58 protein-coding genes (1 of these 58 cut by a window edge) are annotated in these 55,483 nt (G+C 65.7%); 31 read left to right on the forward strand and 27 right to left on the reverse strand.

What is annotated here, in order from left to right; all coding sequences use genetic code 11:
* The 5 genes from ACM43_RS15515 to ACM43_RS15535 form a co-directional block, all read left to right on the forward strand.
* A partial coding sequence (locus ACM43_RS15515) for a VWA domain-containing protein (RefSeq protein WP_271540966.1) occupies nt 1-677 on the forward strand: 677 nt, incomplete at its 5' end.
* The gene (locus ACM43_RS15520; RefSeq protein ID WP_271540968.1) at nt 674-1,558 is read left to right on the forward strand and encodes an amidohydrolase family protein; all 885 of its coding nucleotides are present in this window, start codon (nt 674-676) and stop codon (nt 1,556-1,558) included. The genes ACM43_RS15515 and ACM43_RS15520, both read left to right, overlap by 4 nt.
* A gap of 30 nt (nt 1,559-1,588) precedes the next feature.
* Complete coding sequence (locus ACM43_RS15525) at nt 1,589-2,437, forward strand: MBL fold metallo-hydrolase (protein ID WP_157282405.1); 849 nt, start codon at nt 1,589-1,591, stop codon at nt 2,435-2,437.
* A 16-nt stretch (nt 2,438-2,453) separates the two neighbouring features.
* Nucleotides 2,454-4,028, forward strand: a complete 1,575-nt coding sequence (locus ACM43_RS15530) for an isochorismatase family protein (protein WP_271540970.1) — start codon at nt 2,454-2,456, stop codon at nt 4,026-4,028.
* A 3-nt stretch (nt 4,029-4,031) separates the two neighbouring features.
* On the forward strand, nt 4,032-4,658 hold the full coding sequence (locus ACM43_RS15535; protein ID WP_271540972.1) for an FMN-dependent NADH-azoreductase: 627 nt from the start codon (nt 4,032-4,034) through the stop codon (nt 4,656-4,658).
* A 237-nt stretch (nt 4,659-4,895) separates the two neighbouring features.
* Here the strand turns inward: ACM43_RS15535 and hydA are convergent, their stop codons facing one another.
* Entirely contained in the window at nt 4,896-6,356 is a 1,461-nt protein-coding gene (gene hydA / locus ACM43_RS15540; RefSeq protein ID WP_271540975.1) for a dihydropyrimidinase, read from the reverse strand.
* Nucleotides 6,317-7,057 (reverse strand): maleate cis-trans isomerase family protein, encoded by a 741-nt coding sequence (locus ACM43_RS15545; protein ID WP_271540977.1) that lies wholly within the window; start codon nt 7,055-7,057, stop codon nt 6,317-6,319. The genes hydA and ACM43_RS15545 overlap by 40 nt, the downstream gene beginning before the upstream one ends.
* 212 nt (nt 7,058-7,269) lie before the next feature.
* On the opposite strand from ACM43_RS15545, the gene ACM43_RS15550 reads away from it, so the two are divergent.
* Nucleotides 7,270-7,980, forward strand: a complete 711-nt coding sequence (locus tag ACM43_RS15550) for a GntR family transcriptional regulator (protein WP_271540979.1) — start codon at nt 7,270-7,272, stop codon at nt 7,978-7,980.
* Nucleotides 7,981-7,982: 2 nt separating this feature from the next.
* Complete coding sequence (locus ACM43_RS15555) at nt 7,983-8,732, forward strand: aspartate/glutamate racemase family protein (RefSeq protein WP_271540981.1); 750 nt, start codon at nt 7,983-7,985, stop codon at nt 8,730-8,732.
* Here ACM43_RS15555 and ACM43_RS15560 read toward each other — a convergent pair whose 3' ends face one another.
* On the reverse strand, nt 8,733-10,121 hold the full coding sequence (locus tag ACM43_RS15560; RefSeq protein ID WP_271540983.1) for an amidase: 1,389 nt from the start codon (nt 10,119-10,121) through the stop codon (nt 8,733-8,735). It abuts the gene before it with no gap.
* Between the two features lie 89 nt (nt 10,122-10,210).
* Between ACM43_RS15560 and ACM43_RS15565 the strand changes: the two genes are divergently transcribed.
* From ACM43_RS15565 to ACM43_RS15580, 4 genes are read left to right on the forward strand one after another with little or no spacing between them, the layout of a single operon-like run.
* Nucleotides 10,211-11,305 (forward strand): ABC transporter ATP-binding protein, encoded by a 1,095-nt coding sequence (locus tag ACM43_RS15565; RefSeq protein WP_271511739.1) that lies wholly within the window; start codon nt 10,211-10,213, stop codon nt 11,303-11,305.
* Nucleotides 11,306-11,335: 30 nt separating this feature from the next.
* Complete coding sequence (locus tag ACM43_RS15570) at nt 11,336-12,382, forward strand: ABC transporter substrate-binding protein (RefSeq protein WP_271540985.1); 1,047 nt, start codon at nt 11,336-11,338, stop codon at nt 12,380-12,382.
* Between the two features lie 18 nt (nt 12,383-12,400).
* Entirely contained in the window at nt 12,401-13,264 is an 864-nt protein-coding gene (locus ACM43_RS15575) for an ABC transporter permease (RefSeq protein ID WP_271540987.1), read from the forward strand.
* The gene (locus ACM43_RS15580) at nt 13,264-14,079 is read left to right on the forward strand and encodes an ABC transporter permease (protein WP_271540989.1); all 816 of its coding nucleotides are present in this window, start codon (nt 13,264-13,266) and stop codon (nt 14,077-14,079) included. The genes ACM43_RS15575 and ACM43_RS15580 overlap by 1 nt, the downstream gene beginning before the upstream one ends.
* Here ACM43_RS15580 and ACM43_RS15585 read toward each other — a convergent pair whose 3' ends face one another.
* Complete coding sequence (locus ACM43_RS15585) at nt 14,080-14,415, reverse strand: hydroxyisourate hydrolase (protein WP_271540991.1); 336 nt, start codon at nt 14,413-14,415, stop codon at nt 14,080-14,082.
* Between the two features lie 26 nt (nt 14,416-14,441).
* Here ACM43_RS15585 and ACM43_RS15590 point away from each other — a divergent pair, with 26 nt between their 5' ends.
* Genes ACM43_RS15590 through ACM43_RS15600 form a run of 3 tightly spaced genes read left to right on the forward strand, consistent with a single transcriptional unit; the run spans nt 14,442 to nt 17,879 of the window.
* Nucleotides 14,442-15,650 (forward strand): MFS transporter, encoded by a 1,209-nt coding sequence (locus tag ACM43_RS15590; protein ID WP_271540994.1) that lies wholly within the window; start codon nt 14,442-14,444, stop codon nt 15,648-15,650.
* On the forward strand, nt 15,631-17,001 hold the full coding sequence (locus ACM43_RS15595; RefSeq protein WP_271540996.1) for an amidase: 1,371 nt from the start codon (nt 15,631-15,633) through the stop codon (nt 16,999-17,001). Before ACM43_RS15590 ends, ACM43_RS15595 begins: the two co-directional genes overlap by 20 nt.
* 17 nt (nt 17,002-17,018) lie before the next feature.
* Entirely contained in the window at nt 17,019-17,879 is an 861-nt protein-coding gene (locus ACM43_RS15600; protein WP_271540998.1) for an alpha/beta hydrolase, read from the forward strand.
* 124 nt (nt 17,880-18,003) lie between these two features.
* Here ACM43_RS15600 and ACM43_RS15605 read toward each other — a convergent pair whose 3' ends face one another.
* The 10 genes from ACM43_RS15605 to ACM43_RS15650 all read right to left on the reverse strand — a co-directional run bounded on the left by ACM43_RS15605 (nt 18,004) and on the right by ACM43_RS15650 (nt 28,846).
* Nucleotides 18,004-18,336 (reverse strand): Rieske (2Fe-2S) protein, encoded by a 333-nt coding sequence (locus tag ACM43_RS15605; protein WP_271541000.1) that lies wholly within the window; start codon nt 18,334-18,336, stop codon nt 18,004-18,006.
* A complete protein-coding gene (locus tag ACM43_RS15610) occupies nt 18,329-19,033 on the reverse strand; it encodes an ABC transporter ATP-binding protein (protein ID WP_271541001.1) in 705 nt (234 codons plus the stop codon). Before ACM43_RS15610 ends, ACM43_RS15605 begins: the two co-directional genes overlap by 8 nt.
* Complete coding sequence (locus ACM43_RS15615) at nt 19,026-19,808, reverse strand: ABC transporter ATP-binding protein (protein ID WP_157287726.1); 783 nt, start codon at nt 19,806-19,808, stop codon at nt 19,026-19,028. Before ACM43_RS15615 ends, ACM43_RS15610 begins: the two co-directional genes overlap by 8 nt.
* Entirely contained in the window at nt 19,808-20,854 is a 1,047-nt protein-coding gene (locus ACM43_RS15620) for a branched-chain amino acid ABC transporter permease (RefSeq protein WP_271541004.1), read from the reverse strand. Before ACM43_RS15620 ends, ACM43_RS15615 begins: the two co-directional genes overlap by 1 nt.
* The gene (locus ACM43_RS15625; protein WP_057029909.1) at nt 20,851-21,723 is read right to left on the reverse strand and encodes a branched-chain amino acid ABC transporter permease; all 873 of its coding nucleotides are present in this window, start codon (nt 21,721-21,723) and stop codon (nt 20,851-20,853) included. Before ACM43_RS15625 ends, ACM43_RS15620 begins: the two co-directional genes overlap by 4 nt.
* A 185-nt stretch (nt 21,724-21,908) precedes the next feature.
* A complete protein-coding gene (locus ACM43_RS15630) occupies nt 21,909-23,063 on the reverse strand; it encodes an ABC transporter substrate-binding protein (protein WP_271541008.1) in 1,155 nt (384 codons plus the stop codon).
* 76 nt (nt 23,064-23,139) lie between these two features.
* Nucleotides 23,140-24,336, reverse strand: coding sequence for a xanthine dehydrogenase family Fe-S subunit (locus ACM43_RS15635; protein ID WP_271541010.1), 1,197 nt, complete (start codon nt 24,334-24,336; stop codon nt 23,140-23,142).
* On the reverse strand, nt 24,333-25,169 hold the full coding sequence (locus ACM43_RS15640; RefSeq protein ID WP_271541012.1) for an FAD binding domain-containing protein: 837 nt from the start codon (nt 25,167-25,169) through the stop codon (nt 24,333-24,335). The genes ACM43_RS15635 and ACM43_RS15640 overlap by 4 nt, the downstream gene beginning before the upstream one ends.
* Nucleotides 25,166-27,457, reverse strand: coding sequence for a xanthine dehydrogenase family protein molybdopterin-binding subunit (locus ACM43_RS15645; protein WP_442869313.1), 2,292 nt, complete (start codon nt 27,455-27,457; stop codon nt 25,166-25,168). The genes ACM43_RS15640 and ACM43_RS15645 overlap by 4 nt, the downstream gene beginning before the upstream one ends.
* Nucleotides 27,458-27,568: 111 nt before the next feature.
* The gene (locus ACM43_RS15650) at nt 27,569-28,846 is read right to left on the reverse strand and encodes an amidohydrolase/deacetylase family metallohydrolase (RefSeq protein WP_271541016.1); all 1,278 of its coding nucleotides are present in this window, start codon (nt 28,844-28,846) and stop codon (nt 27,569-27,571) included.
* A 159-nt stretch (nt 28,847-29,005) separates the two neighbouring features.
* Between ACM43_RS15650 and ACM43_RS15655 the strand changes: the two genes are divergently transcribed.
* Nucleotides 29,006-29,500, forward strand: a complete 495-nt coding sequence (locus ACM43_RS15655) for a MarR family winged helix-turn-helix transcriptional regulator (RefSeq protein WP_271541018.1) — start codon at nt 29,006-29,008, stop codon at nt 29,498-29,500.
* Between the two features lie 263 nt (nt 29,501-29,763).
* Nucleotides 29,764-31,182 carry a cytosine permease gene (locus ACM43_RS15660; protein ID WP_271541019.1) on the forward strand — a complete coding sequence of 473 codons (1,419 nt, stop codon included), beginning with the start codon at nt 29,764-29,766 and terminating at the stop codon, nt 31,180-31,182.
* 26 nt (nt 31,183-31,208) lie between these two features.
* On the opposite strand, the gene treZ is transcribed toward ACM43_RS15660, so the two are convergent.
* Nucleotides 31,209-33,020 carry a malto-oligosyltrehalose trehalohydrolase gene (gene treZ, locus ACM43_RS15665; protein WP_271541021.1) on the reverse strand — a complete coding sequence of 604 codons (1,812 nt, stop codon included), beginning with the start codon at nt 33,018-33,020 and terminating at the stop codon, nt 31,209-31,211.
* 189 nt (nt 33,021-33,209) lie between these two features.
* On the opposite strand from treZ, the gene ACM43_RS15670 reads away from it, so the two are divergent.
* From ACM43_RS15670 to ACM43_RS15680, 3 genes are all read left to right on the forward strand, one after another.
* Nucleotides 33,210-33,443: a DUF3606 domain-containing protein gene (locus ACM43_RS15670; RefSeq protein WP_057029914.1), complete on the forward strand. Its 234-nt coding sequence runs from the start codon at nt 33,210-33,212 to the stop codon at nt 33,441-33,443.
* Between the two features lie 20 nt (nt 33,444-33,463).
* Entirely contained in the window at nt 33,464-35,701 is a 2,238-nt protein-coding gene (gene glgX, locus ACM43_RS15675; protein WP_271541024.1) for a glycogen debranching protein GlgX, read from the forward strand.
* A 218-nt stretch (nt 35,702-35,919) separates the two neighbouring features.
* The gene (locus ACM43_RS15680; protein WP_271541026.1) at nt 35,920-36,930 is read left to right on the forward strand and encodes a patatin-like phospholipase family protein; all 1,011 of its coding nucleotides are present in this window, start codon (nt 35,920-35,922) and stop codon (nt 36,928-36,930) included.
* Nucleotides 36,931-37,137: 207 nt separating this feature from the next.
* On the opposite strand, the gene ACM43_RS15685 is transcribed toward ACM43_RS15680, so the two are convergent.
* The 4 genes from ACM43_RS15685 to ACM43_RS15700 form a co-directional block, all read right to left on the reverse strand.
* Nucleotides 37,138-38,034, reverse strand: a complete 897-nt coding sequence (locus ACM43_RS15685; protein ID WP_271541028.1) for an SIR2 family NAD-dependent protein deacylase — start codon at nt 38,032-38,034, stop codon at nt 37,138-37,140.
* A gap of 50 nt (nt 38,035-38,084) precedes the next feature.
* Nucleotides 38,085-38,522, reverse strand: coding sequence for an NUDIX hydrolase (locus ACM43_RS15690; RefSeq protein WP_271541030.1), 438 nt, complete (start codon nt 38,520-38,522; stop codon nt 38,085-38,087).
* A 142-nt stretch (nt 38,523-38,664) separates the two neighbouring features.
* The gene (locus ACM43_RS15695; RefSeq protein WP_271541032.1) at nt 38,665-38,829 is read right to left on the reverse strand and encodes a hypothetical protein; all 165 of its coding nucleotides are present in this window, start codon (nt 38,827-38,829) and stop codon (nt 38,665-38,667) included.
* The gene (locus ACM43_RS15700; RefSeq protein WP_271541034.1) at nt 38,801-39,307 is read right to left on the reverse strand and encodes a DUF2243 domain-containing protein; all 507 of its coding nucleotides are present in this window, start codon (nt 39,305-39,307) and stop codon (nt 38,801-38,803) included. The genes ACM43_RS15695 and ACM43_RS15700 overlap by 29 nt, the downstream gene beginning before the upstream one ends.
* A gap of 357 nt (nt 39,308-39,664) precedes the next feature.
* Between ACM43_RS15700 and ACM43_RS15705 the strand changes: the two genes are divergently transcribed.
* Nucleotides 39,665-39,880, forward strand: coding sequence for a hypothetical protein (locus ACM43_RS15705; RefSeq protein WP_271541036.1), 216 nt, complete (start codon nt 39,665-39,667; stop codon nt 39,878-39,880).
* A gap of 240 nt (nt 39,881-40,120) precedes the next feature.
* Here ACM43_RS15705 and ACM43_RS15710 read toward each other — a convergent pair whose 3' ends face one another.
* Together ACM43_RS15710 and ACM43_RS15715 are read right to left on the reverse strand one after the other, a co-directional pair.
* Nucleotides 40,121-40,477: a hypothetical protein gene (locus ACM43_RS15710; RefSeq protein WP_271541037.1), complete on the reverse strand. Its 357-nt coding sequence runs from the start codon at nt 40,475-40,477 to the stop codon at nt 40,121-40,123.
* A 35-nt stretch (nt 40,478-40,512) separates the two neighbouring features.
* Nucleotides 40,513-40,686 (reverse strand): hypothetical protein, encoded by a 174-nt coding sequence (locus ACM43_RS15715; protein ID WP_192893250.1) that lies wholly within the window; start codon nt 40,684-40,686, stop codon nt 40,513-40,515.
* 200 nt (nt 40,687-40,886) lie between these two features.
* On the opposite strand from ACM43_RS15715, the gene ACM43_RS15720 reads away from it, so the two are divergent.
* Entirely contained in the window at nt 40,887-41,075 is a 189-nt protein-coding gene (locus ACM43_RS15720) for a hypothetical protein (protein ID WP_036023690.1), read from the forward strand.
* A gap of 21 nt (nt 41,076-41,096) precedes the next feature.
* On the opposite strand, the gene ACM43_RS15725 is transcribed toward ACM43_RS15720, so the two are convergent.
* From ACM43_RS15725 to ACM43_RS15750, 6 genes are all read right to left on the reverse strand, one after another.
* Nucleotides 41,097-41,567, reverse strand: coding sequence for a metallophosphoesterase family protein (locus ACM43_RS15725; RefSeq protein ID WP_157282708.1), 471 nt, complete (start codon nt 41,565-41,567; stop codon nt 41,097-41,099).
* A 14-nt stretch (nt 41,568-41,581) separates the two neighbouring features.
* Entirely contained in the window at nt 41,582-41,800 is a 219-nt protein-coding gene (locus ACM43_RS15730) for a DUF6894 family protein (RefSeq protein ID WP_157282706.1), read from the reverse strand.
* A 124-nt stretch (nt 41,801-41,924) separates the two neighbouring features.
* Nucleotides 41,925-43,691 carry an SDR family oxidoreductase gene (locus ACM43_RS15735; RefSeq protein WP_271541046.1) on the reverse strand — a complete coding sequence of 589 codons (1,767 nt, stop codon included), beginning with the start codon at nt 43,689-43,691 and terminating at the stop codon, nt 41,925-41,927.
* Between the two features lie 88 nt (nt 43,692-43,779).
* Nucleotides 43,780-44,700: a hypothetical protein gene (locus tag ACM43_RS15740; protein WP_271541048.1), complete on the reverse strand. Its 921-nt coding sequence runs from the start codon at nt 44,698-44,700 to the stop codon at nt 43,780-43,782.
* Between the two features lie 12 nt (nt 44,701-44,712).
* Complete coding sequence (locus tag ACM43_RS15745) at nt 44,713-45,000, reverse strand: hypothetical protein (protein WP_157282700.1); 288 nt, start codon at nt 44,998-45,000, stop codon at nt 44,713-44,715.
* 1 nt (nt 45,001) lies between these two features.
* Nucleotides 45,002-45,238: a hypothetical protein gene (locus ACM43_RS15750; protein WP_271541052.1), complete on the reverse strand. Its 237-nt coding sequence runs from the start codon at nt 45,236-45,238 to the stop codon at nt 45,002-45,004.
* A gap of 101 nt (nt 45,239-45,339) precedes the next feature.
* Between ACM43_RS15750 and ACM43_RS15755 the strand changes: the two genes are divergently transcribed.
* The 10 genes from ACM43_RS15755 to ACM43_RS15800 all read left to right on the forward strand — a co-directional run.
* Nucleotides 45,340-46,440: an inositol-3-phosphate synthase gene (locus ACM43_RS15755; protein ID WP_271541054.1), complete on the forward strand. Its 1,101-nt coding sequence runs from the start codon at nt 45,340-45,342 to the stop codon at nt 46,438-46,440.
* Nucleotides 46,440-47,036, forward strand: coding sequence for a histidine phosphatase family protein (locus ACM43_RS15760; RefSeq protein WP_271541056.1), 597 nt, complete (start codon nt 46,440-46,442; stop codon nt 47,034-47,036). Before ACM43_RS15755 ends, ACM43_RS15760 begins: the two co-directional genes overlap by 1 nt.
* Nucleotides 47,033-48,136, forward strand: a complete 1,104-nt coding sequence (locus tag ACM43_RS15765) for a CgeB family protein (RefSeq protein ID WP_271541058.1) — start codon at nt 47,033-47,035, stop codon at nt 48,134-48,136. Before ACM43_RS15760 ends, ACM43_RS15765 begins: the two co-directional genes overlap by 4 nt.
* Nucleotides 48,137-48,138: 2 nt before the next feature.
* On the forward strand, nt 48,139-48,939 hold the full coding sequence (locus ACM43_RS15770; protein WP_271541060.1) for a nucleotidyltransferase family protein: 801 nt from the start codon (nt 48,139-48,141) through the stop codon (nt 48,937-48,939).
* The gene (locus ACM43_RS15775; RefSeq protein WP_271541062.1) at nt 48,936-49,703 is read left to right on the forward strand and encodes a TIGR04290 family methyltransferase; all 768 of its coding nucleotides are present in this window, start codon (nt 48,936-48,938) and stop codon (nt 49,701-49,703) included. Before ACM43_RS15770 ends, ACM43_RS15775 begins: the two co-directional genes overlap by 4 nt.
* Complete coding sequence (locus ACM43_RS15780; protein WP_271541064.1) at nt 49,700-50,650, forward strand: beta-xylosidase; 951 nt, start codon at nt 49,700-49,702, stop codon at nt 50,648-50,650. Before ACM43_RS15775 ends, ACM43_RS15780 begins: the two co-directional genes overlap by 4 nt.
* A complete protein-coding gene (locus ACM43_RS15785) occupies nt 50,638-51,843 on the forward strand; it encodes a phosphopentomutase (RefSeq protein ID WP_271541066.1) in 1,206 nt (401 codons plus the stop codon). The genes ACM43_RS15780 and ACM43_RS15785 overlap by 13 nt, the downstream gene beginning before the upstream one ends.
* Before the next feature lie 207 nt (nt 51,844-52,050).
* Nucleotides 52,051-53,163, forward strand: a complete 1,113-nt coding sequence (locus tag ACM43_RS15790) for an SDR family NAD(P)-dependent oxidoreductase (protein WP_271541068.1) — start codon at nt 52,051-52,053, stop codon at nt 53,161-53,163.
* Complete coding sequence (locus ACM43_RS15795) at nt 53,163-54,224, forward strand: NAD-dependent epimerase/dehydratase family protein (RefSeq protein WP_271541070.1); 1,062 nt, start codon at nt 53,163-53,165, stop codon at nt 54,222-54,224. Before ACM43_RS15790 ends, ACM43_RS15795 begins: the two co-directional genes overlap by 1 nt.
* Nucleotides 54,221-55,483 carry the 5' portion of a TIGR04295 family B12-binding domain-containing radical SAM protein gene (locus ACM43_RS15800; RefSeq protein WP_271541072.1) on the forward strand. It continues 24 nt past the right edge of the window, so only the first 1,263 of its 1,287 coding nucleotides appear in the window; its start codon is at nt 54,221-54,223; its stop codon lies off the right edge, out of view. Before ACM43_RS15795 ends, ACM43_RS15800 begins: the two co-directional genes overlap by 4 nt.

The following is a 55,483-nucleotide window of genomic DNA, read 5'->3' on the forward strand; positions in this document are numbered from 1 at the left end:
CGCGGCGCCTGCCGCGGCGGCGCGGCCACCGCCGCATGCGGGCGCGCCGCGGCCCCTTCGCCGACCTGCGCCGCACTTTACGCGACTCTGTCCGCAGCGACGGCGAGATCCTGCGGCTCGGTCACATGAAGCGGCGGCGACGCCCGCGGAAGGTCCTGCTGCTGATCGACGTCTCCGGCTCGATGAAAAGCCGCACCGAGGAGAACATGAAGCTTGCTCATGCGCTGGTGCAGGCCGCGCCCAATGTCGAGGTCTTCACCTTCGGCACGCGGCTGACCCGTGTCACCCGCGCGCTGCGGCTAAAACGGCGCGAGCAGGCGCTCAGCGCCGCGGCGCATCTGGTCAGCGACTGGGACGGCGGCACCCGGATCGGCGACGCGCTGCAGGCGTTTCTGGCGGTCCCGAGGTTCGGCGGCTACGCCCGCGGCGCCGCTGTGATCATCGTCTCCGACGGGCTCGAGCGCGGCGAGCCGGACGCCCTTCGCGACGCCGTCGCGAAACTATCGCGGCGGGCGTGGCGGCTGAGCTGGCTGACGCCGCTCGCAACAGGCCCCGCGTTCCGTCCGCAGACAGAAGCGCTGGTCGCGATCGAACGCTTCGTCGACGATCTCGTGGACGGCGGGTCGAGCGCATCGATCGTCGCCCACGTCCTGGCACTGGGAAGGAGAGCTGCGTGAACAATATTGTCGACGGCCATCATCACATCTGGCGGCAGGCCGACCTGCCCTGGCTGACCGGCCCCATGCAGCCCCGCATCTTCGGACCGTACGAGCCAATCCGGCGCGATTATCCGATCCAGGAATATCTCGACGATCTCAAGGACAGCGGCGTCACCCGTTCCGTCTATGTGCAGACCAATTGGGCGCCCGAGCATTTCGAGGAGGAGGCTGCCTGGGTGCAGCGCACGGCCGACGAACACGGCTGGCCGCACGCCATCGTCGCCTACGCCAATTTCGCGGCCGACGACGTCCGCCCGCAGCTCGACCGCCTCAAGCGCTATCCGCTGGTGCGCGGGGTGCGCATGCAGCTGCATTGGCACGAGAACCCGCTCTATCGCTTCGCAGCGCGTCCGGATCTCTGCACCGACCCGACGATCCGTCGCAACGTCGCACGTCTTTCCGATTACGGCTGGAGCTTCGATTTGCAGGTGTTCACGCCGCAGATGCCGGATGCTGCGCAGCTGGCCGAATCCTGTCCCGGCGTGACCTTCATCCTCCAGCATGCCGGCATGCTCGAGGATCTCTCGCCGGCTGGACGGGCGGCCTGGCGCGCCGGGATGGCCCGGCTCGCGAGTTGTCCGAACGTCATCTCGAAACTGTCCGGGCTCGGCACCTTCATCCATCGCAACGATCCCGCGCATATCGCCGCCGTGCTCACTGATACCGTCGCGATCTTCGGCGCCGAGCGCTGCCTGTTCGGCTCCAATTTTCCGATCGAGAAATTGTGGACCAGTTATCGCGAGCTCGTCGGAGCCTTTCGCACAGCCGCCGCCCCGTTCAATGCGGAGCAGCAGGATGCGATCTTCCGGACGACCGCGACGCGCGTCTATCGGCTTTGACAGACAAGAAACGAGACGGGAGGGAAACGAATGGCGCTGGAGATCAAGATCCTGGACTACGGCGATATCGAGCTGGAATCGAGCTTCCTGGTGCTCGGCCGCGACTGCGGCCGCACCCGCCGCGTCCTCACTCTCGGCTTCCTGATCCTCGGCGGCAAATATCCTGTTGTCGTCGACACCGGCTATCGCTCCAACCAGATCATGGAGACGCTGGGCATGCGCGGGCTCCAGTATCATGAGAACATGATCGAGAACCAGCTCGCGCGCCACGGCGTCCGCATGGGCGACGTCCGCTTCGTCTGCCACACCCATTTGCACATCGACCATGCCGGCAAGGACGATCTGTTCCCGATGAACACGACTGTCGTGCTCAACCGCAAGGAACTCGAATATTCCGTCTCCGGCCTGATGCATCCGCAATATCCGGCCCCCGACATCAAGCACCTGATCGACAGGCTGCACACCAAGAGCGCGCTGCGCTTCCTGGACCTCGAGATCACCGGGCCGATCGAGCTGATGCCCGGCGTCTATTGCGATGCCGCCAACGCGCACACCGAGGGCTCGATGAACATCATCGTCCACACCGCCGATGGCATCGCCACCATCTGCGGCGACGTGATCTACGACTTCAACGACCAGATCGTCACGCCTTTCCATGAGATCCACGATTGGGAGCCGCGCACCACCGGCAACCATGGCACCACCAAGCGCGCAGAAAAGGCGGCGATCAAGAAGCTGCTCAGCAATTCGCGCTACCTGCTCCCGGTCCACGACCGGCCCGCCAAGATCGAAGGCGGCAACGTCGTGGGGCGGCTGCATGATCAGGTCCCGGGCCCGATCGTGCAGTCGCTCCCCCAGCGCAACTGGTTCCCGGCTTGAGGTCGAGGATCGTCCAATGACGCATGTGACGTTGCGAAGCGAGTTCGAGACCCTGATCGACCCCTATGCGCCGGTCGCACAGATCGGCACCGGCTTCGACTTCACGGAGGGGCCGATCTGGCATCCGGTCGATCATTATCTGCTGTTCTCGGACATGCCGGCCGACGTGCGGCGGCGCTGGGATGCGCGGCGCGGCGTCGTCGAGGTCAAACGCCCGTCGAACAAATGCAACGGCATGACCTACGACGCCGAGCTGAATTTGATCGTCTGCGAGCACGCGACCTCGTCGCTGGTCCGCGAACGCCCGGACGGACGGCGCGAGGTGCTGGCCTCGCATTTCGGCGGCCAGGAGCTCAACAGCCCGAACGACGTCTGCGTGCACTCGTCCGGCGCGATCTATTTCTCCGATCCCTGGTACGGCCGCATGCCGGTCTACGGCGTCGAGCGGCCGCGCCAGCTCGGCTTCCAGGGCGTCTACCGCGTCTTGCCGGGCGGCGAGCCGAAGCTCGTGGTCGAGCGCAGCCTGTTCGACCAGCCGAACGGGCTATGCTTCTCGCCGGACGAGAGGCTGCTCTATGTCAACGACACGGTGCAAGCCCTGATTCGCGTGTTCGACGTCAGCAGCGACGGCTCGCTGTCCAATGCGCGCGTGTTTGCGAGCGGCATCAAATCCGAGCTCGAACCCGGTCTGCCCGACGGCATGAAGTGCGATCAGCACGGCAATGTCTGGGTCACCGCCCCCGGCGGGGTCTGGGTCTATTCGCCGCGCGGCGAACTGCTCGGCAAGGTCCGCGTGCCCGAGCTCGTCGCCAACCTCGCCTGGGGCGGGCCGGATTTCCGCACGCTCTATCTCACCTCGACCCATTCGGTGTATGCGATCCCGACCAAGGTCGGCCCGCGGCATGAGCCCTATATGAGCGGCAGGCGCGCTGGCGGCGGAACAAGCCATAGCTCATCGCCAGCCGCGCCGATTCTGACCGAAGGCGAGATGCGGCTCGATCCGCAGCGCTGCGCCATGATCATCCAGGATCTCCAGAACGACGTCATCATGGACGGCGGCGCCTTCGCCGAGTCCGGCGCGCCCGGTCACGCCAAGCAACAGCATGTCGTGGAGAATGTGCGGCGCCTGGCGGAAGCCGCACGCGCCCGCGGCGTCACCATCATCCATGTCTGGTTCGTGGTCGAGCCCGGCGCACCTGGCGTCACGCTGAACGCTCCGCTGTTCGAAGGTCTCGTCGACAGCAAGGCGATGGTGCGCGGGAGCTGGGGCGCGGCCCCGGTTTCGGGCCTCGAGCCCCGGCCCGGCGATTTCGTCGTCGAGAAGATGCGGATGAGCGCCTGGGAAGGCACGCGGCTGGAGACGATCCTGAAAGCGACCGGCCGCGACATGATCATCAATACCGGCGCCTGGACCAACATGTCGATCGAGCACACGGCGCGGACCGGTGCCGACAAGGGCTACTTCATGATCGTGCCCGAGGATTGCTGCTCGACCATGAATGCCGACTGGCACAACGCCTCGATCAACTTCGCGATGCAGAACGTCGCGGTCGTGACCAGGGCCGATGCCGTGATCAGAGCGCTGGGATGAGCTGTGGCAAAGCTCTTGCACCTGTCCTGCTCGCCGCGCGCCGAGTCCGTCTCGACGGCCGGCGCGCGGGTCTTTCTCGACGGCTTCCGTCACGCCCGGCCGGATTGGGACGTCGATGTCGTGGACATCTGGCGCGAGCGGATGCCGGAGTTTGCGGGTCCCATCGTCGAAGCTAAATACGCGCGCATGAAGGCTCAAGCCTTCACCGAGGCGCAACGTCAGAGCTTCGCCGAGGCCGAGCGAATGGCGCTGCGCTTCTCGCTCGCCGACCGGGTGCTGATCTCGACCCCGATGTGGAACTTCGGCCTTCCCTACAAGCTCAAGCAGTGGTTCGACATCATCGTCCAGCCCGGCCTCACCTTTCGGTTCGATCCATCGCAGGGATATCTCCCGCTGCTGCAGGATCGGCCGACACTGGTCATCATCGCCAGCGGCAGCGATTTTGCCACCGGCATGAACCGCGGCCGCATCGATATGGCAACGCCCTACTTGCGGGAAATCCTGCGCTTCATTGGGATCAGCAATGTCCGCTTCGTGCTGATCGGTCCAACCACGGGACCGCAAGCGCCGATCGATGCCGCCCGCGAGCGGGCGCATCAAAGGCTCGCTGCAATGGCCGCGACCTTCTGAAGCGCTATGAGACTAGTCTTGATCGCTGCAACGAGGGAGGTGCACTCCCTCTCCCGCTTGCGGGAGAGGGCTGGGGAGAGGGTGCTTCCGCAATGGGACAATCCCCAAGAGGAGAAAGCCCTCACCCGCGCCTTCGACGCGACCTCTCCCGCAAGCGGGAGAGGTGAACGAGCCGCTTCCATCGATTCAACCAAAGCCGTTCCGCTTTGAAGCGTGATGGCGGCGTGTCGAGCCGGATCAGATCAGGCTCGATTTGCCCCGGCTCAGCACCTGGCCTGCGCCTTTGGTGCCGACGATCCGGCCCTGGCTGCAGACCACCTGTCCCCGGGCGATCGTCGTCACCGGCCATCCCGTGACCTCGAAACCTTCCCAGGGCGTGTAATCCGCGCCGTGATGCAGATCGGCCTGCCGGATCGGCTTCTTCAACTTGGGATCCCAAAGAACGATATCGGCATCGAAGCCGACACCGATCGAGCCCTTGCGGGGGTAGAGGCCGTAGATGCGGGCGTGATTGGTCGCGGTCAGCTCGACGAATTTTTGCAACGTGATGCGGCCCTTCGAGACGCCTTCGGAGAACAGAATCGGCAGCCGCGTTTCGACGCCGGGGATGCCGTTCGGCACCCAGCGGAACGAGGTGCGGGCGTTCGGCGTCAGCTTGCCCTTGCGGTCGTCGTAGCGGAACGGGCAGTGATCGGACGAGAAGGTTTGGAACACGCCCGACGTAATGCCCTCCCAGATCGCCTCCTGGCTCTCGACATCGCGCGGCGGCGGCGAGCAGACATATTTTGCGCCCGTGATGTCCATGTTGAGGCCTTTCATGTCGTCGGCCGTCAGCGTGATGTATTGCGGGCAGGTCTCGGCATGAACGGGCAGACCGCGCTGCTGGGCCCAGCGTACCTGCTCCATCGCCTCGCGTCCGGAGACGTGCACGATCATGATGGGAACGCCGATCACCTCGGCATGGCTGATGGCCCGGTGCGTCGCCTCGCGCTCGACCGCCTGCGGCCGCGAGGTGCCGTGATAATACGGCGCGATATGACCTTCGCGCTCCAGCTTGCTGGTGAGAAAGCGGATGGCGTCGTAGCCCTCGCAATGGACCATGACCAGCGCCTCCTCGCGGCGCGCGACGTCGAACACTTCGAGCAACTGCTTGTCGCTGAGCACGAGGTCGTCATAGGTCATGAACACCTTGAAGGAGGTGTAGCCATCCTTGACCAGCGCCGGCAGCTCCTGCCCGAGCACCACGGCAGTCGGGTCGGAGATGATGAGATGGAAGGCGGTGTCGATGTAGCACTCACCTTCGGCGAGCTTGCGATAGTTCTCGACGCAGCTGCGCAGCGAGGTGCCCTTCTCCTGCAGCGCGAAGGGCAGCACCATGGTGTTGCCGCCGGCCGCCGCCGCGCGCGTCGCCGAGGCAAAATCGTCGGCCATCACCACGTCGGGGCCCGAGGGCTGCGAGATGTGGACGTGGCTGTCGATGCCGCCCGGCAGCGCCAATAGGCCCGTCGCATCGATCTCGCGGGCCGCGCCTTCGATGCTATCGGCGATGCTGACGATACGGCCGTCGCGAATGCCGATATCGGCGCGAAACTCGTCGCTGGCCGTCACGATGGTGCCGCCGCGGATGGCGAGGTCGAGCTGCGTCACTGATGTCTCCGTCACTTGATCTCTGGCATTGTCTGGAAAATCCGTCCCCATTGCGCAAGGGCCCTCACATCGCCGCCGGCAAGGCCGAGGGTCCGCCACAATGTGACCGCGACAGAATCAAGCACGGCGATGTCCAGCTCCCGCTCCAGCGTGGCCGCAACCGCTGCGCCATCGAGATTGGTGCAGAGAATGACGATCGCGTCGGCACCCTCCGCCGCCACGTCGCGTATCATGCCTGCGATCGTCGCCGGCGCGACCTCGCCGAAGGAAAAGTTGTCGCGCAAGCCGAGATGCCGCTCGGCGTGCGGGGCGATCCCCTCCTCGGCCCAGACGTCGGCAATGCGCCGCTGCACGTCGTCGGTATAGGGTGAGACCAGGCCGATGCGCCTCGCGCCGAGCGCACGGGCGGCATCGATGCAGGCCAGGGTCGATGTCGTCGCCGGCCCATTCGTGCGGGCCGCGATCGCCTCGCACAGGCTGCGGTCGCGGCCGATGCCGAGCCAGCTCGCGGACGTGCCATTCCAGGCGATCGCGTCGACCTTGGCATCGGCCAGCAGATCGGCCGCCGGTAGCATCACCGAGGCATCGAACTGGCTCAGCGCGGCGGCATCGAGCGCGATCTGGGTGACGCGGAAGCGAGAGAAATGCGCGGTGACGCCGGGGGTGCCCGCCAGCATGGCGCTGGTGACGGGCTCGAGCACCGAGTTGGAGGACGGCGTGATCATGCCGAGGCGCTTGCGCATGGCTGACATCGATCACAGTCGCTCCGTTGCCGCAGGGAGCATCAACGCTCCCTCGAAACGATCATCGGCATCCCCGGCGCCGTGCGCAACCCGCAATTTGCATACTGCATACTGCATACAATTTGTTCGATATGCATTTGTTTTACGCCACATACGTCGCCTATTTGAGCATCGCGTTCGGCTCGGTGTGGCTAGGATGAGTTGCAAGCAGGAAGCCTCGCGTGCAGCAAAAATCCGAAACGAACCCGGCGCGAAAGTCGTCCAAGCTCAAGCGGATGGGCCTGCATGAGCGCGCCGCCGCGCGGATGCGGACGATGATCATTCGCGGCGAGCTGCCGCCGGGCTCGCAGACTCAGGAGACCAGGCTGTCGAAGGAGCTCGGCGTGTCGCGCACCCCCTTGCGCGAGGCGATGAAGGTGCTCGCGGCGGAAGGGTTGATCGAGCTCCGTCCCAACCGCAGCCCGCGCATTGCCGATATCGCGGTCGACGGCATCTCGGAATTGTTCGAGGCGCTCGCCGGAATCGAGCGGCTCGCCGCCGAGCTCGCCGCGGAACGCGCCACCGAGCGCGATCTCGTCCGCCTGCGCACGCTGCAGACCCGGATGGAGGGTCATCACCGCAGTGGCAAGCTCGACGATTATTTCGCGATCAACGGCGAAATCCACAACGCCATCGTCCGCATGGCCCGCAACACGCCGCTCCGCGAGGCGCACGAGACGCTGATCTTCCGCGCCGAGCGCGCGCGCTATCTCGCGCTCGGCGCCGACAGGCGCTGGAGCAATTCGGTCGACGAGCACGCCGACATCCTGGCCGCGCTCGAAGCGCGCGACGGCGAGGCGGCCGGACGCCTGCTCAGGGCGCACGTCGCCCGCACCGGTACGGCGCTGCTGGAAGTCCTCGCCGCCTCTCAGGCCAAGCGGCCGGCGGCGTGATCATGAAGCTGCTCCTGCTCAACCCAAACACCAGCACCGAGGTCACGCAGCTGATGCTGGGCGTCGGGCGGCGCGCCGCCTCAGAAGGCACCGAGCTGATCCCCTGCACCGCGACCCGCGGCGTGCCCTATATCGCCACGCGCACCGAGGCGCAGATCGGCGGCGCCATCGCGCTGGAGATGCTTGCGGAGCAGCACACACACGTCGACGCCGCGATCATCGCGGCCTTCGGCGATCCCGGCCTGTTCGCCGCGCGCGAGACCTTCGACATTCCCGTGGTCGGCATGGCGGAAGCCGCGATGCTGACCGCGTGCATGGCCGGACGCCGCTTTGCCATCGTCACCTTCGCGCAAGCGCTGGGGCCCTGGTACGAGGAATGCGTCCGCGCCCACGGGCTGTGGGAGCGCTGCGCCGGCATCCGCATGCTGGATACGCCGTTTCAGGCGATCTCCGAGGTCGGCACCGAGAAGGAAGACCTGCTGGTCGAGCTCGCCCGGCGCGCCATCGTCGAGGACGAGGCCGATGTGCTGATCTTTGCCGGCGCCCCGCTCTCGGGCCTTGCCGAGCGCGTTGCCGACCGGATCCCCGTCCCTGTGGTCGATCAGGTCATAGCGTCAGTGAAGCAAGCCGAGGCGCTGCATGCGCTGCATTTGCGCAAGGCCATTGCGGGCACCTTCCGCCGCCCCGCCGCTAAACCGACCACCGGCCTTGCCGATGCGCTCGCCGCCCGGCTCGAGCATCGCGACAGCTGATCAGAGAGGCGGCCGGCGATGCGAAAAACCCAGTTCGTTCTCGAGCACGCGGCCGAAGGCAAACAAGCGGGATTCGCGTCCGGGCGGCGCAATGATCTGGATGCCGAAGGGCAGCTCATTCTCCCCGCGCGGCACCGGCAGAGTCAGCACCGGGAAGCCGACGAGCGACACAATAAAGGTCACGGCGAGATAGTCGATCGGCGTCTCCAGCGCGGCCCCGTCGATGGCCGTGAAGTCGGCGATTTCATTCGGCCAGGGCAAGACGGACGCGGCCGGCGCGACCAGGAAATCGGCAGCGGTAAACAGCTCGCGAAAGCTGCGGTAGATCGCGGTGCGGCGCCGCTCGGCGTCGAGATAGTCCTGCGCGGACAGGTTTGCGCCGGCTTCGATATTCCAGATCACCGTCGGCGTCAGCTCCGCACGCCGCGTCCTCAGCAACACGCCGTAAGCGTTGGCGATGTGCGCGGCACGGAGCGTGCGGAAGGCTTCGATCGCCCCGCCGCAGTCGGGCGAGGACGGCACGACATCGGCAACAGGCGCGAACGCCTCGCACGCCGCAGCGAAACGCGCACGAGCCTCGCGCGCAACGGGCGCCACACCGAAATCGGGCGTGACGGCAATCCGAGGATGGCCGGCGATGAGGCGGTCATCATCGGCATTACCGAGCGAGAGCGGATCATTCGCATCGCTTCCGGCGCAGACCGACAACGCGAGTTCGAGATCATCGACATTGCGGGCGAGGAAGCCGTGGGTCGCCAGCATGTCCCAGCCGAGCGGCCGGCGCGGCGACGGGATGCGGCCGGGTGTCGGCCGGATCGAAGCGACGTCACAGAAGCTGGCGGGCGTGCGCACCGAGCCACCGAAATCGGTGCCCTGCGCCAGCGGCACCATGCCGGATGCGACCGCGACAGCAGAGCCGCCGGACGATCCGCCGGAGGTCAGCGCCGGATCGAACGGATTGCGTGTCGGCCCGCGCAATCTGTTGATGCAGACCGCGCCGAAGCCGAACTCCGGCGTGTTGGTTTTGCCCAGAATGATCGCGCCGGTGCGCCGCAGCCGCGCCACGACGAGATCATCCTCGGCCGGCACGTGATCGCGGAACAGCACCGATCCGTAAGTCGTCGCCAGTCCCGCAGTGTCGGTGAGGTCCTTGATCGCGATCGGCACGCCGTGCAGCGGGCCGATCGGCGCAGCGGCGGCATCGCACACCTGCGCGGCGCGGCGGGCGCCGTCCGTATCCACAGTCACGAATGCCGCCAATTGGCTGTCGAGGCTCGCAATCCGCGCAAGATGCGCTTCGACGGCCTCGCGGGAGGACACTTCGCCCCTCGCAATGGCGCGCGCGAGCTCTGTCGCGGTGAACTCGCATATCGATCGGTCCGATGTCATCGGACCACCATGCCAAAACGCTCGCCGAAAAGCGACAGGTGCGGGGCACAAGACTTGCTTTCTCCTCTGGGGCAACGGGAGGCAACACCATGGTTGATGCGCCAAGCGGCCGATCGCTCGTCGTCGACGCGGTCACCCACCGGTATCCGAGTGGCGCGCTTGCGGTCGAGAACATCAATCTCGACATCAAGGGCGGCGAGATCATCGCCCTGCTCGGCCCGTCCGGCTGCGGCAAGACAACGCTGCTGCGCATCATCGCCGGCTTCATCGCGCAGACGCAAGGGAGGATCATCATCGGCGACGACATCGTCGATGCGCTGCCGCCGAACAAGCGCGCCGTCGGCATCGTATTCCAGAACTACGCGCTGTTCCCGCACCTGTCGATCAGCGAGAACGTCGCCTACGGCCTCGCCGCCCGCGGCATCGACAAGGCGACGCGCCAGCGCGAAGCGCAGCGCCTGCTGGAGCTGGTGCAGCTGCCTGCCATGGCCGAGCGGCTGCCGCGGCAGCTCTCTGGCGGCCAGCAGCAACGCGTTGCGCTTGCCCGCGCGCTCGCGATCAAGCCGTCGATCCTGCTGCTCGACGAGCCCTTCGCTGCGCTCGACAAGAATCTGCGGCTGGACATGCAGATCGAGGTCAAGCGGCTGCAGCGCGTCTCCGGCATCACCACGCTGATCGTGACGCACGACCAGGAAGAAGCGCTGTCGATGGCCGATCGTGTCGCGGTGCTGAGCCATGGCAAGCTCGAGCAGTTCGGCTCGCCGTCGGACGTTTACGACCGCCCCCAGACGCTGTTCGTCAACACCTTCGTCGGCTCCACTAATCGCATGCCCGGTGTCGTGGTCTCGGCGGACCGCACGGCAGCGAAGGTGCGCCTCGATGCCGGCGCGGAGATCATCGCGCGTCCCGCAGGCGGTGCGCTCAGCGAGGGCGGCCGCGTCACCGTCTGCATCCGCCCCGAGCACCTGCAATTCGTCGGCGACGAGACCGGCTTTGCCGGCGTCGTCGGCATGTCGCTGCCGCTGGGCGCCACCGTCGTGCACGAGGTCACCACCGCCGACGGCTCCGGCGTCAAAGTTTCTCAGGCGCGCATCGGCGAGACGCGCGCCCTGGAGAACGGAGCTGCGGTGCGCCTCGCGCCGCTCGCCCCATCGCTCGCCAACGCCTTTCCCGCAACACTTTAGATCCAGCCTTTGTCCAGAGGGGAGTTTGTTATGATCATGAACCGCAGAAGCCTGCTGACCACGGCGCTCACGCTCGGGGCCACGAAGGCGTTTCCAGGCCTGAGCTACGCCCAGGCGCGTCCGCTGGTGTTTGCGACCTTTACCGGCAGCTGGGAGGAAGCGCACAAGGCCGTGCTGGTGCCGGCGTTCCGCAAAGCCAATGCGGACGCCGCGATGGTGCTCGATCCCATGCTCTCTGTCGACCAGATCGCCAAGGTCAACGCAGCGAAAGCAAATCCGCCGATCGACGTCATGCTGCACGATCCGGGTCCTGCCCTCGTCGCCGTCGGCCAGGATCTGGTCGAGCCCTATCCGGTCGAGAAGAGCGCCTATTACAAGGACCTGATTGCCGAGGCGCAGGAGCCGACGGGTCCCGCCCCGTTCTTCCAGGTCGTCGGCCTCACCTACAATCCGGAAGCGGTCAAGACGCCGCCGACATCGTGGACCGATCTCTGGAAGCCGGAGTTCAAGGGCCGCGTCGGCATCACCAACCTCAACTCGACGCTCGGCACCGGCTGGCTGGTCGAGATCGCCAAGATGCGCGGCGGCTCGGAGGCCAACGTCGATCCGGGCTTCAAGGCGCTGGAGGAGCTCAAGCCGAACCTCGCCGCGGTCGCCGCCAATCCCGGCGCGCTCGCGACCCTGTTCCAGCAGGGCCAGATCGACATCTCGCCCGGCAATTTCAACGCCATCCAGATCCTCAAAGCGCGTGGCGTGCCAGTCGAGTTCGTGGCACCGAAGGAAGGCGCCATCGCCTTCAAGACCACGATCCACATCGTCAAGAACTCGCCGAACCGCGAGCTCGCCTTCAAGCTGATCGAGGCGGCCTTGATGCCGGAGGTGCAGACCACGCTGATGAATCCGCCCTACCTGATTGTGCCGACCAACTCCAAGGTGACGATGGGCGGCGAGATCGCACGTGTGCTCGCCAAGGACACCGCCGAGCTGAAGAAGAAGTTCGTGTTCCAGGACTGGAAGAAGATCAACGAGCAGCGCTCGGCCTGGATCGAACGCTTCAACCGCGAGATCAAGATCTAAAACCTCGAGGTTCAAGCCATGGGCGCAGCGCCGGCAGCACGGGACGTGACGTCCTACGGAATGGGATTGGCAGCGCCGCTGGCGCTGTTCTTCCTGGCCTTCTTCGTCGCGCCGCTGCTGCAATTGCTCTGGCTCTCGCTGCACAACGACACGGCCGGGCTCCATTGGGGGCTCGGCCAGTACCTGCACTTCCTCACCGATCCCTTCAGCCTCGGCGTGCTCGGCTCGACGCTGCTGCTGGGGGCCGAGGTGACCGCCGTCTGCCTCGTGCTCGGCTTTCCCATCGCCTGGCTGTATCAGCGGGTCGGGCCAAAGCTTCAGACCGTCATCATCCTGATCGTGCTGCTGCCGCTTCTGACCAGCGTCGTGGTCCGCACCTTCGCCTGGATCGTCATCCTGGGGCGCCAGGGCATCATCAACGCGACGCTGCAATCGCTCGGCCTGATCGACACCCCGCTCAAGCTGCTCTACACCCAGTTCGGCGTGGTGATCGCGCTGGCACAGGTGCAGATGCCCTTGATGACGCTGCCGCTGATCACCGCGCTCAGCCGCATCGATCCCAATCTCGACGATGCCTCCTGCTCGCTCGGCGCCGGCAGCTGGCGCACCTTCTTCCGGATCGTGCTGCCGCTCTCGCTGCCGGGCGTCATCGCCGGCTGCACGCTGACCTATGCCGCCGCGATCACCGCCTTCATCACCCAGTCGCTGATCGGCGGCGGGCAGATGCTGTTCATGCCGATGTATCTCTACCAGCAGGCTTCGACGCTGCAGAACTGGCCGTTTGCGGCCGCGATCTCGATCATCTTCCTGCTCGCCGTGCTCGCGGTCGTCTCGGTCTTCACCACGCTCGGCCGCATGTCGCGCGGCTATGGAGGCGCATGATGAGCGGCCGCAAGCGCACGCTCGAGGCGATCAGCTTCGAGCTCGTCATGGGCGTGATCGCGGTGATCGCGCTTCTCATCATCATTGCCCCCTCGCTCGTGGTGCTGATCGTCTCCTTCACCAGCGGCTTCTCGCTGCGATTCCCGCCGCCGGGTTATTCGCTGCGCTGGTACGTCGAGCTGTGGAATGCCTGGCAGTTGCACTTCGCCGCCAAGAACAGCCTGATCGTGGCGATGTGGGCGACCGGCCTGTCCGTCGTGCTCGGCGTCGCCGCGGCGCTTGCGATCTCGCGGTCACGGACGCTGTCGGCGCGGCTGCTCGATTCGCTGTTCATGTCGCCGCTGGTGCTGCCGGCGCTCGCCTTCGGCCTCGCCGCCCTGATGCTGTTCTCGCTGGTGGGCCTGCCGGTGTCGCCGCTGACGCTGGTGATCGGCCACACCGTGGTCTGCGTGCCCTATGTCGTGCGCAATACAATCGCAGCCCTGGCCCAGCTCGAGCCGACCCTGCTCGAAAGCTCGGCCGTGCTCGGCGCGAGCCGGCTTTACACCTTTCGCCGCATCGTGCTGCCGCTGATCCGGCCGGGCATCATCGCGGGCGCCTTCATTGCCTTCATGTCCTCCTTCGACAACGTGCCGGTCTCGCTGTTCCTGCGCGATGCCGCCACCGATATGCTGCCGATCCGGATGTGGCAGGATCTCGAAGGCAAGCTGGATGTCACCATCGCCGCGTTGTCGGGCGTGCTGATCATCGCCACCGTCGCGCTGGTCGCGGTCATGGAGCGCGTCACCGGCCTGTCGCGGCGGCTGACCAACTGATCAGGCGCCGCGGAACAACGAATAGCCCCAGCGCGTAAATTTCAGCGGCAAATGAAAATGCTCGTCAACGTTCTTGATGCGAAAGCGGAACGGCGTCACGGTGAGGAAGCCGTCGCGCTCGCCAAAGAATTCGCCGAGATGAAACAGCACCTCGTACGCGCCCTCCGTCACACCGGCACCTTGCGCGACGGCATGATCGAGCACGCCGTTGGCGCCGAGCCGCCCGTCGGCGATGCACTGCGAATCCGGATCGATCCGCCAGATCTCGACGCGCAGCCCCTGCGCCGGGCGCCCGCTCGCTACATCGACCGCGTGAATGGAAATACCGCCTGCCACAATGTTCCTCCCATGAGCACGTTGCCATGGTAGACGGAAACACGGCCGCTCGGCCAGCGCCCGCGCTGCTGCCGGCCTTGTTGCCGGCCCTGGGCGCGATGACCGGGCTTCAGGCCCTAGTCGCGCTGGCCTTGTTCGCGCCCGGCGTGGTCGCCCCGCGCGCCCATATCGAGGTCTGGCAGCTCTCGATGTTCTCCGCCGCGGTGTTCGCGGTCGGCATCCCCGCCTCGTTCTGGGGCGGCGGCTTCATCGCGCGCCTGGGCTCGCTGCGGATCGCGAGCCTGTGCGCGGCGGCCATCGTCGTCGGCATGGCCCTGGCTTCGCTCGGAACGAGCGCCGCGCTGCTGGCAGCGGGCCTCTGCATCGGCCTGGCCATGGGGCCGGAGACGCCGGCGAGCGCGGCGCTGCTGGCGCGCCTCGTGACCGCCGAGCGGCGCGCCTTCGTGTTCTCGGTGCGCCAGACCGGTAACCAGATCGGCGCGGTCTGCGGCTCGCTGGCCCTGCCCGCGATCGCCATCGCGTTCGGGCCGGTCTGGTGCTATGCCGCCGTTGCTGCCTTGGCGCTACTGGCGATCGCGCTGTTCGAACGGTTGCGGCCGGCCTATGCCGGCAAGGTCGCCCCCCCGCCGAAGCTCGATCTCCGCGCGCGACTGGCGCTGGTGATCGCGGACCGGCGGATCGCGATGCTGGCGCTGGCCTCGATGCCGTTCAGCGCGATGCAGGTGTCGCTCAACACGGTCTTCGTCACGCTCGGCACGCGCGAGCTCGGCCTCAGCCATATCGAAGCCGGCATGGCGCTCGCCTGCGCGCAAGCCGGCGGCCTCGTCGGCCGTCTCGGCTGGGGCTATGTCGCCATGCGGCTCGATGCCTCGCGCGCCGTCCTCGTCGTCATCGGCCTCGGCATGGCCTTCTGCGCCGCGCTGCTCGGCCTGAACGGCGCTTCGCTCGGCCGCAGCGGACAATTCATCATCGCCGCATTATTCGGCCTGACGGCGTCGGGCTGGAACGGCGTCTTCGTCGCCGAGATCGCCCGCCTCGCCCCGCAGGATCGGATCGGCGAGACCACCGGCGCGGTGCTGACCGCATCCTATGCCGGTCTCCTTGCCGCGCCCGCGCTGGTGTCGATCCTCGATGGCGTGGCCAGCCTCGGCATGGCCTTCTTCGCCCTGGCGTGCCTTGCCCTTGGCGGCACATTGGCATTGATGTGGGGAGGCCATGATAACGCGAACAAATAGCGCGCGCGAGATCGCTGCCAAGGTCAGCGCCCGGCGGACCAATGCCGTCGAGACCGCGAAAGCCGCGCTCGGCCGCATCGAGGCCGCCAAGGCCTTGAACGCGGTCGTCACGATCGATCCTGCACGCACACTGGCGGATGCGGCGGCGATCGATGACCGCCTGCGTCTGGGCGAGATCATGCCGCTCGCCGGTGTTCCCGTGATCGCTAAGGACAACATCTGGGTCGGCGGCTGGCGCGTGACGCAGGGCTCGCGCCTGTTCGCTGATTTCATCGCGCCGCGCGATGCCGTCGCGGTCGAGCGGCTGCGCAAGGCCGGCGCCGTCGTCGTCGGCATCGGCGCGACCTCCGAGTTCGCCTGCAAGGGCGTGACGACCTCGCAGCTATATGGGCCGACGCGGCATCCGCTCGATCCCGCTTTGACGCCCGGCGGCTCATCCGGGGGCCCGGCCGCAGCGGTTGCGGCCGGCCTGGTGCCGCTCGCGATCGGTACCGATGCGGGCGGCTCCAGCCGCAGGCCGCCGGCGCATGTCGGGGTCGCCGGCTTCAAGCCGTCCTATGGCGCGATCCCCTATGGGCCAGGTTTCGCCGAACCGTTCTTCGGCCTCTCCGTCATCGCGCCGATCGCATCGGACGCGGCCGATATCGCGCTGGCGTTTGAAGCCATGGTCGGCGCCGATCCGCGCGATCCGGAGTCTGCCGTCGTTGCGCAGCAGGCCAGAGAGATCGGCAGCCAGCGCATCGCGTTCTCGCCGCGCCTTGGTCTCGGCGTCGCGATCGACGACGTCGTCGCGAGTGGCCTCGCCGCCGCGGTCGACCGGCTTTCCGCAGCAGGTTTGCACATTACACGACGCGATCCCATCTGGCCGGCAGGCGCCACGGAGGATGCGATCATGCCGCTGCAGCATGCGGGCCTCGCGGCGCTCCATGGCGATAGCTTTCGCAAGGATCAGACTGTCTTCGATCCTGACGTTGCCAAGCAGATCGAGCGAGGTCTCTCCTGGTCGGGTGCGGAGGTCGCTGCAGCGCTGCTTGCGAGCACCGCGATCGCCAACGCCTTCGCCGCCTTCTTCACCGAAATTGACGTGCTGCTGGCGCCGACCGTCCCCTGCGTCGCCTGGCCGTTGACGCAGCTTGGCCCTGATATGATCGGCGGAAAGCCCGCAAGCCCGCGGGCCCACGCGGTGTTCACGCCGTTCGTCAATCATGCCCGCCTGCCGGCGATCTCGATTCCGTGCGGAACGGATCGGCGCGGGCTTCCCTTCGGCCTTCAGATCATCGCGGCGCGCGGGCAAGACCGCTCGCTGCTCGCAGCAGCGCAAGAGATCGAAGCGATCTTGCGCAGTGCCTGACGCAAACGGAGACTCCCATGGTTGAGAACGCTTATTCGACAATTCGGCCGCTCGATCCCCGCGACCGCTGGTCCGAACTGTCCCGGGCGGAGCGCAGCGCGGCCTATGACAACAACACGGCGGTCAAGAACAGCCCGGCCCTGATCGCCGAGCGCAACGAGGCCTCAAGCCGCCTGCGGGGCACGCTCAAGTCGCATCTCGACTTGCCCTATGGCGAGCGGGCCAACAACAAGATCGACCTCTACCCGGCCGCGAAGCCTGATGCGCCTTGCCTGGTGTTCCTGCATGGCGGCTACTGGCAGCGCAATTCGCGCGAGCTGTTCGCCATGCTGGTCGAAGGCGTCGCCGCGCATGGCTGGTCGGTTGCGATCCCCGGCTATTCGCTGGCGCCCGAGGTGTCCCTCAGCGAGATCGTCGCCGAGATCCCGCGCGCGCTCGACTGGCTCGCGGCGCACGGCGCGTCCTACGGCGTTGCCGGGCCGGTCGTGCTGTCGGGCTGGTCCGCCGGCGCCCATCTCGTCGCAATGGCGCTGGATCATCCGCGCGTCCATGCGGGGCTCGCGCTCTCGGGCGTCTACGATCTCGCGCCGATCCGCGATACGGGGCTGAACGACGCTCTGAAGCTGACGGACGAGGAGATCGCCACGCTGTCGCCACTGCGCTTGCCCGTCACCCGGAAGCGCCTCGACATCGCCTATGGCAGCAGCGAGCTGCCGGCGCTCGTCTGCGATTCGATCAATCTCTACGACAGGCGCGTGGCGGCGGGAGCGCCGGGCAAGCTCATCTCGGTCGAAGGCGCCGACCATTTCACCATTCTCGAGGCTTTGCGCCGTCCGGACGGAGTCCTGGTGGAGGCCGCGCGGCGGCTGCTAGACTAAAAGTGCGAAAAACAACCCCATGCACAGTAGCGATGTCGTTGTTTGCAAAGGCGAACTGTTTGAGGGCCGATCGACACCGCCGCCGCCGCTTTGACTCGTCGGGCAAAACAGGGGCATGATGGCATCATCGCCCAGGCTGCCGCTCCTGCAGCTCAATCCAGATTCGCTCGTCCATGATCCGCGCCGGATAAAGCCGAAGCGGCCGGCTCGGCCATCCCGCACTGATTTCGCCATCGCGCAAATCGAATGATGCCGCATGGCGGGGACAATTGAGGCGCCCGGCCGTCACCTGCCCCAAGGCCAGATCCGCCTGCTCGTGCGGGCATGCACGTTCGCAGGCGACGACGTTGCCCTCGTTCCAGATCACGAGCAGGTCGCGCCCGGCGACGCGGACGACGGTCTCCGCCTTCAGCCGGTCGAGATCGCAGACGTCAATCCATCCGGCGTCGTCACCCACCGAGATAGGCCTTGCGCACGTGCTCGTTCGCGATCAGCTCGCTGCCGGCGCCCGATAGCACGATGCGGCCGTTCTCGAGCAGATAGGCGTGGTCGCACATCTCGAGCGCGGCGAAGGCGTTCTGCTCGACCAGCAGCACCGTGGTGCCGGCATCGCGAATGCCGCGGATGATCGCAAAGGTGCGCTCGACGATATTGGGGGCGAGCCCGAGCGAGGGCTCGTCGAACATGATCAGGCGCGGCCGCGACATCAGCGCGCGGCCGATCGCGAGCATCTGCTGCTCGCCGCCCGACAGCGTGCCCGCGGCCTGCCTGCGCCGCTCGGCGAGCCGCGGGAATTCCGAGTAGATGCGATCGCGGTCGGCCGCGATCTCACCCGAACCGCGACGGAGGTAAGCCCCCATGTCGAGATTTTCCTCGACGCTCATATGCGGAAACACGCGCCGCCCTTCCGGGCAATGGGCGATGCCGCTCGCCAGCACGCGCGGCGGCCTCGCACCGGTGATGTCGATGCCCTCGAACTTCATCTGGCCCGAGCGCGGCGGCACCAGGCCGGAAATCGCACGCAGCGTCGTGCTCTTGCCGGCTCCGTTGGCGCCAATCAGGGCGACCAGCTGGCCGGCCTTCACGTCGAGCGAGATGCCGCGCAGCGCGGTGACGCCACCGTAGCCGCAGACCATGTCGCGGATCTCAAGCACGTCCTGCTCCATGTCCAAGATAGGCTTCGATGACAGCAGGATCGTTGCGGATCACATCCGGCGTCCCTTCGGCGATGATGCGGCCATAGTTGAGCACCACGATACGGTCCGAGACGGTCATCACCATCGGCATGTCGTGCTCGACCAGCAAAATCGTGATGCCGCGGTCGCGGATGCTGCGGATCAGCTCGACGAAACGGTGCGTCTCCGAGGCGTTCATGCCGGAGACGGGCTCGTCGAGCAGCAGCATCGACGGCTCGGCCGCCAGCGCCAGCGCGACGCCGACCAAGCGCTGCTCGCCGTAGGAGAGCGAGCCTGCCGCATCGTGGGCGCGGCGTTCGAGCCCGACCCATTCGAGCAGCTCGCTCGCGCGCTGCCGCAGCTTGCGCTCCGAGGCGCGCGCGCCTGGCAGGCCGAGGATGGCGTCGAGCAGCCGGACCCGGCCCTGCCGGTGCAGGCCGATCAGGAGGTTGTCATAGACGGTGTCGTTCGGGAAGACGCTGGTGCGCTGGAAGGTGCGGATCAGGCCGAGATCGGCGATCTCATGCGGCTTCAATCCGGCGAGTGCAGTGTTGCGATAGGTCACTCGGCCTGCGCTCGGCGTCAGGAAACCGGTCATGACGTTGAAGGCGGTGGTCTTGCCGGCGCCGTTCGGCCCGATCAGGCTGACGATCTCGCCCTCGCCGACCTCAAAGCTCATGTCGGAGATCGCGACCAGCCCGCCGAAGCGGACCGCGACCTGATCGATGGTCATGGCGATGCTGCGCGCAGTCATCACGCCGGCTCCTTGGCGCCGGTTTCAGTGAGCGTCACCGGTGCCAGCGCCGTCGTCCCGCGCCGTCGCCGGGTCAACCGCTGCGCCAGCGACGGCACGATGCCGCGCGGCAACACGAATAGGATGGCGATCAGCACGCCGCCATAGGCGATCCACTGCGCTTCCGGTGCCATCACCGGACGTAGCGCCACCGGCAGCAGGCCGAAGATCAGGCCGCCGACCACGGGACCCGCCAGCGAGCCCTTGCCGCCGCTGATGACCATGATCACCATGGTGACGGTGTTGATGAAGGCGAAGACTTCGGGATCGATGATCCGGATGTAGTGCGCATAGAGGCTCCCGGCCGCGCCGGCGATCGCGGCGGAGATCACCGCAGCGATCGTCAGCGTCCTGGTCACGTCGATGCCGACCGAGACGGCCAGCGTTTCGTTCTCCATCAGGCCACGCATGGAGCGGCCGAAATGGGAATGAACGAGGCGCGCGATCAGGAGATAGGCGATGAGCGCAACGACCAGGACGAGATAATAGTTGTGGAATTTCGTGCGCAGCGTCAGCTCGCCAAAGCCGGGCAAGGGCAACGCGATGGACGGGATATTGGTCAGCGCCAACGGGCCCTGCGTCAGCTCGACCCAGTTCAGCGCGACCAGCCGGACCACCTCGGCAAAGGAGATCGTCACAATGACGAAATAGGCGCCGCGGACGCGGAACGACAACAGACCGACGAAATAGCCGCACAATCCTGCAATCAGGATCGCCAGCACGAAGCCTATGATCGGCGGCCAGGGCGTGTGAACCAGCCGAAAGCCTCCGGGCAGGCCGATGTCGAAACCGAGCGAAGTCAGCGCGCTGACATAGGCGCCGATGCCGAAAAAGGCGATATGACCGAGGCTGAGCTGGCCGGTGAAGCCGAGCAGCAGATTGAGGCTCATCGCGCCGATGACGAAGATGCCGGTCGTGATCAGCGCGTTGAGCAGATAGGGATCGCGCAGCCAGAGCGGCACCGAGGCCAGCGCCGCAACGGCGAGAATCGTGACGATCGTCTTCATCCGACGCGCTCCGCGCGCGCGAACAGGCCTGTCGGCCGGAAGATCAGCACCGCGATGATGATGAGAAAGCCCATGGCATCGCGGTAACCTGACGAGACGTAGCCGGCGCCGAGCTCCTCGGCCAGCGCCAGGATGAAGCCGCCGATCACCGCGCCCGTGATGTTGCCGAGGCCGCCGAGGATGACGATGGCGAAAGCCTTGACCGCGGCGAGATCGCCCATCTGCGGAAAGATCACGTAGACCGGCCCGAGCAGCGCGCCCGCGGCGGCGGCGAGGCTGGAGCCGATCGCGAAGGTCGAGGTGTAGATCATGTCGACGTTCACGCCCATCAGCGACGCCGTGTCGTGATCCTGGAAGGTCGCCCGCATCGCGCGGCCGAGGCTGGTCTTGTTGATGAGCAGATAAGTCACCAGGATCAACATGGCCGCCGCGGCGAGCACGAACAGGCGCAGCCATGAAACGGAGACCGGCCCCAGCACCAGCGGCGCCTCCGGGAATGGCGTCGCCACCGCTTTTGCGACTCCGCCCCAGATCCACAGCGTGCCCGACTGCATCGCGATCCAGGCGCCGATCATCACCAGCATGGTGGTGTCGATGTCGGAGCCGCGCAGCGGACGCAGCAAGGTCAATTCAATGGCCGCACCCAGCAGCCATCCGGCCAGCACGGCCACGGGCAGCGCGAGAAAGAAGTTCAGCCCGAGCTGCTGCACCACGATGAACATGATGTAGGCGCCGAACGTGTAGAGCACGCCATGCGTGAAGTTCACGACGTTCATGATGCCGAAGATCAAGGTCAGTCCGATACCCAGCAGCGCATAGGTGCCGCCGAGCACGAGCATGTTGATCAGATGCTGGAGGAATTCGCTCAAGATTGTTCCCGGATGTTCTGCATTACCTCTCCCGCTTGCGGGAGAGGTCGGCGCGAAGCGCCGGGTGAGGGTTCTATCCTCTTGGGGAATCCCACCGCGGAGACACCCTCTCCCCAACCCTCTCCCGCAAGCGGGAGAGGGAGCGCACCTCCTCGTTGCTGCATCGAATCTGATCTCATCGCGCGTTAGAGCGTCTTCATCTCAATCTTGCCGTCGGCGATCTCGATGAGATAGACGTTCGGCTGGCTCTGACCGCTTTCCTTGCCCTCGGGCCCGGACTTGCGGAACACGATGTCACCGTTCAGCCCCTTGATGTTGATATTCCAGAGCGCCGCCTTGATCGCGGCCGGCTCGGCCTTGCCGGCCTTCTCGATCGCGGCGGCGACGGTGCGGATGCCGTCATAGCCGCGGAAACTCTCGGTGCAGCCCGCGAAGTCGAAGCCGCGCTTCTTCCATTCCGCGATGAAATAGTTGGTGGCTTCCGGGTTCGGCGTCTTGTCCGGGAACCAGGGCAGGAACGTCGTCAGATGCATGGTGCCGTTGGCGGCAGCGCCAGCTTGCGCGATGATCTGGTCCGGGTTCTGCGAGCCCCCGGTGGTGATGATGCGCTTCTTCAAGCCCAATGCCGCGGCTTGCTTGAAGATCAGCGTGAGCTGATCGACTGCGGTGGTGACGATGACGGTCTCTGAATCCGAGCTCTTGATCTTGGAGAGCTGCGCGCTCATGTCCTGCGCGCCCTGATCCATGGTTTCCACCAGGCCGATGCCGATGCCCTTCTCCTTCATCATCTTGCTGAAGTCCTCGGCGGTGCCGCGGCCCCAGTCATTGTTGATGACGAGGAAGTCGACCTTCTTGAGCGCGAGCTTGTCGACGATGCCCTTGAACGCCGCGGCCTCGATCGCCGAGGGCGGCGAGATGCGGAAGATGAAGGGATTGCCCGTCGTCGTGATCTTGCCGGAGGACGAGGTCTCCACCACCATCGGCGTCTCGTATTCCATCAGCTTCGGCATCACCGCGAGCGTCAGGCTCGAGCCCCAGGCGCCCATCAGGACCGGCACCTTGTCGCTGGTGATGAGCTTCTCGGCGACGGCGGCGGCCTCCGTCGGGTTGCTCTTGTTGTCCTCGATGACGAGCTCGATCTTCTTGCCGAGGATGCCGCCCTTGGCATTTATCTCGTCGGCGGCGATCTTGGCCCCGTTGACGACGTAAGTGCCTGAGGCCGCGAACGCGCCGGTGAGCGGCTCGTTGACGCCGATCTTGATGGTCTGCGCCCCCGCGGCGCCGCCGAACAAGGCCGTCGCCAATGCGATTGCCGGAACCAGTCCGAGTGTTCGTGTCATGTTTGTCTCTCCAAATCCCACGCTGTTGATGTCAGGGCAGTCTAGGCTTCGTCACTCCGCGGCGCCGGCGCGCCGATCATTCCGCGCCACCTCTTCCGAAGGCGCGGCGAAACATTTGCGCGAGCCGGGCTCGCAAGACGTCCGATGCAATCGACCAGAAGCTGAGCTCCGCCGGAGCTGCCTGCCCCGACGAGGCGCCGGACATATGGCGGTCGAGATTGGCGGCGAACTCCGCAACGAGACGTTTTGCAAGGTCTCGCACCAGGCCGGGACGACCGACCTGAGCCAGCATTCCCGTGAGCGTGTAGCCGATCGACAGTTCGACCGCGGTCGCCGCGCCGCCTTCCAGCGGCAGCAGGCGGTAACGGATCTCGCCCTGCGTCGCGGAATGGCTGCGCTGGTCGGTGCCGATGCCGACGATGCGCCCCGAGAGTGTCGCGGGATCCCGCTCGACGCGTGCGGCCCCCTCGAAGCTTGCTCCGATCGGTCCGAGCCGGACGCGGATCGATCCTTCCACGCGCTCCGGCCTTGGCGGCGACTTCAGTGATACACCGGGAAGGCAGGCGGCGATGCCTGCGATATCCTCGAACATCGCGAACACCTTTGCCGGCGGATAAAGCAGCGTGAAGCGCTGATCGAGCACGGTTGCCGGCGTGAAGTCGGGGATGCTGCCGGGTGCAATCTTCTCTGAGGCAGGGGCCAATGCTTGCTGCGCAAGCGGTGGGTCGCTGCGGCTGGGTGCAGCGCGCCCCGACCCGACCGGACCGAGGCTGGTCCGGCCGCCGCCTGCCTGCGGCGCGATACTGCGCGCGCGCCTCGCCTCGATCACGGACTGCACCGCGCGCACGATGCCGACATAGCCGGTGCAGCGGCAGAGATTGCCGCTGAGGCCGACGCGGATGCGGCGCTCGTCGGCGTCGGGCAGACGCAGCACGAGGTCGCGCGCCGAGACCAGCATGCCCGGCGTGCAATAGCCGCACTGAAGCGCATGCTCGCGGGTGAAGGCGGCGCGCAACTCGGTCGTGATCTCGTCCTCGTCGAGGCCTTCGATCGTGGTGACGTCGGCGCCCTCGCAGGCTGCCGCATAGGTGATGCAGGAGCGCGCCGGCACGCCGTCGAGCAGCACGGTGCAGGCGCCGCAGACCCCATGCTCGCAGCCGAGATGCGTGCCGGTGAGATCGAGCTTGTCGCGGACGAAATCGGCAAGGCTGGTGCGCGGCTCGGCGGGCAGCTCCACCGCGCGGCGATTGACCTGAAGCGCGATCGTGGTCATGCCGCGGCCTCCAGAACGGCGCGCTTCAGCACGCTGACATGGATATGGCGCTGCGCGGCATCGTCGATGCCGGCGCTTGCGAGCAGGGCATCGGCGGCACGGACATCGAAGCGCTGCTTGTAATCGGCGGCAATCCGGCCGCCGAACAGCTCTGCGGCATCGGTGATGACGATCGGCGTCGTATCGATTGCACCGATCACGACGCGCGCCGAGGCGGCAGCGGGATCGACCAATATCGCGCCGATCGCATGGGCGAATTCGCCGGTCTTGCGGCAGCTCTTGGCATAACCCCAATGCGCCGTCGCCGATCGCGCCGGCACGTGGACCGCCTCGACGATCTCGCCGGCATGCAGCGCGGATTCCAGCGCACCGACCACAAACGCTTCGACCGCCATCGATCGCGCACCGGCAAGACTGCGCAATGTCACGCGCGCACCCAGGGCCGCCAGCGCCGAGATCCAGTCCGCGGCGGGATCGGCATGGCTGAGCGAGCCGCCGATGGTGCCGCGGTTGCGCACCGCGCGGTACGCGATATTGGCGGCGACGCCGCGCATGGCGCCGCGGGTCACGTCGGCGGTGCGGCCGTCCTCGATGTCGGCATGGGTGACGAGGGCGCCCAGCACCAGCTCGTCGCCGGAGACCTCTGCGCGCTTGAGCTCGGCAAGGCCCGAAATGTCGACGATCAGCTCCGGCTGCGCCAGCCGCAGATTGAGCATGGGACCGAGCGACTGGCCGCCGGCGATGATCTTCGCCGATCCGCCGCTTGCGGCCAGCATCGATAGGGCCGCATCGAGGTCGCGCGGGCGCTCGTAAGCAAAGGGCGCGGGTTTCATGCCGCACTCCTCTCGGCCGCACGCGCAGCCAGCACCGCCGCGACGACGCGATGCGGCGTGATCGGCGACTGCATCAGCTCGACGCCGAGCGGGCGCAGCGCGTCGTTGACGGCATTGGCGATCGCGGCGGGCGGTGCGATGGCGCCGCCCTCGCCGATGCCTTTCACCCCGAATTGCGTATAGGGCGACGGCGTCTCCATGTGGTCGAGGCGCGCGGTCGGGATCTCGGTCGGGCCGGGCAGCAGGTAATCCGCGAGCGTCGTCGCCAGCGGCTGGCCGGAGGCGTCGAACGGCATTTCCTCGTAGAGCGCGGTGCCGATGCCTTGCGCGAGGCCGCCATAGATCTGGCCGTCGACGACGAGCGGATTGACCAGCACGCCGCCGTCCTCGACGATCACATAGTCGAGGATCTCGACCTCGCCGATATCAGGATCGACCGCGACCACGGCTGCATGCGCGGCATAGCTGAAGGTGCCGCTGTCGCGCACGGGCTTGTAGCCTTGGGTGACCTCGAGCCCGCCGGGATCGACGTCTGGCGGCAAATCCTGCGGGCGGCGATACCAGGTGTGGGCGATCGCCTTCAGGCCGACGCTGCCGTTGACGCCGCGCACCTCGCCGTTCTGCAACACCACGGAGGCCGGATCGTGCTGCAACAGTTTCGCACCGATGCGGCGCGCACGTTCGCCGAGCTCGCGGCAGGCGGTCGCGACCGCACCACCCGCCATCACCATTGAGCGCGAGCCCCAGGTGCCGGTCGAATACGGCGTCATCGCGGTGTCGCCGAGGAGGATCCGGATGTTCGCGACATCCACACCGAGGATTTCGTGTGCGACCTGGGCGAGCGTCGTCTCCATGCCCTGCCCGTGCGAGTGCACGCCGACGCGCAGTTCAAGGCCACCGTCCGGCGTCAGGCGCGCCGAGGCCTGCTCATGGCCCGGCACCATCGGGATGCCCCAGCCGGAATAGACCGAGGTGCCGTGCGCGGCCTGCTCGCAATAGATGGAGATGCCGACGCCGATGCGGCGGCCGTCGGCCTCGCCCTGCTTTTGCCTGGCGCGGATGGCGTCGATGTCGATGGCCGCGAGCGCGCGGCGCATCGCTTCCGGATAATCGCCGCTGTCGAAATGCTTCTTGGTGATGTTGTCGAACGGCATCTGTTCGGGGCGCACCAGATTGCGCAGCCGCACCTCGCCGGGCTCGAGGCCGGCTTCCGCCGCCACGAGGTCGAGCATCAATTCCAGCGCAAAGCAGACGCCGGTGCGCGCGACGCCGCGATAGGGCAGGATCGGGCATTTGTTGGTGGCGACCGAGAAGGTGCGGCAGCGATAGGCCGGCATCTTGTAGGGACCGGGCAGGATGCTGGCGACCTGCGCGGCCTCCAAGCAGGCCGAGAACGGATAGGACGAGTAGGCGCCGGAATCGACCGTCGCTTCGCAGTCGATGCCGCGCAGCGTGCCGTCACGGTCAGCATAGACAGTGATTTTGTAATGATGTTCGCGGCAATTGGAGCTGGCGACGAGATGCTCGCGGCGGTCTTCGAGCCAGCGCACGGGATGGCCGCAGCGCATCGTCAGCCAGGACAGGCAGACCTCTTCGGGCAACAGAATGCCCTTGTGACCGAAACCGCCGCCGACGTCGGGCGAGATCACGCGGATCTGCCCCTCCTCCATGCCGAGGCATTCGGCGAGGCCGCTGCGCGTGATGTGCGGCATCTGCGCCGCCGAATGCAGCGTGAGCTGGTCGAGCCTCTTGTCGAAGGTCGCGACCACGCCGCGGCCTTCCAGCGGCGACATGCATTGCCGCGCCGTCGAGATCTCGCGCGTCACCTTGATCGGCGCGTCGAGCGCTGCGGAGATGTCCACCTCGTAATTGGTCTCCAGGAAGACGTTGTCGCCCCAATGTTCGTGCACCAGCGCCGAGCCGGGCTCGCGCGCCTTCAACATGTCATGGATCGCCGGCAGCTCCTCCAGATCGAGCGTCACGGCGGCCGCGATGTCCTCGGCCTCGGCGCGGGTCGGCGCGAGGCACATCGCCACGAGCTCACCGACCTGACGCACCTTGCCGGTCGCCAGCACCGGCTGCTCAGAGATCTTGAAGCCCGGCAGCCCCGACACCGCCCTTATCGGCTTGATGCCGACGAGATCGGCTGCCGTGAACACGCTGCCGCGATGGCGTTCGGGCACATGGATGCCGCGGATGCGCGCATGCGCCAGCGGGCTGCGCACGAAGGCGACGTCCTGAAGACCGGCGAGCCTGACGTCGCCGACATATTGGCCGCGGCCGCGCATCAGACGGTCGTCTTCCTTGCGCGGCAGCCGCGCGCCAACGCCCTGCCCCGTTCTGCCCGATCGAAATTCTCGCTCGTTGCGCAACTTCGCGTTCTCCTCCACCGCCCGGCCTTATGCCGCGACGGCTTGCGGCAGGATCGGCGCGACCGCGTCGAAGCGGGTGCCGGCGCGCAGGCAGAACGCCGGCTGCAGCAGGCGCTCGGCAATCACCTCGTTGTTCTCGTTGTCCTTGAGGACGAAGCGGCCGTTTCTCTCCGTGAGCACGGAGACGTCGGCGTCCATGCCGATCTTGAGCGCACCGATCTCCTCGCTGCGGCCAAGCATTTTTGCGGGATTGGAGGTGACCATCGGCACCACCTGCTCCAGCGACAGGCCGAGCGCCATCATCGAGCTCATCGCCTGGACCAGGCTGAACTTGGCTTGTCCCGCGAAGGGATGGTTCTCATCGTCCTCGTGCTGGTCGGGCGTTCCCGCCGGCGCGGGCACATGGGTGTTGTAGCCGTGGATGTCGGCGCCGAGCGTGGTCGGAATGACGCCGGCGGCGATCGCCTTTTTCGCGAGCCGATAGGAGAAATGGCTGCCGTGACCGACGTCGACCTTGAGGCCGCGGTCGAGCGCGGCCTGGATCACCGGATGCACCTCGCCCTCGCGGTTGACGAATCCGCCGGGATGGCGCGTGAAGGGATGGGCGAGGATGTCACCCTCGCGCAAGAGCGGGATCACGCGCGTGAGGATGGTGTCGGCGTCCTCGCCGTTGGCGCCGCTCTCGGGCAGGCCCCAGAGCTGGCCGAAATGCACATAGACCGGCAGGTCGGCGCGCTTGCCGATCTCGGCCGCCATCTCGATGACGCGAATGCCCCAGCGCGCGAAGCCGCCGATCTCGGCATGAGCCTTGATGCCGCGCACGAGATCCAGATTGGCGGTTGCCGCCTTGACGGTCGCATCGATGTCGACGCCGTCGGGGCTGTAGAGCTGCGGATAGAAATGGCCCTCGAGACCGCCGACGAGATAGGCGGAGATAAACGCATAGACGCGCGAGGCCGAGGCTTCCGCGATGAAATGGCGGAAGCCCGGCAGCGTCATGCAGGACGGACCGCCCTGGTCGACCAGCGTCGTCACGCCGGACTGCACGCCCACCATGTCGGGGTTCATGCCGAAACGGCCGGAGACATATTGATAGACGTGCGCGTGGGTGTCGATCAGCCCGGGCAGCACCAGCTTGCCGCTGACATCGACGACCTCCTTCGCGCTGGTCGGTAGAATGTCGGATGCGACCGCCGCGATCTTGCCATTGCGGATGGCGACGTCCTTGAGGCCATCGATGCCGGAGGCCGGACAGATCACGCGGCCACCCCGGAGCAGAAGATCGAAGCTGGCAGTGACGGACATGGCGCTCTCCTTGACTGTTGCGCAGGCGGTTGCCCCGCTCTCGAATTACGAAGCATGCTTCGCATTTCGATAAAAGCAAGCTTCGTGCCATGATCCTGTTGTGGCGAGCGCGTTCGAATCGAGCTAAGCGCGAACGGTCTGGGGTTGGGAGAGCGTGCATTGCGGCAAGCCAGGAAAAGTCGCAGCGGGGGCAAGCACCGCCCCTGGCCATTGTCGGAACGGCCCGGCTATTTGATCCGCCGGCTGCACCAGATTCACGTCGCGCTGTTTCAGGAAGCCTGCGGCGAATTCGAGGTCACGCCGCTGCAATACAGCCTGCTCTCGGCGCTGGCGGTGCGAGAAACCGCCGATCAGACCACTTTGGCGGGCGATATCGCGCTCGATCGCACCACGACAACAGGCGCCTTGAAGCGCCTCGCTGCGCGCAACCTGGTCGAGCGCGCGGTGAACAAGGACGATCGGCGCGCGCGATTGTGCCGCCTGACGCCGGCCGGCGCCGCGCTGCTGGTTAAAATCGAGGGCGCAGCACGGCGGGCGCATCGCGCAACGCTCGGCGATTTGAGCCAGCGGGAACAGGCGCTCTTCATCGAGATGATGCAGCGCATCGTGGCCGGCCATCCCAGTCGCGACAGCGCCGCTGCCCTATTCGACTAGAGGCGAGTGCTGCGCTTTTGAGTTGGGCTGCTTAATTTATCATCGTACCGCTGCCCGGCCGTGCATCGATCGCCACTATCCGGCGGGTCCGGCGTGCCGCGGCAGGCCGACGCGTCAGCATGCCCCGCGCTCGAAAACGCAATTGCATCCGAGGCGAGCCTCGCTGCGTCCGGCATCGAAACGCACCCTGCCCGGCCGCTCCGCGACCCATGGCACGATTTATGCTGCGATGATGCGAAGCGTGCTTCGTATTGGGGGATGTCATGACGGATTCCGAACTTCGCGCTGATATTCACAGCATCGAGCCAATTCCCGACGCGGACCGGGACTCCTCCGGGCCGCAGCAGATGTGGATCTGGGCCGGCGCCAACATCGCGCCGGTGAATTGGGCGCTCGGCGCGCTCGGCATCATCCTCAAGCTCGGCCTGATGGAGACGATCGCAGTCATCGTGCTCGGCAACATCGTGGGCTGCGCGATCTTCGCGACCTTCACGGTGATGGGGCACAAGACCGGCGTCAACCAGATGGTGCTGAGCCGGTCCGCCTTCGGCGTCCGTGGCGCCTATCTGCCGAGCATCCTGATGTTCCTGATGACGCTGGGCTGGATCGGCGTGAACACCTATTTCCCGGTCAAGGTCTCGATGGGCATCCTCGGCCAGTTCGGCGTGCCCGACACCTGGCTGGTCGAGATGATCGTCATCACGCTGGTGATGGCGGTGCAGGTGATGATCGGCGTCTACGGCTTCTACGCGATCCGCACCTTCGAGAAGTACACGGTGCCGCCGACCATCGCCATCATGGTGCTGATGAGCGTGCTGGCCTGGACGCGGCCCGGCGTCGTCAACTGGAACCTGACCACCTCGCTGCCGCCAGGCGCGCATCTGGCGATGCTGACGATGCTGATGACCGCAATCGGCGTCGGCTGGGGCATTTCCTGGGTCACCTGGGCCTCCGACTATTCGCGCTTCGTGCCGCGCTCCACGCCGTCGAAAGCCGTGTTCTGGTACAGCTATGTCGGCATGTTCGTGCCGACGGTCTGGCTCGGCATTCTCGGCGCGACCATTGCCTCGACGACGCTGGACACGGACCCCGCCAAGATGGTGAGCGCGGTGTTCGGCGGTCCCGTCAGCATCCTTGTCCTCCTGATGGTGCTGCACGGCCCGATCGCCACCAACATCCTCAACGTCTATTCGGCGGCGCTGGCGGCCTTAAGCGCCGGGCTGAAACTCTCGCGCTTCTGGCTCACCGTCATCGTGGGCGTCGCCGGCTATCTGGTCACCCTCTACTTCATCTTCGCGCCGTCGTTCGCGAAGGCATTCGACCATTGGATGATCAGCCTGCTGTTGTGGATGAGCCCGTGGGCCGGCGTGGTGCTCGCCGACTTCTTCATCAAGCGCAAGGGCAAGATCGAGGTGGCCGAGCTCTATCGCTCGCCGGAGAGCAGCGCCTATGGCGACATCAACTGGGCCGGCATGATCGCGTTCTTCGCCGGCCTCGTTGCCGGATGGCTGGTGCAGGACGGCCTCGTCAGCGCGCTGCAGGGGCCGATCTCGATCTATCTGCTCGGCGGCGCCGATCTGAGCTGGTTGTTCGGAATCGGCGTGGCGGGCCTCGTCTACCTCGGGCTCGGCAAGTTCGCGACCTCGCCCTCACCGGCCGTCGCGAGCCGTGCCGGCAGTTAGCCTGAGAGCGCTGACCTCGTCTCGCGTCAGCGCGTGCGGCCAAGCCGCACGATCATATCGCCGGGCCCAAGTGCTCCGGCGGCATGACGGCGCAATCGCCACAGGCTCTCGCCGTCGACCAGCGACGGCATCGGCAGTTCGTGGTCGGCGAAATTGGCGACGATCTGCAGAACGTCGCCCTGCTCCGTCTGCCAGCGCACATCCACGCCGCCCATCCGAGGATCCGCGCCGAGCAATTGTCGCTGCGCCGAGACGAACCCGCGTTTGATGAGCGGCACGATCTTCTCATGCCGCATCTTCAATAGCTGCGTCGTCAATGCCCGGAACCTGGTGCCGGAAGGCGATTGCTCAATGCTGGTCCAGTCCAGCTTGGAGGCGCGGAAGGTTCTTTCGTCGCACGGGTCCGGGATCCCGGCGCGCGTTTCGGGCGTCGCGAACGCCTTGAAGTGCGAAAACTCCTTGCGGCGGCCTTCCCGTGTCAGTTCGGCGGCTTCGCCGGTCCAGTCGGCGAAGAACAGGAAGGGCGTTTCGGCTGCCGCTTCCTCGCCCATGAACAGCATTGGAATATGCGGGCTGAGCAGAACCAGTGCGAGGGCCAGCTCCAGCTTGTCCGGACCGACCAGCCGGGACAGACGTTCCCCCAAGGCGCGGTTGCCGACCTGGTCGTGATTCTGGGCAAAGAAGATGGTCGCTTCGGGCGGCAGATGAGCACTCGGCTCGCCGCGCGGCGCCTCGTGCAGGGGAAACACCTCGCCCTGATAGGCAAAGCCCTCGGTCAGGGATCGCGCCAAATGCTCGAGCGGCTTGTCCGCAAACGCCCGGTAATAACCTTCGTCCTCGCCCGTGAGCAGGACATGGAGCGCGTTGTGGAAGTCGTCGCCCCATTGCGCATCGTAGTACGTCGCTCGTCCCTGCGAACGCGCGAGCAGGTGCGCCTGATTGGCCTCGTTCTCCAGCATCAGATGGATGCGCCGGCCCGCCAGCTGGCTGCGCAGGGTCTCGGCGAGCTCGACCAGGAAATGACGTTTCGAGTCGTCCTTCAGCGCATGAACGGCATCGAAGCGCAGGCCGTCGAACCCATAATCGCGTAGCCACATCAGGGCATTCTCGATCAGAAACCCGCGCACGAACGCGCCGTCGGCTCCTTCGAGGTTGACAGCGGGCCCCCAGCCGGTGGTGTGGCGCGGGTTGAAGAAGTTCTCCGCATAGAGATGCAGATAGTTCAGCTGCGGCCCGAAATGGTTATAGACGACGTCGAGATAGACCATGATGTCGAGGGCGTGCGCGGCCCGCAGCAGCCGCTTGAGATCCTCCGGCCGGCCGTAGCGGGCATTCGGCGCGTTCAGGAGCACGCCGTCGTAGCCCCAATTGTGCCGCCCGGGCACGTCGTTGAGCGGCATCAGCTCGATGGCGGTGATGCCGAGATCGCGGAGATAAGGCAGCTTCTTCTCGACGCCGGCATAGGTCCCCTCTTCGCTGAAGGTGCCGACATGCAGCTCGTAGATCACCGCTTCCGCCCAGGGACGGCCCGGATAGAGCACCGGGTCCCTCAACGCGGCCGTATCGACCACCTCGCTCGGCGCGCCGACGTCGTCCGGCTGGAAGCATGAGGCGGGATCGGGCACGACGAGGTCTTGGTTGATCCTGAACTGATAGCGCGTGCCGGCGCGCGCAGTTTGGCTCAACAGCTGATACCAGCCGTCCGCATCGCGCGGCATCTTCCGTGGCGGCTGGCCGATTTCGAGCAGCTCGACCGATCGCGCCGTCGGCGCCCACAGGTTGAACGAGACCCCATGATCGACGATCTGAGGACCATGGCGCCGACTTTGCTCGGCCATTCCCAGTCTTTGACTCAAGCCCATCCCCTTTCGCGGCATGCCCACCTCGGCATGCAATTGCGCGCGTCGGAGCGACAAAGCGGAGCCGTGTGCGTTCGTTCCTCCACGGCGCCGACGCCGGACATTTGCAGCGCAACGGGAACGGAATCAGCAGCGCGGCGGTTACCACCCCAGACAGGAGCCGTGGCCATGCGCCGCCCGAAGCCGCAACTGATCCGCAACAAGCTCGACCTGACCGACCGCGCCCAGGTGCGCCTCGTCAAGAAACGGCTCGGACTTTCGGACGCTGAGCTGATCGCGATCGTCGGGCGGATCGGCAACTCCATTCCGGCCATCAGCAAGGAGGCGGCTCTGCAAAAAGCCAACGCGCCGTCTAAGCCGGCCGACGTGGAGCCCATTACCGCGACTGCGCCGACATCCTGACGGGCAACTCGGGGGCAGAGATGGACCAGCCAGCACATTCGGACGAGGCCCTGACGCGGACGGCCTCACGCCTGCGCCGCACCCGGATCACCGAAGGCAGACCTTTCCCGCTCGGCGCCACCTGGGATGGGCTCGGCGTCAATTTCGCTCTGTTCTCCGCCCACGCCACCAAGGTCGAGCTCTGCCTGTTCGACGATACCGGCGAAGCCGAGCTCGAGCGCATCGAGCTGCCCGAATATACCGACGAGGTCTGGCACGGCTATCTGCCCTCCGCTCGCCCCGGCACCGTCTACGGCTATCGCGTCCATGGTCCTTACCAACCCGACGCCGGCCACCGCTTCAATCCCAACAAGCTCGTGCTCGATCCCTATGCCAGGCAGCTGGTCGGCCAGCTCCGCTGGGGGCCGGAGCTGTTCGGCTATCGGCTCGACCACGCCGACAAGGACCTGTCCTATGACGAGCGCGATAGCGCGCCCTTGATGCAAAAATGCCGCGTCATCGATCCCGCCTTCACCTGGGGCGTGGCGCGCAAGCCGGAAGTGCCGTGGGAGCGCACGATCGTCTACGAGATGCACGTCAAGGGCTTCACCCAGCTGCATCCGCTGGTGCCGGAAGCCGACCGCGGCACGTTCTCGGGCCTCGCACATTCGGAAATCCCGGCCTACTTGCGCTCGCTCGGCATCACCAGCGCCGAGCTATTGCCGATCCATGCCTTCGTCGACGACAGCTATCTGGTCGAGAAAGGCCTGCGCAATTACTGGGGCTACAACTCCATTGCCTTCTTCGCGCCGGAGCCGCGTTATCTGAAGGCGACGTCGGCCAACGAATTCAAGGCCATGGTCAACCAGTTTCACGCCCATGGCATCGAGGTCATTCTTGACGTCGTCTACAATCACACCGCCGAAGGCAACGAGCTCGGCCCGACCCTGTCGTTCAAGGGCATCGACAATGCCAGCTATTACCGCCTGCTGCCGGACGAGAAGCGCTACTACATCAACGACACCGGCACCGGAAACACCGTCAATCTTTCGCATCAGCGTGTGCTGCAACTCGTCGCCGATTCCTTGCGCTACTGGGCGACCGAGATGCGGGTCGACGGCTTCCGTTTCGATCTCGCCACCATCCTGGCGCGCGAACCCTATGGCTTCGATGAAGGCGGCGGCTTCCTCGACGCCTGCCGCCAGGATCCCGTGCTCTCCAGCGTCAAGTTGATCGCAGAACCCTGGGACATCGGGCCCGGTGGCTACCAGGTCGGTCAGTTCCCGCCGGGCTGGGCCGAGTGGAACGACAAGTTCAGGGACACGGTGCGCGCCTTCTGGAAGGGCGATCCGGGGACGCTGGCCGACTTCGCCAAGCGTGTCTCGGGCTCCGGCGACCTCTTCAACAAGCGCGGACGCCGGCCCTGGGCCAGCGTCAATTTCGTCACCGCGCATGACGGCTTCAACCTCAACGATCTCGTCTCCTACAACGACAAGCACAACGAGGCGAATGGCGAGGACAATCGCGACGGTCACAGCAACAACCATTCCTGGAATTGCGGCGCCGAAGGGCCGACCAACGACCCCGAGATCACCGCCTTGCGTGAGCGCCAGAAGCGGAATCTGCTGGCGACGATGCTGCTGTCCCACGGCACGCCGATGCTGCTCGCAGGCGACGAGTTCGGGCACACCCAGAACGGCAACAACAACGCTTACGCCCAGGACAACGAGACCACCTGGCTCAATTGGATGGGCATCACCGCGAACGGCCGCAGCCTGCGCGAGTTCGTGCGCAAGCTGATCGCCACCCGCAAGGCGTTTCCGATCCTATATCGCAGCCGCTTCCTGGTCGGCTCGCACAACGAGGAGCTCGACGTCAAGGATGTCACCTGGCTGTCGCCGTCCGGCGAGGAGATGACGATGGAGCAATGGCAGGACGGCAACGCCAAATGCTTCGGCATGCTGCTCGACGGCCGCGCGCAGGAGACCGGGATCAAGCGGCGCGGCTCGGACGCGACCATGCTGCTGGTCTACAACGCGCACCACGACGTCGTGAACTTCACCCTGCCGGAGGTCACCGAAGGACACAGCTGGCTGGGTTTGATCGATACCAATCGGCCCGACGCACCGATGGCCGAGTTCGAGTTCGGGCATGCTTACGCGGTGACCGCGCGCTCGCTCGTGGTGTTCGGCCTTGCCAACGACAGCATCGCGACGCGGCGCCTCCGCCAAGGCCTCGGCGCGCTGCTGGACATCGCCGATACGCCTCTGCCCGAGTAGCCGCGTTGCCGAGGCTCGGAGATTGTTTTGGATGCGTGTCGTTCGAAGCCCTTGGAACACCGCATCAAGAGCCGCGTTCATTGTCGGCATTGGAGCTTTGAAATGAATGTCGATTGCTCGCCGCCGCTCCCGCGATCAATCTCCGCTACGGCCGTGCGCGCCATTGCAGGAGGTACCGGTGATCGGCGCGACCACCTGACCGGCAACTGGCGCCCGTCTTGACCGACCGTGCAGCTGAGCCAGGCGGCGTATCCGCAGCCGAGCGTCCTCTCACCGCCATCGCGTTCTCCGGCGGTCTCGGCCTCGGCGCCTATCATGGTGGTGTGTTCGAAGCACTCACCTCTCTTCGGCTGCCGATCGACTGGGTGACCGGTTCGTCGGCCGGGGCCATCACGGCCGCGCTGATCGCGGGGAGCCCGCGCGACGATCGGCTGCGAAATTTACGCAGCTATTGGCATGCACCAAGCAGTCCATCCGACGTGCCGAACGCGGGCCGCCATACCTTCGCGTGGCTGAGCTCGATCAATACGCGCGTGCTTGGTCATTACGGTTTCTTCCACCCCCGCCTCCCCATTCCGGCGTCTCACTACGGCGGCCTCTACGATCTCGGCCCGACCCGGCAACGCCTGCAGCGCTTGATCGATTTCGGACGTCTGAACGGCGGCGATCTGCGGATCACGATCTGCGCCACGGACGTCGAGAGCGGCGATGCCGTGTTCTTCGACTCCGCGTCGGAGCGGATCGAGATGGACCATATCCTGGCCAGCTGCGGGTATCTCCCCGAATTCGCTCCGGTGCAGATCGCCGGCCGCTGGCTTTGCGACGGCGGGTTCTCGCTGAACGCACCGTTCGATCCGATCCTGGAGACTGCAGGCCCGCTCCGCCTCTATGTGATCGATCTGTTTCCCCGTGATGGCAAGGTCCCTAACGGACTCGAGGCCGCCTCCGAGCGCAAGAGCGACCTGACCTTCGGCAACCAGACCTTCCAGCGCCTTGGCTACGCGCTGGAGGCCCGTCAGCTTCGCGCCGAGCTTCAGGACCTCCACTACGACGACGAGGTCTATCTCCTGAGCTACCGCCCGGGCCGCGAGGAAGCCGGGCCGGAAAAATCCTTCGACCTGTCGGAGACGGCCATGGCGCAGCGCTGGCGCGCCGGCTTTCTGGACATGCAATATGCCGCAAGCCTCACTCCAGCCCCGAACGAGATCTGCAGCGTGCGGCGGCCCTAAAGCGGAATGGCTTTAGGTTGAATCGATTGCCACGGGCTCGGTGCAACCTCTCCCGCTTGCGGGAGAGGTCGCGCCGAAGGCGCGGGTGAGGGCGTTCTCCTCTAGGCGGCCATCCCATTGCGGAAACACCCTCTCCCCAGCCCTCTCCCGCAAGCGGGAGAGGGAGTGCACTTACCTTGTCGTAATCAAACCTGATCTCATCACGCTTTAACGATGTCTCTCGGTGTCGGGACCCGAGCTAGGCGCTGTCCTGCCGTCACGCCGCTCGCGAATGTCGCGCAGCAACCGCCTGAGACCGTCATCGGCAGCCATGCCGTCGGGCGGGGCGATCGTGGTTATGCCCCAGTTCGCGAGCACGGCCTCCTGCACCGGATTGCGCTGCGCGACGAACACGAAGGATCTCGGCCGGTCCTGGCTGTGCCCGGACTCGTCCCAGATCTGCCAGATCCGGTGCAGCAACAGCCGAATGTTCGGGTCGGACATGCTGTATCCGACGAAGAGCAGCGTGCTGCCCAGCGCATCGGCGCGAAAGCGGATATCGAGCGGGGAATTGAAGGCGAGCCGGTTGAGAAAGTCGGTCTCGGTCAGAACCAGCGAAGCATCGTCGTCGAAGTCGCCGTGGAATTTGATGATGTGGGTGACACCGGCACGAGCGCTCGCGATCTCCTTCGCGTTGCTGATCTTCGCAAAGGGCTTGTTCAGCACGTCGAACGCGGTTTCGAGATTGCGGTCGTAATTGGTGGTGTAGATGACCGGAAAGTCCAGCTCGACGATCATCCGGTGCAGCTCTGAAGCGGCGATCTTCTCAGGGTCGACACGCCAATTGCGGTCGAGCCAGCTGCGCAGCGGGCCGATCCCGCCGCGCTTGATCCGATAATATTCCGCGAGCATCTGATAGCCGCCATGCATTCCATCGATGACGTTGCGATCGAGGCCGAGATCGTCAAGGAGATGATCGATCAGGGACTGCCAGGACGGCAGGCCGACGGCCATCGAGACACCGGCGCCCACAAACAGGACAGCGCGGCGTCGCTCGATCGCCGCTGCCAGGATGTCGTGAGGCGGCCGCTCCTCCGATATGAGCCCCGTGGTTTGTTGGTCCATCAACCTTGAATGATCGGGCGCGCGACGCGTTCCTAATCCCGGACCACCCCTCACCGGCCGAGCGGCGAGGATGTCTCGCGCGCCGTCTGCGCCGCGAACCGGGCGATCAGGCGCCGGAGCTGCGCCTTGTGCACCAGGCGCGCCGCCGTCTTCGGCGAGACCCAGATCGCCTCCCGCTCGCCCTTCTCGGGCCACCAGCGCTCCCGCCCGTGCACCTTCATGGGGAAGACGGCAACGCTCATGGTCCGCTTGCGATCACCTTTTCGCTTGCGATGCTTGAAGCTGCCCAGTGCGCGCGTGGCCACGATACCGACCAGGCCCGCCTCCTCATAGGCTTCGAACGCAGCCGTCAGGTGCGGCTCCTTGTTGCGCATCGGCGATCCCTTTGGGACGCTCCACCTGCGCTTGCGCCTGGTCGTGATCAGCATCACCCGCAGCTCCGACTTGTCCAGACGAAACGGCAGAGCGGCAAATTGCTTCTTTCCCATCAGGCGCCTCCAACTCGCGTCTGATAAGCGAGCGCCGCAGCCATGGTTCCTTTTTGCGAAGTGGCGCCTCGCGAGGTGGCGCCTCGCGTGGGGGCGCGGGAATTTCTAGGAAGCCTGAACTCCACCATGGTCACCTCCGCGCTCAGACCGGCGAAAAACAGCGCAACTGCAAGAGATCGTCGATGGAGAGGCCGAACAGCACTGGTCGAAACGCTGGTGCCGTTGCGAGCACGAGCAGCAGCAGAAAGATCACGTAGACCAGAGCCGGCGGCGTGTTTCTAACGACCCTGTAGGCTGCCTTTCGCATGCACTCCCTCCTGCGCCCCCACGCGTGCCATGGCAACGCCCATGAAGATCATCGCAGCCCCCCACAGCAGGAAGCCGATATCCCAGAAAATGCGCTGGCCGTCGGGCACGGTCTCGTTCACCTGATGCAATCTCAGGATCTGGTGATCGACCACGCCTTCAGCGAGATTGAAGATGCCCCACCCGATCAGGATCGTCCCGAAACACTGCGAGCCGGACCACCGCGGCGCGCTTCGGCGTGTCCGCTGCCACAGCAGAAAAAGCCCGGCGAGCACTAGGACGTAGGCGGTACTGTGAAAGATGCCGTCCCAAGTCGTATTGAGGGTGATGTTCTCGATGGAATTGAGCGGATACCAGCCGCTTAACATATGATGCCATTGCAGCAGCTGATGAAAGACGATGCCGTCGAAGAATGCGCCGAGGCCAAGTCCGAGAAGGACGCCTGCGGACGTCGGGAAATTGCTTTGTCTGTCTTGCATGTGGTGAACTCGTGCGCGGCTCGGCACTTCCGATGCGGAATCAAGCCATGCCACACGCGCACGTTCCTATGGCGATCAGCATCTCACTGGGATCGAGCTTGCGATCGATCGTGCCAATTCATCGGGACTAACATGCGTTAAGGCGAGCCAGGCATTCGTCGGCACGCGTGCGCGATTGGTTATCGGCTTCATTCCCGATAGGAACGTTCGATATCACGCTCGTCTGTCGCTCACATGTTGGAGATGCACATGCCGAGAAGATCGTTCTTGCTTGCTTTGGGTGGCCTCGGATTGCCGACCCTGAGTAACCTCAGGGAAATCGCATAGTGCGTAGCGACGGAAGCCAGAGAGGCGATCATGGCATACGCCCTGTTCAAGGACGGAGACAAGATGAGCCGCACGTTTCCGACCAAGGAGGAAGCGCTGGAGAAAGCCGATGAGGCGGGGTTGGTCGAGCATGCCGAGGGCGAGGTGGTGCTCGAGGACGAGTTGAAGGTCAGGCCTTGCCCGGCCGACCCCGAGCCTCGCGATGATGCGGACCTGGACTGGACGCCGGTCAAGCCGGCGTCCTGATCAGAGGCAGGGCAATCGCATATGACTTGTGGCGGCGGACTGCGCGCACGCCTCGTCCTTCGAGACGGCGCTGACGCGCCTCCTCAGGATCAGGCTAATCGGTGTCAGTGCCCGTTGAAACTGTTGCCGCGCACCGACCTCATCCTGAGGAGCCCGCCTCAAGCGGGCGCCTCGAAGGATGGCCGCAGGGAAAATCTCAAATGCGATTGCCCTGCTGATCAAGGGGGCAGCATCATGGGCTCAGCATCCCCTGCAGATGCCTTTGATCTTTCGATCCGCCTCGGAATCGCGGGAGCTCTCCGAGCGAATCTGGTCGTCGCCCTGCAGCGAGGGTCCGGACGTGACCGTCCCGTCGATGCGTCCGACATTTGAGCCGCCTGCAGGATTGCCAGGTCGCCCGACCGTCGTCGATCCCCGTGGGCCTGCGCCGCCGCTCGATTGCGCTGTCCCGGCCGAGTTGGTCCCGGGCGCCGACGACGTGCTCCCGGCCGCCCCGCCACCGGCGCTTCCTCCCCCGCCGCCACCTCCCTGCCCGAATGCCGCTCCGGCGGAGGCGGTCGCCAGCACGGCGAGCAGCACCAGACCTGTCCTGCTCATCGACTGTCTCTTGGTGCATATGTTGAGGTCGAGCATCATCGATCCTGCTGGTAGCCCTGGTTGGTCGTGTTCTGCTTGATGTTGCCGTGGCGGCCCTGGGTATCGAAATTCTCGCGGCCCGGCTCCCGTTCTGTCGGCTCGACGGCCGGATCGGAACCGGGTCCCTTGTTGCTCCGCTGTTCTTCGGGGACTGGAGGCATCTTTGACATGTGCTGCTCCTGTGTCGATGGTTCGCAATGTCGAAATAGAACAATGAGTTGTCGCAGGGGTCGTTCCTGCGCCGATCGCCGCAGCGCGAGACAGGGAACACCGCGCTGCGTCCCGGGTTGATCAGAGGGTGCTGCCGCAGCGCCATCCTGCGAGCTCGACAGGGAAACACTCGACGGGGAAACACTCGACGGGGAAACACATGCCAAAGGCGACTGAACCTGAAACCGATCCGCGAGAGACACCGCTCGACGATCCACGCCGGAAGACCGATATGCCGACGCACCGGCAGACGAACAAGCCCTGGCAAGGCAATCCCGAGAAGGAACAGATCGATCCGGAACGGCCGCCGCTGGATCTGGAGCGGTGGCAGAAATCGAAGACGCACTAGGCGGCGGTCGCCGGCCTAGCGTCAGATCCTGTCGAGATCATGAATGACGGGCCGCAGCGGCCCGCCGGAATCGAGCTCCAGCGTTGCCAGCGTAATCGGCAGCTTGAAGCGTCGCTTCCCTGCGCTGCCTGGATTCAGATAAAGCACGCCGTTGACGGTTTCGATCCGCGCGCGGTGGGAATGCCCTGAGACCACGACGTCGATTTCGAGCTCGGCAGGATCGATCGTCAGCTCGTTGAGGTCGTGCAGGACGTGGAAGCTGCGGCCGCCGAGGCGCAGCGTTTGTGTTTCGGGAAAGCGTTCAGCCCACGTGCCCCGGTCGACATTTCCCCTGATCGCGGTGACGGGTGCGATGCGGCAAAGCCCGTCCATCACCGCCTGGGCGCCGATGTCGCCGGCGTGGATGATGTGCGAGACGCCGGCGAGGCAGCGCTCCGCCTCGGGCCTCAGCAGTCCATGCGTGTCGGCGATCACCCCAATCGTGAACGTCATGTCAGATCACGGCTTCAGTGCACTACATCCAGCGGCATCCGGCCGATTTCCTCACCATCCTCGTTCGTGACGAGGATCGAGAAGTGGCGGCCCTTGAGCTCGGGACGCTCCTCGAGCAGGCGCCGCGCAATCTCTTCGGCGACATCCAGAGCCTTGATGTCGTCCGGCAAATCGGCACCTCCCTCGTCGGCTACGGTTTCAGAATCCACCAAATCAAAATGATAGAGCGGCAACGTCTGGTCCTCGGATGTTTCCCGCAGGAACGCGCGGTTTCGGGGCTTCGTTCCGGCGCCGGAGCCATCTGCGGTCCGGCGGGGGGCATCGCCGTCGGGTCCTCGGCGCGAGATTGCCGCGGACTCACGCGCGGCGCCGCCGCGTCCTCGCGCGGGGCCTGGAACGGCCCGCCCTCGATGCCGCGAATGCCAGGCCGGCAGCGATCCCGAGCACCACGAGCCCCTTGCTGAGCACAGCGGCCGGCGGAACCTGCTTCCGCACCAGCCAGCCGCCGTCGACGGACGTGCCCTGCGGACCCGCTTCGAGCAAGGTGCCTTCGTTCCTTGCTGCGGGACGCGCGCGCGACAGTAGCCAGCGGAATGCAGCTCCTATGATATTCTCGGTGATCTCAGGGGCAATCGCATAGGCCAGTTGCCCGGCGCGCGCCGGCCACCCCACGGCCATCTCGTCACGCGGCGCGCGGACGAGGCTCAAGAGGGTCTGGGCTACATCTTCGGATTGATAAAGCAGCGGACCAGGATCGAGCCTTCGTCCGGAGACGTTGGCGCCGTGGACGAAGCCCGGCGTATCGACCATGGACGGAAAGACGCCACAGACGTGAATGTCGGGATGAGCCCGGAGCTCCTGACGCAAGCTTGCGGTGAAGCCGCGCAGGCCGAACTTGCTGGCGGTGTAGGCTGCGGCAAAGGGCGTCGGCGCCCAGCCGCCGAGCGAGATGTTGTTGATCAGGACACCGCGGTTCTGGCGGAGGAAGATCGGAAGCACCGCGAACGCGCCATGCATGGTGCCGAGCAGATTGACCTCGATGGTCCGGCGATGAAGCACGATGTCCGCGTCCTGATAGGCCCCGAACACGCCCGTGCCGGCGTTGTTGATCCAGACGTCGATGCCGCCGAAGGCCTCGTCCGCCGCACCGGCCAGACGCTGCACCGCCTCCGCGTCAGTGACGTCGGTTGGCACGGCCAGCGCGCGGCCTCCGAGCGCCTCGCACTCGGCAGCAAGCCGCATCAAGACCTCGCCGCGGCGTGCGGCGAGGACCACGCTTGCGCCCTCGCGCGCACACGCCAGCGCCGCGGCGCGGCCGATTCCACTGGAGGCGCCGGTGATGACGACGCGCGTGCCGACCATCTGCCTGTGCTCGCGTCCCGAGACCTTCGCCGGAAGCAGCCAGCGCAGGGATCGCCGCAGGCGTGCCGTTCCCTGTGTTTCGAACCAGTCACCATGCGCAAAGATCACCCGCTCCGGAGCCAGCTTCACGAGCCGCTCGGCCGCAGCTCGCGCCGAACGGCCGCCGAGGCGGAGCAGCAGCCGCAGATAGACCGGGGCCTTCCCGTCCGGCCTGGCAATGCCGAGCAGGTTCGCCGCAGCCGCATTCGAGGCGCTGAGGTGGTCGGGATCGAGGTTCTGCACGAGATCGGTCAGAACCAGCGTCCGGCTCCGTCTGTCGAACAGCTCGATCTCCGAGAACATCGGAGCATTCACCGACACCGTTTCGAGATCGGCGGCCCATTCCTCCGGCGTCGTATCCCCAAGCTCGCGATCGATACGCAGGCCCGCCGCCCGCACCTGCCCGCGCGCCGCAAGGCCGCGCGCGGCAAGGACCGCTGCCTGCGGCAACTGCCTCTGCCATTCAGGCAGGAACATCCAGTGCGCAATATTTGGCGCCAGCAGGCATCTGATCGTGCCCAGCCGCTCCAGCTCCTGGCGCAGAGCCGGCGAATATCTCACCGGCGAATGCAGCACGAGGTCGCCATTCGACAGGCGGATCACGGTCATCCGCACGGGCAGTTGCAGGCCGGCGGCGCTGATCGGCTTGTCGTTCACGATCCAGATATCGTCTGTCACGCGCGACAGGCTGGCGGTCGACACACCGGCGTCGGAACTTTGCATGAGCGTCTTTCCCTCGCGAAGACGTTGCTCCAAAGCGCGTGGGCGGCGCTCGTTCCTCAGCAATGTCTTGGAAAGAATGGCCTGGAAATCACATCGCTGCGGTCGCTCTACCTGCTTCGAGGCGGGCCTGCAGCCCGTTTCGGACCTCGGCAATGACAGGACCCCAGTCGTCCGGCCGTGTTTGATGAAACAGCCGCAGGCTCGGATACCAGAACGAACGCGCGCCGGATTGAGGCCAGCGCCAGTCGCAATCGGCATGCAGCAAGACCCAGGCCTCGCATCCCAGCGCGCCCGCAAGGTGCGCCACCATGGTGTCGACACATACGACGAGATCGAGCTGCCGCAGGCGGTGGCCGAGAGCTATGATGTCGGGCGTGCTGACGTCCCGCGCCCCGATCGCCGCGAGTTCATCGGCGCTGGCGCCGCGCTGGAGCGAATGGAGCGTCACGCCGGGACCCGCGAGATTGCGCAGCAAGACGGCCGGAACCTCCCGCCGCTTGTCCCACTCACCGACTTTCCAGACCAGGCCGACGGCCAGACTTTGTTCTCGCCGAAGCGGCGGAAGAGCAATTGGAGGCAGCGCCAGGTAAGGACCGCGCATCTCCACCTGATCCCGGCGCGCTCTGATGGCGTGCGGTACCTCCATGATCTCGATGTCGACCTCGAAAGCGCTCTCGGGCGCACCATCATGCAGCGGGACGGCGCGATCGACGCCCGCTGCGCCCTCGACCAGCGGCAGCACCTCGGGTTGACACCACAGGGTGACGCTGCGCGCAATCGCGCGAAGCGGCTTCATGAAGCGCAGGAACTGGATGGTGTCGCCGAGCCCGTGATAGCAGCGCACCAGCACGTGCTTATCCTTCAGGTCCTCGCCACGCCAGATCCGCTGGAGATGGCGCGGGCCGGTGTGCTTGGGCGGATGCGCGATCTCCAACAAATCTCGGTCGTTGATCGTCCAGGCGCGTGCGAAATCGCCCGCCCTGATTGCTTCCGCCCAGCCGCCCGCCATGTCGCGCGGTCGCTAGTGTCGCACGAACTTGTGGAATCGACTGAGCTTGCCGTCCTTGGTTCGATCCTGATGCAGGAACGCAATGCCGGCTTCATCGAACTTTTCGAAGAACTCGTCCCAGCTGATGCGATCCAGCGCTTCGTCCGGCGGATCAAAATCAATGCGCAGGATTCCTGCGTGGCCATCCTCCTCCGTCGCCTTCACGGTCGCCGGCCTCCCGCCGCGCTCCTCGGCCCATTTCTGGATGACGTTGTGATCGGTAGTCTCGTGAGCTTCGCTGTTTTGCGCCTTGGACGTCATGTCACACCTCGTTGACTAGCCGGGCGATGAACCCGCGCACTGCATCGAACCATTGGCCGACAAACGCGGGGCGGGGTGATTTGTTCTTCGCGATAGTACAAAGCGTTCGCGCGAGGCGAGCATCATCTTCTTCATCTTCATCATGAAAGTCGTTCGTTCCGAGCAGGCGGTACGGGATTTTATCCCATGTTAAGCGCGTCGCATTTTGTCGCGAGGAATCGGCCAAGGCGTGCCGCACGCCATCTCCTTTCCAGGAACGAACATACCTTCCACACGTTCGCCGACGTACTTACACCGACTCTTGCACCGACGCCGCGTGCTTCCGGAGGGCTTCATTCCATGCATTCTCGTCTCCAACACAGGCGCCGCGTGCGCGTCGGACTCGTCGGCGTCGGCAATTGCGCGAGCTCCTTCGTCCAGGGCCTCACCTACTACCGCAACGCCAAGTCGAACGAGCCGGTCCCGGGGCTGATGAACGCGGACCTCGGCGGTTACCATATCAGCGACATCCAGATCGCTTCGGCGTTCGACGTCAACGCCAACAAGGTCGGCCGCGACGTCGCCGATGCGATCTTCGCCCCGCCCAACAACACGCACCGCTTCTCCGACGTCGCGCCGACAGGCGTGATCGTCCAGCGCGGTCCGGTCCTGGATGGCATCGGACATTATCTCACCGACGACGTTCCGATTGCGGAGGTGCCGGAGGCCGACGTGTCCGAAGTGCTGGCGATGTCCCGCACCGACGTCCTGGTCTCCTATCTTCCGGTCGGCTCGCAGCGCGCCAGCGAGTGGTATGCGGCGCGCGCCATCGAGGCCGGCTGCGGCTACGTCAATTGCATTCCGGTCTTCATCGCCTCCAATCCGGATTGGCAGCGCCGCTTCGAGGAAGCGGGCCTGCCGATCGTCGGCGACGACATCAAGAGCCAGGTCGGTGCCACCATCCTGCATCGCGTGCTCGCCAATCTGTTCCGCGAGCGCGGGGTGCGGCTCGACCGCACTTACCAGCTCAATGTCGGCGGCAACACCGATTTCAAGAACATGCTCGAACGGGAGCGGCTGGCCTCGAAGAAGATCTCCAAGACCCAGGCCGTGACCAGCCAGTTCGACGTCCCCATGGACCCCGACAACATCCATGTCGGACCGAGCGACCACGTGCCGTGGCTCACCGACCGCAAGCTCGCTTTCATCCGCCTAGAGGGAACGACGTTCGGCGGCGTTCCCCTGAGCGCCGAGGTCAAGCTCGAGGTCTGGGACTCCCCGAATTCGGCGGGCGTCGTGATCGACGCGGTGCGCTGTGCCAAGCTCGCCATGGACCGCGGCCAGGCCGGAGCGCTGACCGGCCCTTCGAGCTATTTCATGAAATCGCCGCCGCAGCAGTTCACCGACGAGGAGGCCGGACGGCGAACGCGCGCCTTCATCGACGACAAGGCGTTTGCGTGATGGCTGGGATCATCCATCTCGTCCGCCACGGTCATCATGCCCTGCTCGGCCGTATCCTGTGCGGCCGGATGAAAGGCGTCGCGCTCGACGATCTCGGCTGTGAGGAAATGGCGCGCTGTGCCGGCACCATCGCGCCGCGGCCATCGCTCATTCAGTCCAGCCCGCAACGGCGCTGCATGCAGTCGGCCTGCATCCTCGCGGCGCAGTTCAGGCTGCCGGTCGAGATCGTTCCCGCTCTCGACGAACTCGATTATGGCGAATGGACCGGACGATCGTTCGACGACCTGGCGCCGGATCCCCGATGGTCACGCTGGAATGGGCGACGCGGCACCAGCCGCCCGCCCGGCGGCGAGAGCATGCGGTCGCTTCAGAGCCGCATGGTCGCTCATCTGGAGCAGCTGCGTGCCGATCGCAATCTCGACACCGTCGTCCTCGTCAGCCACGCCGAGCCGATCCGCGCCGCGCTGCTGCACTATTCGCGCACGCCGCTCGACCAGTTTCTTTCGATCGAGATCGATCCGGCCAGCATCAGCACGCTCCGCGCCGACAGAAGCGGCATGAAGATCACCGGGATCAACAAGCGGGTGCCGGCGTGAAGATCGTCATCTTCGGCCTGACAATCTCCTCGTCCTGGGGCAACGGTCACGCCACCTTGTGGCGCGGCCTCTGCAAGCATCTCGCGCGTTCGGGACACAGCGTCGTCTTCTTCGAGCGCGACGTGCCCTATTATGCCGGTGCCCGCGATCTCTACGAACTGCCGGGCGGCGCGCTCCGGCTGTTCGCGAACTGGGACGATGTGCGGCAGGCGGCAAGCGCCGAAGTCCGTGACGCCGACGTCGCGATCGTGACCTCCTATTGTCCCGATGCGATCGCCGCGACCGAGCTGATCCTCGCTGAGGGTAGTGCCGTTCCCGTGTTCTACGACCTCGATACGCCGGTCACGCTGGCAAGGCTCATCGCCGGCGAGGCTGTCCCTTATATCGGCCCGCGCGGCCTGCGGGACTTCGCGATGGTGCTCAGCTTCACCGGCGGGCCTCACGTTGCGGACGAATTCCGCAACAGGCTCGGCGCGCGCGACACGCGGCCGCTTTATGGGCATGTCGACACAGACATCCACCATCCGGTCGCGCCGCAGCCGCATTATCGCGCCGATTTGTCCTATCTCGGCACCTACTCCGAAGATCGCCAGCGCACGCTCGAGGCGCTCTTGGTCGCGCCCGCGCGGGCGCGCCAGGATCTCCGTTTCCTGATCGGCGGCGCGCAATATCCGGACGATTTCCCATGGTCGCCCAACATCTATTTCGTGCGGCACCTGCCGCCGTCCGAGCACGCGCCGTTCTTTGCCTCATCGCGGCTGACCCTCAATGTCACCCGCCGGGCCATGGCGGAGATGGGCTGGTGCCCGTCGGGCCGGCTGTTCGAGGCCGCGGCATGCGGTGCCCCGCTGCTGAGCGACGACTGGCCCGGAATAGCGGACTTCTTCGCGCCCGGAGAGGAGATCCTGATCGCACGCGATGAGCACGACGCGCTTGCCGCACTCGCGATGCCGGATGCCGAGCTCAGACGCATGGCCCTGCGCGCTTATGACCGCACCATGGACCAGCACACATCCGACAAGCGGGCGCGTGAACTGATCTCGATGCTCGAGCAGATTGCGTCGAGCCGCGTCAGCCGGCAACAAATCGAGGAGGCCTGATCATGTGGGGCATCGTTCCGGCCGCAGGCCGCGGCAGCCGTATCCAGCCGCTCGCCTTCTCGAAGGAATTGCTGCCGGTCGGCAGCCGGCATGACGACGGTACCGACCGTCCCTGCGCCGTGTCCGAATATCTGCTGGAGCGCCTCATCCTCGGCGGCGCCGACAAGATCTGCTTCGTGATCTCGCCCGGCAAGTCCGACATCCTCGAATATTTCGGCGACCATTACGGCAGCGCCGAGCTCGCCTATGTGGTGCAGCCCGAAGCCTCCGGACTGTGCGACGCGGTGTTCAGGGCAAGCACAGTCGTCGGGCAGCACGAGGACGTCATGGTCGGCTTGCCCGACACGGTCTGGTTTCCCAAGGCGGCCCTGCAATCCCTACCCGACGCAGACCTCTCGTTCCTGCTGTTCCCGGTCGAGCACCCCGAATTCTTCGATGCGGTGGTGCTGGACGGCGAGCAGGTGACGGAGATCCAGGTCAAGCAGCCGAATGCAGCCTCGCGCTGGATCTGGGGTGCTTTCAAGATGTCGGCGCACGGCTTCCGCCAGCTCCAGGCGCTGTGGCACGCACGCGAACGCCGCGACGAATATTTTGGGACGCTGGTCAATGCCTATCTTTCCGCCGGCGGCAACGGCATCGGGGTCAAGGCCGGCGAATCCTACGTCGATGTCGGCACCATCGACGGCTATCGCACGGCAATGGCCCTGCTCGCCGAGGGCGTCGAGGGCCGTTCCACGTTGCGGGCCCGCGCCTCATCGGACGGGGCCCGGCCGATCACAATGAATAACGGAGCGATTGCATGACCCGAGGGGCCCTCTCCCGCGAGGAAATCCGCCAGCGCGTCGATGCGCTGGGGCCATGGTTTCACAATCTCGACCTCAAGGGCGTGCCGACCGCGCCGTCGCACTTCCTCGGCGACTATCCCAATGTGAAGTGGCAGCGCTTCTCCGGCATCATCCCCGACCGGCTCGAAGGCAAGACCGTGCTCGATATCGGCTGCAATGCCGGCTTCTACGCCATGGAGATGAAGCGGCGCGGCGCCGAACGCGTGCTCGGCCTCGACACCGACGAAGAATATCTGGCCCAGGCCCGCTTCGCGGCCGAAGTGAACGGGCTCAGGATCGAATTCCGCAAGATGTCGGCCTATGATGTCGGGCAGCTCCGTGAGAAGTTCGACCTCGTGATCTTCATGGGCGTGCTCTACCATCTGCGACACCCGCTGCTGGCGCTGGACCTGATCCATGAGCACGTCGCCGGCGATCTCCTGCTGTTCCAGTCGATGCTGCGCGGCGATAGCCATGTCGATGCGATCGAAAAGAACTACGACTTCTGGACTACCGAGCAGTTCGATTCCTCCGGCTACCCGAAGCTGCACTTCATCGAGCACAAATATGCCGACGATCCCACCAATTGGTGGGTGCCCAATCGCGCCTGCGTCGAGGCCATGCTGCGCAGCGCCGGCTTTGCCATCGCGGCGCATCCGGAGGAGGAAGTCTATCTGTGCAGGCACACGGTACGGCCGCAGGCTGACGGACCGGTTTATCCATCACGGGAGGCGGGTCGATGATCGAGGCTGCCAAGATCTGGAACGAGCCGAACAACAAGTCGCATTGGGACCTGCTGATCGACCCGGACTGGACGATGTTCGCGAATCTTGCCCTCGCGGCGGGAAAAGCTATCCGCAGCGCGCATCCGACCTTGCCGCGCGTGCTCGGCGGCATCTCGCCGATCGACCCGTCCTTCATGCGCAGCATGCAGGCGCGCGGCGTACTCGACCACGTCGACGCCGTCGCCGTGCACGGGTTTCCGCTCGACTGGAATTTATGGCAGATCGGAGAATGGCCGGCCAAGATCGATGAAATCAGGGCTGTTACCTCGCTCCCGGTCTGGGTGACCGAGGTCGGCGTCTCCTCGTTCGGCGCCGAGGAGGTGCAAGCCTGGGGCCTGTCGCGCACCGCCGACCTTCTGATCGGCCGCGCGCCGCGCATTCACTGGTACAGCCTCTATGATCTCCCTTCGGCCTGGGAGGCGACCACGCGTCACAAGGAGGCCGAGGGGTCCTCCTATTACCGGCATTTCCACATGGGCCTGCTGCGCGAGGATGGAACGCCGAAAGCCGCGGCGGAGCTGTTCGGCCAATACGCCGCCGACATGGGCCTCTGCCAGTGGTTTCATTTCGAGGACCATCGTCTCGATGACGCCGTGCGCTGGATGCGCCGCTTCGGCGTCAGGCACTTGCGGACCGGCCTGTCATGGGCCGACAGCTTCCGTCCCAATGCGCTGGACTGGTTCGACCGCCAGATGGATGCGCTGGCCGAGTTCGAGGTCACCGTGACGTTCTGTTTCACGCCGGAACACCGCGGCCTCGAACCGCATCACACCAGCCCGCCGCTCGACGCGAACGAGTTCGCCGATTTCTGCGCGCAGATGGTCGAGCGCTATTGCACGAAGACCGGTCTCGCCTCTTCCATTGGCACCTCCCCGCCGATCAGGGAACCGACATGCGTGCCCTGATCCTGGTGATGGATTCCGTCGGCATTGGCGCGGCGCCGGACGCTGTCAATTACGGCGACGAGGGTGCCGACACCGTCGGGCACATCGCAGATGCGTGCATAGCCGGCCGTGCCAATAGTCCGCAGCGGGAGGGGCCGCTGTGCCTGCCCAATCTCGTGGGGCTTGGCCTTGGAGAGGCCTGCCGCCTTGCGACGGGGCGCGTCCCGCCCGGGCTCGACGGCCGCGTTCAAAATTCGCGTTATGGCTGCGCCAGCGAGATATCGAGGGGCAAGGACACGCCATCCGGCCATTGGGAGATCGCCGGCGTGCCTGTCGCGTTCGACTGGGGCTATTTTCCAAAGATCCAGCCCTGCTTCCCGCGCGATCTCGTAACGAAGCTGTGCGAACAAGCCGGACTGCCCGGCATCCTCGGCAACTGCCACGCCTCCGGCACCGACATCATCGCCGAATTCGGCGAGCGCCACATGCGCAGCGGCGAGCCGATCTGCTACACCTCGGCCGACAGTGTGTTCCAGATCGCGGCGCACGAAGAGACGTTCGGGCTCGATCGGCTCTACGACGTCTGCACGGTCGCGAGGCGGCTGGTCGATCCCCTCAACATCGGCCGCGTCATCGCGCGTCCGTTCGTCGGAACGGACGCAGGCAATTTCAAGCGCAGCTCGCACCGGCGCGATTTCTCGGTTCCGCCGCCCGAGCGAACCATCCTCGACCTTGCAGAAACTGCCGGCCGCGACATCGTCACGATCGGCAAGATCGACGACATCTTCGCCCATCGCGGCACCGGGCGAAACCTGCGCGGCGACGGCAATGCGGCGCTTTTCGATGCCGCGCTCGATGGGCTGAGAGGCCTTGCAGAAGGCGGGCTTTTGTTCGCGAACTTCATCGATTTCGACACGCTCTACGGCCACCGCCGTGACGTCGCCGGCTACGCAACGGCGCTCGAAGCTTTCGATGCCCGCCTCCCCGAGTTGCTGAGCCGGCTGCGAAGCGACGATCTTCTCATCATCACCGCCGATCATGGCTGCGATCCGACCTGGAGTGGCACCGATCATACGCGCGAGCAGGTCCCGATCCTGGCGTGGACCGCGCGGTCAACGGCTCCGATCGGCCGGCGCGCCGGCTTTGCCGACATCGGCGCGACCGTTGCAAGACATCTCGACCTGCCGGCGCCGCTTCATGGCGCGCATTTCTAGCCGGGATTCCACCCGGGATTCACTTGGGTTATTGATCCAGGTTAGAGAAATTTTCGTTTGTAGGTTTCGCAGGAACGAACATTCCTTGCACCGCTTCTAACTCCCAGACGTGACTGGCGCGCAGGTCGCCCGACCAAGCAAAGCGCGCTTCAACTCTCATCATCGGCTGGTCCGAATGGATCGGTCCCATGCGGCACGGAGCGGTGAATGACGCGAGTATTGATCACTGGGGGCGCGGGATTCATCGGTTCGCATACGGCCGACGCGCTGCTTGCGGCCGGCTATGATGTCCGCCTTCTCGACAATCTCTCTCCGCAAGTCCATGGCGGCAACCGTCAGCGGCCCGCCTATCTCTCCGACGACGCCGAGCTCGTGGTCGGCGACGTCACGGATAGCGTCGCCGTCGAACAGGCCTTGCGTGGCGCCGACATGGTCGTGCATCTCGCCTCCGCCGTCGGCGTCGGCCAGAGCATGTACGACATCGAGCCCTATGTCCGGACGAACGAGCTCGGCACCGCCGTGCTGCTGCAAGCGCTGGCGAAGCGACCGGTCGCACGGCTGGTGATGGCGTCCTCGATGAGCATCTATGGCGAAGGCCTCTATCGCGATGCCGTCGGCAACGTCGTCGCTTGCGATGAACGACCGATCGGGCAGCTTCGCCAAGGCGAGTGGGAACTGCGGGATCATGCAGGCCATGCGCTTGATCCCGTGCCTACGCCTGAGACCAAGCAGCCGTCTTTGAGCTCGATCTACGCGCTGAACAAATATGCGCAGGAGCGCATGTGCCTGATCACGGGCAAGGCCTACGGCATTCCGACCGTCGGCTTGCGTTTCTTCAACGTGTTCGGTCCGCGGCAAGCGCTGTCGAATCCCTATACCGGGGTGCTGGCCATCTTCGCCGCGCGGCTGCTCAATGGCCGGCCGCCGCTCGTCTTCGAAGACGGCCTGCAGCGGCGCGACTTCGTCCACGTGCACGATGTCGCCCGCGCCTGCCGCATGGCACTCGAATCCGACCACGCCCAGGACGTCTTCAACGTCGGCTCGGGCCAGAGCCGCACCATTCTGTCGGTAGCCGAGGATCTGGCGGAGGTGATGGGACGGTGCGAGATCGCTGCCGAAATCACACGGAAATACCGTGCCGGCGACATCCGCCACTGCTTTGCCGATATCGGCAAGTCACGCGACCTGCTCGGCTTCGAGCCGCATGTCGCGTTCAAGGACGGGCTTGAAGAGCTCGCCGGGTACCTCGCCGACCAGATCGCCGACGATCAGGCGGAGCGGGCGACCCGTGAGCTGCTGCAACGAGGGTTGGTCGCGTGATGAGTGAACAAGACAACAGACCCGTCCTTGTTACCGGCGGCTGCGGCTTCATCGGCAGCAATCTCGCCGACCGTCTCGCCGAACGCGGCGACCGTGTGCTGGTGCTGGACAATCTCGCCCGCGCCGGCGTGCGCGAGAACGCGCAATGGCTGAAATCCCGGCATGGCGACCGCGTTGCGATCACGGTGGCCGATATCCGCGAGCCCATTCCGGTGATCGACGCCGTGCGCGAGGCACGGGCCGTGCTGCACCTCGCGGCCCAGGTCGCCGTGACCGACAGCGTCAGCGATCCCTCGGCCGATTTCGAGATCAACGCGCGCGGCACGCTGAATGTGCTGGAAGCGGTCCGTTCGCACAATTCCTCGGCGCCGGTGATCTTCGCCTCGACCAACAAGGTTTACGGACGCCTGATCGAGGACGGCGAGATCGCGCTCGCCGGCCGCCGCTACACGCCGGTCAATGATCTGCTCGCTGACGGCATTTCGGAGAACACCCCGCTCGATTTCTACAGCCCCTATGGTTGCTCCAAGGGCACCGCCGATCAGTACGTCCACGATTATGCCCGGGTGTTCGGGCTGCAGACCGTGGTGATGCGCATGAGCTGCATCTACGGGCCGCGGCAATTCGGCACCGAGGACCAGGGCTGGATCGCACACTTCCTGCTCAGCGCCATAAGCGGCAATCCGCTGACGATCTATGGCGACGGCAAGCAGGTCCGCGACGCGCTGCACGTGTCGGACGCGGTGAGCGCCTGGCTCGCGGCGCTCGACCACATCGCACTGGCGCGCGGGCGCGTCTTCAATCTCGGCGGCGGTCCGGCCAATGCGGTCAGCCTGCTCGAGTTGATCGACCGCATCACCGAGCTGACGGGCCGCAAGGTCAGCTATCGCTTTGCGGACTGGCGGCCGGGCGATCAGCCCTGGTACGTGACCGACACGCGGGCGCTCGCCACCGCGCTCGGCTGGACGGCGCAAATGCCGCTCGCCGACGGCCTGCGCTCGCTCCACACCTGGCTCGACAGCCGCTTCGGGTCACAGGACAGAAGCGAGGCCCTGGCATGACGCGGGTCGCCCTCATCAATCCGAACTGGGATTTTTCAGGCAGCATCTATTTCGGCTGCCGCTCGCCTCACCTGCCGCTCGAGCTCGGCATCTCCCAGCACTATCTGAAGGCGGCGGGCCACGACACGCTGCTGCTCGATGCGCATATGTTCGATCTCTCCCTCCGCGACATCGAAGCCGAGCTGCGCGCCTTTGGACCGGACCAGATCGTCTTCACCACCGCACCGACCTACCTGTTCTGGCGCTGCGCGCCGCCCGAGCTGCGCGTGCCGCAGCAGCTCGCCATTGCGGTGCGGAACCTTGCGCCGACCCTGATCGCGGTCGGCCCGCATGGCTCGACTACGCCGAAGACCGCCCTGAGGAAGCTCGGCGTCGATATCGTCGTGATGGGCGAGTGCGAGGCGTCGCTGCTGCGTCTCGCCAATGGCGAACGGGACTTTCCCAGCCTGTGCTTCGCCGACGGTGCGTCGCTCCGGGTCAATGGCGGCCCGCAGGCGGTCGCGTTCAGCGATCAGCCCGCGCTCGACTGGCCTGACGAGATGATCCGGCGTCACCACCACCATCATCACCGCTTCGAGGCCGAGCCGACGGCGCCGGGCGCCGAGGTGGAGGCCTCGCGCGGCTGTCCGTACAATTGCACGTTCTGCGCCAAGGAGAATTTCCGCAACGCCTATCGCAAGCGGCCGCCCACGGTCATTCTCGACGAGATCGATCGTCTGCGCCGTCACGGCATCGAGTACGTCTACTTCATCGACGAGATCTTCCTTCCCAATCGCGAGCTCCTCGAGGGCTTGACGACGCGCGGGCTGAAGTTCGGCGTGCAGACGCGGATCGACCTCTGGAAGCCCGACATGCTCGCCCTGCTCGGGCGCGCCGGCTGCGTCTCGATCGAAGCCGGCATCGAGAGCCTCACCGTGGAAGGGCGCGCAGCCCTCGCCAAGAACTGCAAGATGACGACGGATCAGCTCGCGGACCGACTGGTCGAAGCCCGCCGTCACGTCCCCTTCGTGCAGGCCAATCTGATCGAGGTGCCCGAGGACGACGATCCCGTGGTGCAGCGCTGGCGCCGCACGATGCAGGATGCCGGCGTCTGGGCCAACGATCCGGTGCCGCTCTATCCCTATCCCGGCTCTCCCGACTACCGCAAGCTCTGGGGCGAGCCCGACGATGTCGCCTGGGAGCGCGCACACCGGCACTATCTCGCGATGTTCGACCAGTTCAGCGACGTGCAGAACGATCGCCCGGTGCCGCTCGACAGC

This window comes from Bradyrhizobium sp. CCBAU 45321 (genome assembly GCF_028128975.1).
In the GTDB taxonomy this organism is placed as follows: domain Bacteria; phylum Pseudomonadota; class Alphaproteobacteria; order Rhizobiales; family Xanthobacteraceae; genus Bradyrhizobium; species Bradyrhizobium yuanmingense.

What these genes read in the sequence shown, in the direction of transcription:
- ACM43_RS15640 (WP_271541012.1), bottom strand. Translation starts at nt 25,169, where the DNA reads ATGAAACCCGCGCCCTTTGCTTACGAGCGCCCGCGCGACCTCGATGCG.
- ACM43_RS15790 (WP_271541068.1), top strand. Translation starts at nt 52,051, where the DNA reads ATGACGCGAGTATTGATCACTGGGGGCGCGGGATTCATCGGTTCGCAT.
- ACM43_RS15555 (WP_271540981.1), top strand. Translation starts at nt 7,983, where the DNA reads ATGAAGCTGCTCCTGCTCAACCCAAACACCAGCACCGAGGTCACGCAG.
- hydA (WP_271540975.1), bottom strand. Translation starts at nt 6,356, where the DNA reads ATGGGGACGGATTTTCCAGACAATGCCAGAGATCAAGTGACGGAGACA.
- glgX (WP_271541024.1), top strand. Translation starts at nt 33,464, where the DNA reads ATGGACCAGCCAGCACATTCGGACGAGGCCCTGACGCGGACGGCCTCA.
- ACM43_RS15785 (WP_271541066.1), top strand. Translation starts at nt 50,638, where the DNA reads ATGCGTGCCCTGATCCTGGTGATGGATTCCGTCGGCATTGGCGCGGCG.
- ACM43_RS15775 (WP_271541062.1), top strand. Translation starts at nt 48,936, where the DNA reads ATGACCCGAGGGGCCCTCTCCCGCGAGGAAATCCGCCAGCGCGTCGAT.
- ACM43_RS15720 (WP_036023690.1), top strand. Translation starts at nt 40,887, where the DNA reads ATGCCAAAGGCGACTGAACCTGAAACCGATCCGCGAGAGACACCGCTC.
- ACM43_RS15575 (WP_271540987.1), top strand. Translation starts at nt 12,401, where the DNA reads ATGGGCGCAGCGCCGGCAGCACGGGACGTGACGTCCTACGGAATGGGA.
- ACM43_RS15580 (WP_271540989.1), top strand. Translation starts at nt 13,264, where the DNA reads ATGAGCGGCCGCAAGCGCACGCTCGAGGCGATCAGCTTCGAGCTCGTC.
- ACM43_RS15770 (WP_271541060.1), top strand. Translation starts at nt 48,139, where the DNA reads ATGTGGGGCATCGTTCCGGCCGCAGGCCGCGGCAGCCGTATCCAGCCG.
- ACM43_RS15740 (WP_271541048.1), bottom strand. Translation starts at nt 44,700, where the DNA reads ATGGCGGGCGGCTGGGCGGAAGCAATCAGGGCGGGCGATTTCGCACGC.
- ACM43_RS15660 (WP_271541019.1), top strand. Translation starts at nt 29,764, where the DNA reads ATGACGGATTCCGAACTTCGCGCTGATATTCACAGCATCGAGCCAATT.
- ACM43_RS15565 (WP_271511739.1), top strand. Translation starts at nt 10,211, where the DNA reads ATGGTTGATGCGCCAAGCGGCCGATCGCTCGTCGTCGACGCGGTCACC.
- ACM43_RS15700 (WP_271541034.1), bottom strand. Translation starts at nt 39,307, where the DNA reads ATGCAAGACAGACAAAGCAATTTCCCGACGTCCGCAGGCGTCCTTCTC.
- ACM43_RS15620 (WP_271541004.1), bottom strand. Translation starts at nt 20,854, where the DNA reads ATGAAGACGATCGTCACGATTCTCGCCGTTGCGGCGCTGGCCTCGGTG.
- ACM43_RS15635 (WP_271541010.1), bottom strand. Translation starts at nt 24,336, where the DNA reads ATGACCACGATCGCGCTTCAGGTCAATCGCCGCGCGGTGGAGCTGCCC.
- ACM43_RS15745 (WP_157282700.1), bottom strand. Translation starts at nt 45,000, where the DNA reads ATGACGTCCAAGGCGCAAAACAGCGAAGCTCACGAGACTACCGATCAC.
- ACM43_RS15600 (WP_271540998.1), top strand. Translation starts at nt 17,019, where the DNA reads ATGGTTGAGAACGCTTATTCGACAATTCGGCCGCTCGATCCCCGCGAC.
- ACM43_RS15615 (WP_157287726.1), bottom strand. Translation starts at nt 19,808, where the DNA reads ATGACTGCGCGCAGCATCGCCATGACCATCGATCAGGTCGCGGTCCGC.
- ACM43_RS15755 (WP_271541054.1), top strand. Translation starts at nt 45,340, where the DNA reads ATGCATTCTCGTCTCCAACACAGGCGCCGCGTGCGCGTCGGACTCGTC.
- ACM43_RS15780 (WP_271541064.1), top strand. Translation starts at nt 49,700, where the DNA reads ATGATCGAGGCTGCCAAGATCTGGAACGAGCCGAACAACAAGTCGCAT.
- ACM43_RS15525 (WP_157282405.1), top strand. Translation starts at nt 1,589, where the DNA reads ATGGCGCTGGAGATCAAGATCCTGGACTACGGCGATATCGAGCTGGAA.
- ACM43_RS15760 (WP_271541056.1), top strand. Translation starts at nt 46,440, where the DNA reads ATGGCTGGGATCATCCATCTCGTCCGCCACGGTCATCATGCCCTGCTC.
- ACM43_RS15560 (WP_271540983.1), bottom strand. Translation starts at nt 10,121, where the DNA reads ATGACATCGGACCGATCGATATGCGAGTTCACCGCGACAGAGCTCGCG.
- ACM43_RS15645 (WP_442869313.1), bottom strand. Translation starts at nt 27,457, where the DNA reads ATGCGCGGCCGCGGCCAATATGTCGGCGACGTCAGGCTCGCCGGTCTT.
- ACM43_RS15735 (WP_271541046.1), bottom strand. Translation starts at nt 43,691, where the DNA reads ATGCAAAGTTCCGACGCCGGTGTGTCGACCGCCAGCCTGTCGCGCGTG.
- ACM43_RS15725 (WP_157282708.1), bottom strand. Translation starts at nt 41,567, where the DNA reads ATGACGTTCACGATTGGGGTGATCGCCGACACGCATGGACTGCTGAGG.
- ACM43_RS15710 (WP_271541037.1), bottom strand. Translation starts at nt 40,477, where the DNA reads ATGAGCAGGACAGGTCTGGTGCTGCTCGCCGTGCTGGCGACCGCCTCC.
- treZ (WP_271541021.1), bottom strand. Translation starts at nt 33,020, where the DNA reads ATGGCCGAGCAAAGTCGGCGCCATGGTCCTCAGATCGTCGATCATGGG.
- ACM43_RS15630 (WP_271541008.1), bottom strand. Translation starts at nt 23,063, where the DNA reads ATGACACGAACACTCGGACTGGTTCCGGCAATCGCATTGGCGACGGCC.
- ACM43_RS15690 (WP_271541030.1), bottom strand. Translation starts at nt 38,522, where the DNA reads ATGGGAAAGAAGCAATTTGCCGCTCTGCCGTTTCGTCTGGACAAGTCG.
- ACM43_RS15795 (WP_271541070.1), top strand. Translation starts at nt 53,163, where the DNA reads ATGAGTGAACAAGACAACAGACCCGTCCTTGTTACCGGCGGCTGCGGC.
- ACM43_RS15695 (WP_271541032.1), bottom strand. Translation starts at nt 38,829, where the DNA reads ATGCGAAAGGCAGCCTACAGGGTCGTTAGAAACACGCCGCCGGCTCTG.
- ACM43_RS15545 (WP_271540977.1), bottom strand. Translation starts at nt 7,057, where the DNA reads ATGTCAGCCATGCGCAAGCGCCTCGGCATGATCACGCCGTCCTCCAAC.
- ACM43_RS15685 (WP_271541028.1), bottom strand. Translation starts at nt 38,034, where the DNA reads ATGGACCAACAAACCACGGGGCTCATATCGGAGGAGCGGCCGCCTCAC.
- ACM43_RS15590 (WP_271540994.1), top strand. Translation starts at nt 14,442, where the DNA reads ATGGTAGACGGAAACACGGCCGCTCGGCCAGCGCCCGCGCTGCTGCCG.
- ACM43_RS15595 (WP_271540996.1), top strand. Translation starts at nt 15,631, where the DNA reads ATGATAACGCGAACAAATAGCGCGCGCGAGATCGCTGCCAAGGTCAGC.
- ACM43_RS15650 (WP_271541016.1), bottom strand. Translation starts at nt 28,846, where the DNA reads ATGTCCGTCACTGCCAGCTTCGATCTTCTGCTCCGGGGTGGCCGCGTG.
- ACM43_RS15715 (WP_192893250.1), bottom strand. Translation starts at nt 40,686, where the DNA reads ATGTCAAAGATGCCTCCAGTCCCCGAAGAACAGCGGAGCAACAAGGGA.
- ACM43_RS15530 (WP_271540970.1), top strand. Translation starts at nt 2,454, where the DNA reads ATGACGCATGTGACGTTGCGAAGCGAGTTCGAGACCCTGATCGACCCC.
- ACM43_RS15670 (WP_057029914.1), top strand. Translation starts at nt 33,210, where the DNA reads ATGCGCCGCCCGAAGCCGCAACTGATCCGCAACAAGCTCGACCTGACC.
- ACM43_RS15705 (WP_271541036.1), top strand. Translation starts at nt 39,665, where the DNA reads ATGGCATACGCCCTGTTCAAGGACGGAGACAAGATGAGCCGCACGTTT.
- ACM43_RS15570 (WP_271540985.1), top strand. Translation starts at nt 11,336, where the DNA reads ATGATCATGAACCGCAGAAGCCTGCTGACCACGGCGCTCACGCTCGGG.